Annotated in this window: 42 protein-coding genes; 8 read left to right on the plus strand and 34 right to left on the minus strand. The window is 71.2% G+C overall.

Annotated elements, in window-relative coordinates; all coding sequences use genetic code 11:
* Window positions 1–55 precede the first annotated feature (55 nt).
* The 10 genes from recA to AC5020_RS13125 all read right to left on the minus strand — a co-directional run bounded on the left by recA (window position 56) and on the right by AC5020_RS13125 (window position 12,866).
* Window positions 56–1,168 (minus strand): recombinase RecA, encoded by a 1,113-nt coding sequence (recA, locus tag AC5020_RS13080; protein WP_377803314.1) that lies wholly within the window; start codon window positions 1,166–1,168, stop codon window positions 56–58.
* Window positions 1,169–1,428: 260 nt separating this feature from the next.
* Window positions 1,429–1,653, minus strand: a complete 225-nt coding sequence (locus tag AC5020_RS13085; protein WP_377020401.1) for a DUF3046 domain-containing protein — start codon at window positions 1,651–1,653, stop codon at window positions 1,429–1,431.
* Window position 1,654: 1 nt separating this feature from the next.
* Window positions 1,655–1,960 carry a helix-turn-helix domain-containing protein gene (locus AC5020_RS13090; protein WP_377020422.1) on the minus strand — a complete coding sequence of 102 codons (306 nt, stop codon included), beginning with the start codon at window positions 1,958–1,960 and terminating at the stop codon, window positions 1,655–1,657.
* A 220-nt stretch (window positions 1,961–2,180) separates the two neighbouring features.
* Window positions 2,181–2,657 carry a CinA family protein gene (locus tag AC5020_RS13095; protein WP_464988615.1) on the minus strand — a complete coding sequence of 159 codons (477 nt, stop codon included), beginning with the start codon at window positions 2,655–2,657 and terminating at the stop codon, window positions 2,181–2,183.
* A complete protein-coding gene (gene pgsA / locus AC5020_RS13100) occupies window positions 2,647–3,255 on the minus strand; it encodes a CDP-diacylglycerol--glycerol-3-phosphate 3-phosphatidyltransferase (RefSeq protein ID WP_464988616.1) in 609 nt (202 codons plus the stop codon). The genes AC5020_RS13095 and pgsA overlap by 11 nt, the downstream gene beginning before the upstream one ends.
* Before the next feature lie 86 nt (window positions 3,256–3,341).
* Window positions 3,342–6,290, minus strand: a complete 2,949-nt coding sequence (locus tag AC5020_RS13105; protein WP_464988617.1) for an FtsK/SpoIIIE family DNA translocase — start codon at window positions 6,288–6,290, stop codon at window positions 3,342–3,344.
* 205 nt (window positions 6,291–6,495) lie between these two features.
* Window positions 6,496–8,190 carry a ribonuclease J gene (locus AC5020_RS13110; RefSeq protein ID WP_377020397.1) on the minus strand — a complete coding sequence of 565 codons (1,695 nt, stop codon included), beginning with the start codon at window positions 8,188–8,190 and terminating at the stop codon, window positions 6,496–6,498.
* A 15-nt stretch (window positions 8,191–8,205) separates the two neighbouring features.
* On the minus strand, window positions 8,206–9,126 hold the full coding sequence (gene dapA, locus AC5020_RS13115) for a 4-hydroxy-tetrahydrodipicolinate synthase (protein WP_377020396.1): 921 nt from the start codon (window positions 9,124–9,126) through the stop codon (window positions 8,206–8,208).
* Window positions 9,127–9,190: 64 nt separating this feature from the next.
* Window positions 9,191–12,007: an asparagine synthase-related protein gene (locus tag AC5020_RS13120; protein ID WP_464988618.1), complete on the minus strand. Its 2,817-nt coding sequence runs from the start codon at window positions 12,005–12,007 to the stop codon at window positions 9,191–9,193.
* Window positions 12,008–12,164: 157 nt separating this feature from the next.
* The gene (locus AC5020_RS13125) at window positions 12,165–12,866 is read right to left on the minus strand and encodes an HAD-IA family hydrolase (RefSeq protein WP_377794404.1); all 702 of its coding nucleotides are present in this window, start codon (window positions 12,864–12,866) and stop codon (window positions 12,165–12,167) included.
* Window positions 12,867–12,967: 101 nt separating this feature from the next.
* Between AC5020_RS13125 and AC5020_RS13130 the strand changes: the two genes are divergently transcribed.
* Window positions 12,968–13,717, plus strand: a complete 750-nt coding sequence (locus tag AC5020_RS13130; RefSeq protein WP_464988619.1) for an AzlC family ABC transporter permease — start codon at window positions 12,968–12,970, stop codon at window positions 13,715–13,717.
* The gene (locus AC5020_RS13135; RefSeq protein ID WP_464988620.1) at window positions 13,714–14,028 is read left to right on the plus strand and encodes an AzlD domain-containing protein; all 315 of its coding nucleotides are present in this window, start codon (window positions 13,714–13,716) and stop codon (window positions 14,026–14,028) included. Before AC5020_RS13130 ends, AC5020_RS13135 begins: the two co-directional genes overlap by 4 nt.
* A gap of 13 nt (window positions 14,029–14,041) precedes the next feature.
* On the opposite strand, the gene AC5020_RS13140 is transcribed toward AC5020_RS13135, so the two are convergent.
* The 7 genes from AC5020_RS13140 to AC5020_RS13170 form a co-directional block, all read right to left on the minus strand.
* Entirely contained in the window at window positions 14,042–14,446 is a 405-nt protein-coding gene (locus AC5020_RS13140; protein ID WP_377020391.1) for a hypothetical protein, read from the minus strand.
* A 14-nt stretch (window positions 14,447–14,460) separates the two neighbouring features.
* Window positions 14,461–15,228 (minus strand): 4-hydroxy-tetrahydrodipicolinate reductase, encoded by a 768-nt coding sequence (gene dapB / locus AC5020_RS13145; RefSeq protein ID WP_377794406.1) that lies wholly within the window; start codon window positions 15,226–15,228, stop codon window positions 14,461–14,463.
* A gap of 129 nt (window positions 15,229–15,357) precedes the next feature.
* Complete coding sequence (locus AC5020_RS13150) at window positions 15,358–16,695, minus strand: M16 family metallopeptidase (protein WP_377020389.1); 1,338 nt, start codon at window positions 16,693–16,695, stop codon at window positions 15,358–15,360.
* A gap of 136 nt (window positions 16,696–16,831) precedes the next feature.
* Window positions 16,832–17,311 (minus strand): mycothiol transferase, encoded by a 480-nt coding sequence (locus AC5020_RS13155; RefSeq protein ID WP_377020388.1) that lies wholly within the window; start codon window positions 17,309–17,311, stop codon window positions 16,832–16,834.
* Window positions 17,312–17,448: 137 nt separating this feature from the next.
* Complete coding sequence (locus tag AC5020_RS13160) at window positions 17,449–19,716, minus strand: polyribonucleotide nucleotidyltransferase (RefSeq protein WP_464988621.1); 2,268 nt, start codon at window positions 19,714–19,716, stop codon at window positions 17,449–17,451.
* Window positions 19,717–19,943: 227 nt separating this feature from the next.
* Window positions 19,944–20,213: a 30S ribosomal protein S15 gene (gene rpsO / locus AC5020_RS13165; protein ID WP_377020386.1), complete on the minus strand. Its 270-nt coding sequence runs from the start codon at window positions 20,211–20,213 to the stop codon at window positions 19,944–19,946.
* Between the two features lie 150 nt (window positions 20,214–20,363).
* Window positions 20,364–21,389, minus strand: coding sequence for a bifunctional riboflavin kinase/FAD synthetase (locus tag AC5020_RS13170; RefSeq protein ID WP_377803325.1), 1,026 nt, complete (start codon window positions 21,387–21,389; stop codon window positions 20,364–20,366).
* Window positions 21,390–21,769: 380 nt separating this feature from the next.
* On the opposite strand from AC5020_RS13170, the gene AC5020_RS13175 reads away from it, so the two are divergent.
* The gene (locus AC5020_RS13175) at window positions 21,770–23,329 is read left to right on the plus strand and encodes a L,D-transpeptidase family protein (RefSeq protein WP_464988622.1); all 1,560 of its coding nucleotides are present in this window, start codon (window positions 21,770–21,772) and stop codon (window positions 23,327–23,329) included.
* A gap of 102 nt (window positions 23,330–23,431) precedes the next feature.
* Here the strand turns inward: AC5020_RS13175 and truB are convergent, their stop codons facing one another.
* The 7 genes from truB to rimP form a co-directional block, all read right to left on the minus strand.
* Window positions 23,432–24,463, minus strand: coding sequence for a tRNA pseudouridine(55) synthase TruB (truB, locus tag AC5020_RS13180; protein WP_464988623.1), 1,032 nt, complete (start codon window positions 24,461–24,463; stop codon window positions 23,432–23,434).
* Complete coding sequence (gene rbfA, locus AC5020_RS13185) at window positions 24,460–25,014, minus strand: 30S ribosome-binding factor RbfA (protein ID WP_377020382.1); 555 nt, start codon at window positions 25,012–25,014, stop codon at window positions 24,460–24,462. The genes truB and rbfA overlap by 4 nt, the downstream gene beginning before the upstream one ends.
* Entirely contained in the window at window positions 25,011–26,171 is a 1,161-nt protein-coding gene (locus tag AC5020_RS13190; protein WP_464988624.1) for a TRM11 family SAM-dependent methyltransferase, read from the minus strand. Before AC5020_RS13190 ends, rbfA begins: the two co-directional genes overlap by 4 nt.
* Before the next feature lie 60 nt (window positions 26,172–26,231).
* A complete protein-coding gene (infB, locus tag AC5020_RS13195; protein ID WP_464988625.1) occupies window positions 26,232–29,129 on the minus strand; it encodes a translation initiation factor IF-2 in 2,898 nt (965 codons plus the stop codon).
* 96 nt (window positions 29,130–29,225) lie between these two features.
* A complete protein-coding gene (locus tag AC5020_RS13200; RefSeq protein ID WP_377020379.1) occupies window positions 29,226–29,531 on the minus strand; it encodes a YlxR family protein in 306 nt (101 codons plus the stop codon).
* Window positions 29,532–29,708: 177 nt separating this feature from the next.
* On the minus strand, window positions 29,709–30,704 hold the full coding sequence (nusA, locus tag AC5020_RS13205) for a transcription termination factor NusA (RefSeq protein WP_377020378.1): 996 nt from the start codon (window positions 30,702–30,704) through the stop codon (window positions 29,709–29,711).
* A 1-nt stretch (window position 30,705) separates the two neighbouring features.
* Entirely contained in the window at window positions 30,706–31,296 is a 591-nt protein-coding gene (gene rimP, locus AC5020_RS13210; RefSeq protein ID WP_464988626.1) for a ribosome maturation factor RimP, read from the minus strand.
* A 133-nt stretch (window positions 31,297–31,429) separates the two neighbouring features.
* Here rimP and AC5020_RS13215 point away from each other — a divergent pair, with 133 nt between their 5' ends.
* Window positions 31,430–32,524 (plus strand): DUF4439 domain-containing protein, encoded by a 1,095-nt coding sequence (locus tag AC5020_RS13215; RefSeq protein WP_464988627.1) that lies wholly within the window; start codon window positions 31,430–31,432, stop codon window positions 32,522–32,524.
* Between the two features lie 13 nt (window positions 32,525–32,537).
* On the opposite strand, the gene AC5020_RS13220 is transcribed toward AC5020_RS13215, so the two are convergent.
* Window positions 32,538–34,322 carry a proline--tRNA ligase gene (locus tag AC5020_RS13220; protein WP_464988628.1) on the minus strand — a complete coding sequence of 595 codons (1,785 nt, stop codon included), beginning with the start codon at window positions 34,320–34,322 and terminating at the stop codon, window positions 32,538–32,540.
* Between the two features lie 158 nt (window positions 34,323–34,480).
* Here AC5020_RS13220 and AC5020_RS13225 point away from each other — a divergent pair, with 158 nt between their 5' ends.
* From AC5020_RS13225 to AC5020_RS13240, 4 genes are all read left to right on the plus strand, one after another.
* On the plus strand, window positions 34,481–35,866 hold the full coding sequence (locus AC5020_RS13225; RefSeq protein ID WP_464988629.1) for a hypothetical protein: 1,386 nt from the start codon (window positions 34,481–34,483) through the stop codon (window positions 35,864–35,866).
* Window positions 35,867–36,138: 272 nt separating this feature from the next.
* Window positions 36,139–37,647, plus strand: coding sequence for a sugar ABC transporter ATP-binding protein (locus AC5020_RS13230; protein WP_377794415.1), 1,509 nt, complete (start codon window positions 36,139–36,141; stop codon window positions 37,645–37,647).
* Complete coding sequence (locus tag AC5020_RS13235) at window positions 37,644–38,651, plus strand: ABC transporter permease (protein ID WP_377794416.1); 1,008 nt, start codon at window positions 37,644–37,646, stop codon at window positions 38,649–38,651. Before AC5020_RS13230 ends, AC5020_RS13235 begins: the two co-directional genes overlap by 4 nt.
* Complete coding sequence (locus tag AC5020_RS13240) at window positions 38,648–39,604, plus strand: ABC transporter substrate-binding protein (protein ID WP_377020371.1); 957 nt, start codon at window positions 38,648–38,650, stop codon at window positions 39,602–39,604. The genes AC5020_RS13235 and AC5020_RS13240 overlap by 4 nt, the downstream gene beginning before the upstream one ends.
* A gap of 41 nt (window positions 39,605–39,645) precedes the next feature.
* On the opposite strand, the gene AC5020_RS13245 is transcribed toward AC5020_RS13240, so the two are convergent.
* The 9 genes from AC5020_RS13245 to pyrH form a co-directional block, all read right to left on the minus strand.
* Window positions 39,646–40,491 carry a GNAT family N-acetyltransferase gene (locus AC5020_RS13245; RefSeq protein ID WP_377794417.1) on the minus strand — a complete coding sequence of 282 codons (846 nt, stop codon included), beginning with the start codon at window positions 40,489–40,491 and terminating at the stop codon, window positions 39,646–39,648.
* Between the two features lie 7 nt (window positions 40,492–40,498).
* A complete protein-coding gene (gene ispG, locus AC5020_RS13250) occupies window positions 40,499–41,662 on the minus strand; it encodes a flavodoxin-dependent (E)-4-hydroxy-3-methylbut-2-enyl-diphosphate synthase (protein WP_377020368.1) in 1,164 nt (387 codons plus the stop codon).
* Window positions 41,663–41,762: 100 nt separating this feature from the next.
* A complete protein-coding gene (locus AC5020_RS13255) occupies window positions 41,763–43,115 on the minus strand; it encodes a M50 family metallopeptidase (protein WP_464988630.1) in 1,353 nt (450 codons plus the stop codon).
* Window positions 43,112–44,317: a 1-deoxy-D-xylulose-5-phosphate reductoisomerase gene (gene dxr / locus AC5020_RS13260; RefSeq protein WP_377020366.1), complete on the minus strand. Its 1,206-nt coding sequence runs from the start codon at window positions 44,315–44,317 to the stop codon at window positions 43,112–43,114. The genes AC5020_RS13255 and dxr overlap by 4 nt, the downstream gene beginning before the upstream one ends.
* Window positions 44,314–44,862, minus strand: a complete 549-nt coding sequence (locus AC5020_RS13265) for a DivIVA domain-containing protein (protein WP_377020365.1) — start codon at window positions 44,860–44,862, stop codon at window positions 44,314–44,316. Before AC5020_RS13265 ends, dxr begins: the two co-directional genes overlap by 4 nt.
* A gap of 79 nt (window positions 44,863–44,941) precedes the next feature.
* Complete coding sequence (rlmN, locus tag AC5020_RS13270) at window positions 44,942–46,198, minus strand: dual-specificity RNA methyltransferase RlmN (RefSeq protein WP_377803337.1); 1,257 nt, start codon at window positions 46,196–46,198, stop codon at window positions 44,942–44,944.
* The gene (locus AC5020_RS13275) at window positions 46,195–47,097 is read right to left on the minus strand and encodes a phosphatidate cytidylyltransferase (RefSeq protein WP_377794422.1); all 903 of its coding nucleotides are present in this window, start codon (window positions 47,095–47,097) and stop codon (window positions 46,195–46,197) included. Before AC5020_RS13275 ends, rlmN begins: the two co-directional genes overlap by 4 nt.
* 27 nt (window positions 47,098–47,124) lie before the next feature.
* A complete protein-coding gene (gene frr / locus AC5020_RS13280; RefSeq protein ID WP_377020362.1) occupies window positions 47,125–47,691 on the minus strand; it encodes a ribosome recycling factor in 567 nt (188 codons plus the stop codon).
* 197 nt (window positions 47,692–47,888) lie between these two features.
* Entirely contained in the window at window positions 47,889–48,644 is a 756-nt protein-coding gene (pyrH, locus tag AC5020_RS13285) for a UMP kinase (protein WP_377794423.1), read from the minus strand.
* Window positions 48,645–48,811 lie beyond the last annotated feature (167 nt).

Below are 48,811 nucleotides of genomic sequence, written 5' to 3' on the forward strand. Positions count from 1 at the left end.
CGGCGCCCTGAGGGTCGCCGGCGCCGCTCCTGATGCCGTGACTGTGCGCCATCGATCAGATGGTGGCGGGGACGTCCTCGTCGAGGAACTCATCCTCGCCGAGCGCGGCTGCAGGCGCCTCGCTCACCTCGCCCTCGGGTGCGGCCTGTTCCGCGGCGTACTTCCCGACACCGAGGGTGCGCAGGATCTTCTCCTCGATCTCCACCGCCAGATCCGGGTTGTCCTTGAGGAACTGGCGGGCGTTCTCCTTGCCCTGCCCCAGCTGGTCCCCTTCGTAGGTGAACCATGCCCCGGACTTGCGGACCACGCCGTGCTCGACCCCGAGATCGATCAGCCCTCCTTCGCGGGAGATGCCCTCCCCGTAGAGGATGTCGAACTCGGCCTGCTTGAAGGGCGGGGCCATCTTGTTCTTGGCGATCTTGACCCGGGTGCGGTTACCCACGGAATCGGTGCCCGCCTTCAGCGTCTCGATGCGCCGGATGTCCATGCGCACGGAGGCGTAGAACTTCAGTGCCTTGCCGCCGGTGGTGGTCTCGGGGCTGCCGAAGAACACGCCGATCTTCTCGCGCAGCTGGTTGATGAAGATGGCGGTGGTGCCCGAGGAGGACAGGGCGCCGGCGAGCTTGCGCAGCGCCTGGGACATGAGGCGGGCCTGGAGACCCACATGCGAGTCGCCCATCTCGCCCTCGATCTCGGCCTTGGGCACGAGGGCCGCGACGGAGTCGATCACCACGATGTCGAGTGCGCCGGAGCGGATCAGCATGTCGGTGATCTCGAGGGCCTGCTCGCCGGTGTCCGGCTGGGAGACCAGCAGTGCGTCGATGTCCACGCCCAGCTTCTTGGCGTACTCCGGATCCATCGCGTGCTCGGCGTCGATGAACGCGGCGATGCCGCCGTTGCGCTGCGCGTTGGCCACCGCGTGCAGGGCGAGCGTGGTCTTGCCGGAGGACTCCGGGCCGTAGATCTCGACGATGCGGCCGCGGGGCAGGCCGCCGACCCCGAGCGCGGCGTCCAGGGCCACGGAGCCGGTGGGGATGACCTCGACCGGCGGCCTGGTGTCATCGCCCAGACGCATGATCGAGCCCTTGCCGAACTGGCGGTCGATCTGGGCGAGGGCGTTGTCGAGCGAGGAGCCGCGATCCTTCGAGGCTGTCTTCGGTGCAGGCATGAGCTTCGTTCCTTCCAAGGGGCCGGGAGTGCCGACGTATTGACCTTGCGGCCACACTAGGCGGCGGCCCCGACATCCGCCGCCGCCCCGATGTCCGTGTGGACGGATGAGGAGTGGGGAGGAAAGACGCGACCGTGCGGATGGTGCCGGGGAGACCGTCGATCCCCACCATACCGAACACGCGTTCGAACACGCGAGAGGATCGGTCGTGTCGCGGCGTGTCGCGCTCCGTCACGGATCAGCGCCGGATCAGGCCCGCCTCAGCGCCGTCGCTGCTCGGCGGGGACCTCCCAGCGCTGGGACTCGGGAACGTCCATGGCGTCGCACAGAGCGGTCCACACCAGACGCACCGCGACCCCGCGCTCGAGGGCCTGCTCGGCGGTCAGACCGCCGGTCTCCTCGAGCACGAGGTCGCGTGTGTAGGTGCGGGCCAGGACCGGGCCGAAGACGTGATCGGCCAGTTCCGTGAACTCGCTGCGCCGCACCTCAGCGGGCGCCGACCAGCGGGGCCGCGTCGTCGGCGAGACCCTCGGGCACGGTGTCGGGGATGCTGACGCGCTCGGCGACGGCGAAGCGGTCGGACACCTCGCGCAGGACGAAAGACAGCGGGAGGCCGAGAGCCTCGGTCACGGAGACCAGCAGTTCGCTGGAGGCCTCCTTCTGGCCGCGCTCGATCTCGCTGAGATATCCCAGGGATACACGGGCATCGGAGGACACCTGCCGCAGCGTTCGGCCCTGGGAACGGCGCGCATCGCGCAGGACGTCCCCGAGCTCCTGACGGAAAAGGACCATGGCCTTGCCTCCGTTCCTCTGGTTGATCTGATGATGGTGCACCCCGTGGGTGCGGTGCGTCGAAGTCATCACGATCAGAACAACGCGGCCACCCCCGTGAGTGTTCCCCAGAGTGTAGTGGCCTCGCTCCCAGCGCCCGCTGGGAATTGTGTATGGCGGACCTGGGAGCGCGACGTCCGCGCCACCGCGCCGGATCGATAGCGCTGACCGGCGGATTCGCTCAGTCCTCGAGTTCGGCTGCCAGCTCATCGAGCGCCGCCTCGACCGCCGCGGCCCGGATGCGCGCTCTTCCGCCGCTGAGATGCAGTTCACGCGTTCGCGTGCGGCCCCCGCGGCGAGCCAGGCCCAGGACCACGGTGCCCTCCGCGACGCCGCGCTCGTCCGGGCCGGGCCCGGCGACCCCCGTGGTCGCGACCGCGAGGTCCGTGCCATAGAGCTCGAGCGCTCCCTCCGCCATCGCCCACGCGACCTGCGCGGTCACCGCTCCCGTCTCGCGCAGCAGCCCGGCGTCCACGCCGAGCACCGCCGTCTTCGCGTCGTAGGAGTAGCAGGCCGCTCCCCCGGCGACCACAGCGCTCGCGCCGGGGACGTCCACCAGGCGCGCAACGACCGCTCCCGCGGTCAACGACTCGGCCGTGGCGATCGTCCATCCCCGCTCAGCGGCCCGCGCGATGACGACGGCCGGATCAGAGGCCATCGCCATGGCCCGGGCCGCCGGCGAGGGCCTCACGGCGCAGCCGCAGCCCGTCCTTCAGATTCACCAGTCCGGACCATACGGTCAGCACGACGGCCAGCAGCACCAGGGCCAGGCCGAGCCAGCGAGCCGGCTGCCACCACAGCTCGAACGGGATCAGGCAGAAGGTGATGGCGACGGTCTGGACCATGGTCTTCGCCTTGCCGGCCGCATTGGCCGGCAGCGCGCCGTACTTGAGGATCGTGAACCGCATGACGGTGATCCCGATCTCGCGCACCAGGATCAGGATCGTCATCCACCACGGCACGTACTCCCACACCGAGAGCATGATCAGCGCGGCCCCGGTCATCGCCTTGTCCGCGATCGGGTCCACGATCTTGCCGAAGTCGGTGATCAGGTTCCGGCTGCGCGCGAGGTGACCGTCGAGGTAGTCGGTGATCATGGCCAGGACGAACACCGCGGCCACGAGCAGCCGCCCACCGATCGACTCGGGGTAGAGCACGGCGAGCACCACCAGCAGGGGCACCATCGCGCACCGCACCATGGTGAGGATGTTCGCGATGTTCCAGAGCGGGACCGGATCCGTGCGGGGTGTGGTCATCGGTGCTCCTGCTGTGCGAGGTGGGCGGCGGGTGGCATCCGGCGGAGCCGGGTGACGCGGCGGGGTGGCGGGCCGGGGCCGCCGGGTCAGCGGCCCGTGAGGCTCCAGGCGTCCTCTCCGTCCCCATCATCCTCGTCGTAGTACTCGGTGGCGGGCTCGGAGCCGTCGTCGGCCAGCGGATCTGCCGCGTATCGGTCCCCGCCGTCGCCGATCCCGGGCGCTGCGGGGGCAGCTGGGTCTCCCTCCGCACCGGGTTCGAGCTCGACGGCCTGGTCGGCAGCGTACGGCTCGTCCGCGGCGGGCTCTGCGGTCTCCTCCCCGCGGATACGGGCCAGAGCCGTCCCCAGCTCGTCGGGATGGACCAGCACATCGCGGGCCTTGGATCCCTCGGAGGGGCCGACGATCTCCCGGGACTCCAGCAGATCCATCAGGCGGCCTGCCTTCGCGAAGCCCACGCGCAGCTTCCGCTGCAGCATCGAGGTCGAGCCGAACTGCGTGGTGACCACGAGCTCTGCCGCCTGCAGCAGCACATCGAGATCGTCGCCGATGTCGTCGTCGATCTGCTTCTTGGCCGCGACCACCGTGACGTCCTCACGGTAGTTGGGCTTCATCTGGGACTTGACGTGGTCGACGACCTTGTGGATCTCCGACTCGTTGACCCACGCACCCTGGACACGCATCGGCTTGGCCTTGCCCATCGGGTGGAACAGCGCGTCGCCCTGACCGATCAGCTTCTCCGCGCCTACCGAGTCGAGGATGACCCGGGAGTCCTGCAGGGAGGAGGTGGCGAAGGCCAGGCGGCTGGGGACGTTGGCCTTGATGATGCCGGTGACGACGTCGACCGAGGGTCGCTGGGTGGCCAGGATCAGGTGGATGCCGGCCGCACGGGCGAGCTGGGTGATGCGCTGGATCGACGCTTCGACGTCGCGCGGGGCGACCATCATGAGGTCGGCGAGCTCATCGACGACGACCAGCAGGTACGGGTACGGCGCGAGTCGGCGCTCGCTGCCCGGCGGCGGGGTCAGCTCGCCGGCGCGGACGGCCTTGTTGAAGTCATCGATGTGCTTGTACCCGAAGGTCGCGAGGTCGTCGTAGCGGGCGTCCATCTCCTTGACCACCCATTCCAGGGCTTCGGCGGCCTTCTTGGGGTTGGTGATGATCGGAGTGATCAGGTGCGGGATGCCCTCGTAGATCGTCAGCTCGACGCGCTTGGGATCGACCAGGACCATGCGTACCTCTTCGGGAGTGGCACGCATGAGGATCGAGGTGATCATCGAGTTGACGAAGCTGGACTTCCCGGCACCGGTGGCACCAGCGACCAGCAGGTGCGGCATCTTGGCGAGGTTCGCGACCACGTAGCCGCCCTCGACGTCCTTGCCCACACCCATCACCAGCGGGTGCTCGTTGCGATGGGCGACGGAGCTGCGCAGCACGTCGCCGAGGACGACCGTCTCGCGGTCCGTGTTGGGGATCTCGATGCCGATGGCCTTCTTGCCCGGGATCGGCGAGAGGATGCGCACGTCCGCACTGGCCACGGCATAGGAGATGTTCTTGTCGAGTGCCGTGACCTTCTCGACCTTGGTGCCCGGAGCGAGCTCGATCTCGTACCGGGTCACCGTCGGCCCCCGGGAGAAGCCGGAGACCTCGGCGTTCACGTTGAACTGCTCGAAGACCTCCATGAGCGCGGCCACGACCTGGTCATTGACCTCGGACCGCGTCTTGTGGGGCGGGCCTTCGGTCAGGAAGGAGGACTCGGGCAGGGTGTAGACGACGTCGCCGGCGAGCTCGAGCTGCTCGCCCGCCCGGGGCAGGTCGCCCATCGGCGGCTCGATCAGGTCGGGCTCCGACTTCTCCGGCTTCTGCTGCGTCGCGGCGGGCCGGGAGGCGGCCGCGCTGCGGGCAGGCTTGGTGGCGCCGGCCGCCGCGGCGGCACCCGGGGCGCCGGCGGGCATCGGGGTGGTCGCGTCAGGGGCGCCCTTCGCGTCCTTCCCCGGGAAGGTCTTGGCACGGTGATTCTCGTCCTCCACCACGTCGAAGACCTCTGTCGAGTCGACCGGGGCCCGGCCACGGCCGGCTCCGCGGCGCTTCTTCTTCGCCGTGGCCGCCGCGGCGTCCTCGGCGGTCACTCCCTGCTCGAAGGCCTCGTCCCCGGCGTAACCGAAGCTCTCGTGGTCGCGACCCGCTGCCTCCGCCTCGGCCTTCTCCTTGCGGCTGCGGCGACGCGGACGCCCGGCGGGCTGAGCCTCGGTCGCCTGCTCGTGGACCTCCGGATCGACTCGGCGCGGGCGCAGGCCGAAGGCGACGCGTTCGGCGTCCTCCTCCTCGCTGCGGCCGACCATCACCTCGTAGACATCGCGCACGCGCGAGGGGATCGACTCGACGGGGGTGGCGGTCAGGACCAGGATCCCGAAGGCGATCACCACGGAGTGGATGACGATGACGGCGACCGGGGGCAGCAGCGCCTCCAGCGGAGCTGCTGCCAGATACCCGAGGACTCCTCCTCCGCGAGCGAGGTTGTCGATCCCGTCCGCCGGAGCCGGCATGCGCGCGGAGACGGAGGCGATCGCCGAGATCGCGGCCAGCAGGAGCGCGATGCCGATCGCGATGCGCGAGTTGGCCCGGACCTGATCCGGGCGGCGGAACATCCGGATCGCCCAGCCGGCCGCCAGCAGCGGGATCACCATGGAGGAGATGCCGAAGGTCCCGGCCACCACGGTGTGCACCGCGCCGAACACAGGACCGCCCAGCTGCCACCACTCGACGACGGCCACCAGGGTCGCGATGAGCATCAGGAACAGGGCGTAGCCGTCGCGCCGCTGCTCGGGGGCGACCTCCCAGCGCGCCACACCGATGGAGCGGATGAAACCGCCGACCATCCGGGCGATCGCCAGATAGCCGGAGCGCACTGCGCGCACCGGCAGGGGAAGCGTCGACGGGTCGTGGGCCGCGGAGCCGGCGGTGCGCGAGCTACCGGCAGCCGAGGTCCGTGACGAGCCTTTCGACGCACGTGCGGGGGAAGACGTACGTGTCGCCATGGCACCAGGGTACCGTCCAGCTCGGCCCCAGCCCGGGAGGCTGGGCCTGCGATCAGGCGCTATCTCACCGCTCGCAAGCTCGCAGCACGTCGATCAGGCTGTGCCTAACGTCCTGATCTCCTACCGCTCGCAAGCTCGCAGCACGTCGATCAGGCTGTGCCTAACGTCCTGATCTCCTACCGCTCGCAAGCTCGCAGCACGTCGATCAGGCTTCGATCACGATGGGGATGATCATGGGGCGGCGGCGCAGGCGCTGGGAGACGTAGCGGCCGACGACGCGGCGCATGATCTGCTGCAGCTGGTGGGTGTCACGGCGGTTGGACTGATCGGCCACGGCCTGCTCGAGCGCCTTGACGATCTCGGGACGGATCTTCTGGAAGACCACGTCGTCCTCGGCCACGCCGCGCGCGTGGATCTCGGGGCCGGCGATGAGCGAACCGGTCTCCGAGTTGACCACGGCGAACAGGGAGATGAAGCCCTCGTCCCCGAGGATGCGGCGGTCCTTGAGATCCGCTTCGGAGATCTCGCCGACGCTGGAGCCGTCGACGTACACGTAGCCGTTGGGCACCTCACCGACGACCTTCGCGACGCCGTCCTTGAGATCGACGACGTGACCGTCCTTGGCCAGGACCACCCGCTCCGGCGGCACACCGGTGGCTTCCGCGATCTTGCCGTTGGCGATGAGGTGGCGGACCTCGCCGTGGATCGGCATCACGTTCTTCGGGCGCACGATGTTGTAGCAGTACAGCAGCTCGCCGGCACTGGCGTGACCGGAGGTGTGCACCTTCGCGTTGCCCTTGTGGACCACCTCGGCGCCGAGCGCCATCAGGCCGTTGACCACACGGAAGACCGCGTTCTCGTTGCCCGGGATCAGCGAGGAGGCGAGGACCACGACGTCCCCGGGGCCCACGCTGACGCGGTGGTCGCGGTTGGCGATGCGGCCGAGCGCCGCCATCGGCTCGCCCTGGCTGCCGGTGCACATCAGCACGACCTGCTCATCGGGCAGGTTGTCGATGCGCTTGACGTCCACCAGGATGCCCTCGGGCACATCGAGGTACCCCATGTCCGCGGCGATGCCCATGTTGCGCACCATCGAACGGCCGACGAAGGCGACCTTCCGCCCGTGGGCGGCGGCCGCATCGAGCACCTGCTGGACGCGGTGGACGTGACTCGAGAAGGAGGCGACCACGATCTTCTGGCGTGCGCGGCCGAACACCGCGTCCAGGGTGGGTCCGATCTCCTTCTCCCCGACGGTGAACCCGGGCACCTCGGCGTTGGTGGAGTCGGTCATGAACAGATCCACGCCGGCCTCGCCGAGGCGTGCGAAGGCGCGCAGGTCGGTGATCCGGCCGTCCAGCGGCAGCTGATCCATCTTGAAGTCGCCGGTGTGCAGGACGGTACCGGCCGGGGTGGAGACATGGACGGCGAGCGCATCCGGGATCGAGTGGTTCACGGCGACGAACTCGCAGTCGAACGGGCCGAAGCTCTCCTGCTGGCCCTCCTTCACCGCGTAGGTGAAGGGCTTGATGCGGTGCTCCTTGAGCTTCGCCTCGATGAAGGCCAGGGTCAGCTGGCTGCCGATCAGCGGGATGTCGGGCTTCATCCGCAGCAGGTAGGGCACCGCGCCGATGTGGTCCTCGTGGCCGTGGGTCAGCACGATCGCGGCGACGTCGTCCAGGCGATCGCTGATCATGTCGAAGTCCGGCAGGATCAGGTCGACCCCGGGCTGGGCGTCCTCGGGGAAGAGGACCCCGCAGTCGACGATGAGCAGCCTGCCCTCGAACTCGAGCACGGACATGTTGCGGCCGACGTCCCCCAGCCCGCCCAGCGGGGTGACCCGCAGGGTGCCGCGCTTCAGCTTCGGCGGCTGGTTCAGTCGGTGGGAATACGAAGTGGTCATAGAGGCCTCCGAGCCTTATCGCGTGGGGGGTACGCCGTCGGCCGCGTCCAGCGCGGCGGCGAGCGCGCGCAGCTGGTCGGCATCGGCAGGAACATGGGGGCCGCGCATGGCCGCGTGGGGCAGCACGCCCTGCAGGGCGAGAGCGGCCTTGGCGGCGACGGCCCCGGGGATGTGATTCATGATGGCCTCGACCACGGGGGCGAGGCGGTTGTGGGCGTCGCGCGCGGCGACGAGGTCGGACCGGTCCACGGCCTCGACCATCTGCTTCTCGAGGTCACCGGCGACCTGGCCGACGACGGAGACCATGCCCGCGGCGCCGATCGTCAGCCACGGCAGGTTCAGGCCGTCCTCACCGGAGTAGTAGGCGAGCCCTGTCTCCGCCATCACCCGGGTGGCCTGGAGCAGGTCCGCCTTGGCGTCCTTGACCGCCAGAATCCGATCGTGCTCGCCCAGGCGCAGCAGCGTCTCGTAGGCGAGCGCGGCCCCCGTGCGGCCGGGGATGTCGTACAGCATGACGGGCAGGTCGGTGGCGTCGGCGACCGCGGTGGTGTGCGCGATGATGCCGGCCTGGCTGGGCTTGGAGTAGTACGGGGTCACCACCAGCAGCCCGTCCAGGCCGAGCTCGGCGTGCGCGCGGGCCAGGTCGATCGAATGGGCCGTGTCATAGGTGCCCACCCCGGCGACGACCTTGATCTCGGGGCCGACGGCCGCACGCACGGCGCGGGCGAGCTCGATCTTCTCGACGTCGGTGAGGGTCGGGGCCTCTCCGGTGGTGCCGGAGACCACGATGAGATCGTTGCCGTGCTCGCTGACGTGCGCGGCCAGCGCCTGGGCGGCATCGAGGTCGATCTCGTGGGCGTCCTCGGTGAACGGAGTGACCACAGCGGTCCCCACGGTGCCGAAGGGCCGCAGGGGGCGCGAATCGGGGCTGGTCATGGTCTCCTCCCGGAAAAGTCGTGGTCCCCGGAGCCTAGTCCAGGCCGGGCCGCGGTCTGTGCCCTCACGCGGGGCCGAGATCGACCAGGATCGCCAGCGGAGTGCGCTGGCGGCCCTGGCCGAGGGGGTTGTCGGCGAACGTCGCCTCCAGGCGCTCGTTCGCGGTCGTCACGTCCGACCCCAGCACGTTGCGGCCGATGTCGTTGGCGTCCATCACGACCGTGCCGGTGAAGCTGTCGCGCACGGCCGCCGGGATCTCGGCGCCGCGGATGGCCGCCGAGATCCGCGCGGAGACGGCGTCGGGATCCTTCGGCGGCAGCTTCGCCGAGACGTTCGAGGGGAAGGCGGAGTACGGGGTCGGCCCGTCGATCGCTCGGACGTCGGCCCCCACCACGTGGTAGAAGAGCCCGCGCTTGCCGATCAGTTTGCCCGCGGCTCCGGCCGCCGAGGCGGCGACCACCCGGGGCAGTCCGACCTCGCGCACGGCCAGCTCCATGGTGGTGGGATCGCCCAGTCCGATGCCGGCCGGCGTGCGGGTGACGAACCGGCTGAGGACCCTCGCGGCGGGGCGCGGCGTGATCTCCCAGGTGAACCACGAGCGGCCCTGGGCGATGGCGATGATCTTCTCGCTGATCACGAAGTACCACGGCGCGCCGGCAGGGAGGGCATCGGCAGGGAGGGAGGCGGCGAACCGCTCGACGTGCTCGCGGACCCGCGCCTCGATGTCATCGCCGCGGGCGACCAGCTCGGTCTGCAGCGGGAAGCGGCGCCAGATATGGCCGTCGGCCTCCGAGACCAGGTCGAGCTGCTTGCCCGGGTTGGCCGTGTAGTCGCTCTTGGCCTCGGCCGCCTCGTCCGGATCCGCGGTCGGCGCGGTCGTCGTCCGTGCGGCGCGGGCCGCAGCAGGCTCAGCAGGCCCACCAGAGCCGGCCGGGCCACCCGGCTCAGCCAGGGTGGAGCTCTCGGGGGCGTCGATGTAGGTGCGCAGCCACAGCTCGAGGTTCAGCAGGCGCCAGAAGACGCCCGTGTCGTGGGTTCCCGGGTTCGCCAGGAAGTCGTCGAACAGGGCCAGCACGCTGGGGGCGTCGACATAGGGCCGATCGGCGAAGCTCTCCGAGGCGAAGATCTCCCGCACGGCCGGGCCGAGGGCGCGGAGCCACTCGTCCTCGGCGGAGGCGAGAACGCCGGCTCCTGCGGCACCGGCGCCGGCATCGGCATCGTGTCGGCCCCGAAGGTCGGTGCTCGCACCGGGCACGATCCCGTCCATCGCCTCACGCAGGATCCCGCAGCCGCGCCCGCCGGCGAGGAAGGCCGACTCCTCGAGGGAGAACAGGAAGGCCAGCAGCTCCTTGTCGAGGAAGGGCAGGCGCCCCTGGACCCCGGAGCGCCTCGAGAACCTGTCGTGCTCGCGCAGCAGCGCCGGCAGCGAGGTGCGGAACACGTCCTCCAGCAGCCGCTGCTTGAGGTTGTCCTGGACGAGGCTGAGCGTCTCGGCGCTGTGCTCCTCCACGAAACCGGAGTTCAGCAGCGCGTCGACCGGCACCGCGGCGCGTCCGGAGCCCCGCCGCGCGGCCGCGCGCAGGAGGTCACGGGAGGCGGCGAGCTCACGGGCCAGCGGGGCGAGTCTCCTGTGGCGGCGCAGCTGTCGCAGGTACACCCGGTGATGTCGCTCGTCCCCGGCCATCGTCTGGCTCGCTCCGAGGCCGTCCAGCAGCGCCGTGACGTGCTGGCCGGCCTCGCGAAGGACCGCGTACCGCGCATACGGAGCGCTCGAGGCGGCCGGCTCCCCCTGGGCGCGGACCGCCTCGCGGAGGTCCTCGAGGTCGTCCCCGGCGCCCGTGCGCACCTCGTGTGCGGCGATCTGGTCCTGGTAGTCGGCGAGCAGGGAGTCCACGTCGGAGGCATCCTGGTCGACGGCGCCGGTGGGGGTCGCGCGGAGAACGTGCTGGCGGGCACCGACGGCGCTGTATGCCTCGTCGTCGGGCTCCTCGCGCAGGTGGCGCGCGATCACGGCGGCGATCGCCGAGGAGCCCAGGTCGCCGGAGACGGAGGTGCCCACGGTCCCGTCGGAGGGCAGGCGCAGACGGATCGCGCGCTCGAACCGCTCCCGGTACTCGGCGACGGTGTCCTGGTCGACGGGCCGGCCGGGGCGCGCGGCGATCCGGCGCAGCTCCTCCTGCAGGCTCGAGAACTCGGTCACCGCGGCGGACGCTGTGCTGCCCGTGCTGTCCGTGATGATTCGCAGGACCTGGCCGGGCAGGAGCCGGCGCACACCGTCGAAGAAGGTCCGGGAGTCCTCGTCGTGAACGCCGAACTGCAGGTAGCGGTAGACGGTGCGGTCATCCGGTGCGGCCTCGAACTGCTCCGCGGCCAGCAGGGCGGAGATCTCGGACGCGAAGAGGAGCTGGGGACCTCGCCCGCCGTCGCCCAGCCAGTAGTAGAGGGGTTTGATCCCGACCTGGTCGCGAGCCAGGACGAGCTCGCCGGTCTGCGTGTCGTGGATGGCGAGCGCGAACATGCCGTTGAAGCGGTCGTAGGCGGCGGTGCCCCATTGCGCGTGCGCCGCCAGCACCACCTCGGTGGCCGTGTCGGTGCGGAAGCTGTGGCCGAGCTGCTCGAGCTGCGTACGCAGCTCCCGGTGATTGTGGACCTCGCCGTCGTGGACGATCGTGTACCGGCCGTCCGGTGAGGCCATCGGCTGAGTGCGGTCCGGGCTGCGGTCGTTCGGCTCACGATGCACCAGAGCGGCCTGGTCGGTGACGACGAGGGCCTCGTCCTCCGGGACGGTGCGGGCCCCGTCGTGGGCCAGGGCGCCGGCCATCCGCCGGGCGATGCCCTCGGTGTCGGCGCCGAATCCGTAGCTGCCGGAGATTCCGCACATGGGACGAGTCCTTTCGAGGGGGACGGCACCGGTCATCGGCCCGGCGCTGCAGCAGCCGCTCGGCGCCGCGCCACAGGTGAGGGTCGGGCCGAGGTCGGCAAGCCGCCTGAGCTTATCAACGCGGTCCCGGCGCACAGGCCCGACGCGGCGAGGCGTCTCAGCTGCCGCGGCGCGAGAGCACGAGGTCCCCGTCGCTGACGCGGATCTCGAGGTCGTCCAGCGACGTGACCAGGGCGTCCGCGATCGGCGCCAGATCCGCGGCCGGGGTGGTGCTGGTCACCGCGACGGTACGGGCACCGGCGTCCGCGCCGGATCGCAGGCCGCCCACGGAGTCCTCGACGACGATGCACGCGCCGGGTTCCGCCCCGAGACGCTGGGCACCGAGGCGGTAGGGCTCCGGGTCCGGCTTGCCACGGGTGACCTGGTCCGCGGTGACCATGTCCGGTGGGACGGGCAGACCGGTCGTGGCCCAGCGGGCCTCGAACAGGGGCGCGGTGCAGGAGGTCACGATGGTCCAGGTGGCCCGGCCCAGCTCCTCCGCAGCGGCATCGAGCTCGCGCAGCAGCCGCTCGGCGCCCGGCAGGGTGAGGATCGAGCCGACGTCGGCGATCTCGAGCGCCTCGACGCGGGCGTGGGCCTGGTCACGCTGTTCCTCGGTGAGCTCGGGTAGCAGCTCCGCGAGGACCTGGCGGGCCGGCTTGCCGTGCATGTCGTGGCCGAACTCGACGCCGGCGTCGTACTCGCGCAGCAGCGTGTTCCAGGCGCGTTCGACCGCCGGTCCGGAGTCGATCAGGGTGCCGTCCATGTCCAGCAGCAGCGCTCGCGCGCGCAGCGGGAGCTCATCGACAGGAGTGGGCACGTCAGGAGTGTCCGGGGTGGCCGTCATGGCCCTACGTTCTCACATCGCGAGGCGGACGCGAAGGCAGTGTCCTCCCTGGTGACCGTACAGTGTCGACCATCATGACGACCGCTTCCTCCTCGGCCGGCCACAGCGGACCGGAGCTCCCCCTGCGGCTCCGTGCGATACGCCGCACCGGATTCTCGATCGGCCTCGCGACGGGCCTGTACGGCATCTCCTTCGGAGCACTCGCGACGGCCTCGGGGCTGGACGTGTGGCAGGCGATGGTGCTGTCGGCGGTGATGTTCACCGGGGGCAGCCAGTTCGCCTTCGTCGGCGTGATCGGCGGGGGCGGCTCCGCCGCCGGGGCGGCCATCGCCTCGGTGCTGCTGGGGGTGCGCAACACGCTGTACGGGCTGATCCTCGCGCCGTCCTTCGCCCGCGGCGGATGGCGGGGTCTCGCGCGGACGCAGCTGACGATCGACGAGTCCGCTGCCCTGGCCGCCTCCGGCACCACCGACGAGGAGAGGCGCGCCGGCTTCTGGGCCGCCGGTCTGTGCGTCTATGCCTTCTGGAACCTGTTCTCCCTGGTCGGCGCGGTCGCGGGGCAGTATGTCGCGGATCCCGGGGCGTGGGGGCTCGACGCGGCGGCCGCCGGAGCGTTCCTGGCCCTGCTGTGGCCGCGGCTGCGCGGCGGCGATGCCGTGGCGATCGCGGTGGCCGGTGCCTTCGTCGCCCTGCTGTCCACCCCTGTGCTGCCCTCGGGGCTGCCCGTGCTCGCCGCGGCCCTGGTAGCCGTCGTCGCAGGGCTCCTGCCGTCGCGGCGGGGCAGTGCAGAGCGCCCCCACCGTCCCGAGGAGGAACGCCGATGAGCACGCTGTGGATCGCGGTGATCGCCGCCTCGGTCATCTCGTTCGGCCAGAAGTGGCTGGGCTACCAGGCGCCGCCGGACGTGCTGGAGCGTCCTCGGGTCGCGCGCATCACGTCCCTGCTGCCGATCGCGCTGCTGGGTGCGCTGGTGGCGACGCAGACGGCGACCAGTGGAACGGAGATCGTCCTGGATGCGCGTCTGGCGGGTCTGGGCGTCGCGGTGGTGCTGCTGGTGCTGCGCGCACCGTTCCTCGTGGTCGTGCTCGGTGCGGCTGTGGCCGCGGCGGGGCTGCGCGCCCTCGGATGGGCCTGACCCGCCCGGCCCTCTAGCGGCCGCGCTGCTCCTCGATCGCGCGCCGGGTCGCCATGCGGGCGCCCTTGCGGTCACGCAGCGCGTCATAGGCGAGGGCGAGGCGGAACCAGGCGCTCCAGTCGTGCTCGGCGCCGTCCTGGATCGCGGCCCGGGCGGACTCGAACTCCGCTCGAGGGTCGTCGGGGATCGCTCCGGGCGGCGGTGCGTAGCGTTCGGCGAGGCGCCCGGAGGCGAGGCCGAACAGCACCTCGCGCCACGTCACCCACACGCTGAGGCCGAGCAGGATCGCGATGCCGAGGGCCAGGCCGTAGCCGAGGGCGCTGCCGGCGCGGGCGAAGCCGACGGCTATCCACCCCAGTCCGTAGCAGTACGCCGCGGTGATGAGGACCAGGACGGCGACGAAGAGTTGCTGACGCATGGAGGTTCGCGTGCTCAGCCGAGCTCGAGGTAGCCGTCGAGCCCCACGGTGAGTCCGGGGTGCGCGGCGACCTCGCGGATGCCCAGCAGCACGCCGGGCATGAAGCTGGCGCGGTCGAAGGAGTCGTGGCGGAGCTGGAACTGCTCCCCCGGCCCCCCGAACTGGACGACCTCGTGGGCGACCAGTCCGCGCTGACGGACCGCGTGGACGTGGATGCCGTCGATGACGGCCCCGCGGGCGCCCTGCGGATCCTTCTCGGTCGCGTCCGGGACCGGGCCGAGGCCGGCGGCCGCCCGGCCGCGGGCGATCGCCGCGGCGGTGTGCGTGGCGGTCCCGGAGGGGGCGTCGAGCTTGTTCGGATGGTGCATCTCGATGATCTCGGCGCTGTCGTAGTAGCGGGCAGCGACCTCCGCGAAGCGCATGGCCAGCACGGCGCCGATCGCGAAGTTCGGCGCGATCAGGACGCCCACCCCGTCGGCCTCCTCGAGCTGCGTGCGCACTGCGGCCAGGGAGTCCTCGGTCCAGCCGGTGGCGCCGACGACGGCGTGGACCCCGTGCTCGATCAGCCAGCGGACGTTGTCGCCGGTCGCGGCCGGCACGGTGAGATCCACCGCGACCTGCGCCCCGGCCTCGGTGATCGCGGAGAGGTCGTCGTCGCGACCGATGCGGGCGACGAGTTCGAGGTCCGGTGCCTCGTCGATCGCACGGCATGCCTCGGTGCCCATGCGCCCTCCGGCGCCGAGCACGGCCACGGGCACGGTGGTCTGGTCTGTCTGGGTCATGGCGTGCTCCTCGATCGTCGGCGGATGGCGGATAGATGATAGTGAGCTGGTCGGGCGATCGGAGTGCGGTGGCCGAGCTGGACGGCACCGGAGGACGGCCCGGAATGCTCGGCTCCCGGCTCGTCGGGGTCAGCTCTCGGGGCCGACCTCGACCCGGGTGCTGAAGGACGTGGACAGGCGGGCGGCGAGATCGCGCACCGCGGCGGCATCGACGCGGCCGATCTTCTCCAGCGTCTCGTCCACGCTCGAGTAGGTGCCGTGGACGAGCTCGATGGTGCCCAGGCGGCCCATGCGACTGCTGGTGTCCTCCAGCCCCAGCGCGAAGGAGCCGGTGATCTGACCGCGAGCGCGGGCGAGCTCGTCCTCGTCGACGCCCTGCTCTCCCATCCGTGCCAGCTCGGCGCCGAGGAGCTCGACCACCTCGGTGGTCCGGCCCGGACGGCAGGCCGCGTAGAGGCCGAACAGCCCGGCATCGCGGTATCCGGAGCTGAAGGAGTACACCGAGTAGGCCAATCCGCGCTGCTCTCGGATGTTCTGGAACAGACGGGAGGACATGCCACCGCCGAGGATCGACATCAGCACCGACATGGCGTGGCGCTCCTCGCTGACCGCCGTGATCCCCTGCCCGCCGAGGTAGATGTGGTTCTGCTCGGCGGGCCGCAGCAATCGGTGCGGATCGATGCCGGCGACGTTCGCGACCACGCCGCCGCCGGACTCGCCTCCGGCGGCGTCGGTTCGCAGCCGTCGCGCGGGCAGGGCGCCGGGCTCGAGTCTCCATCCACCGCGGCGCAGGCCCGCCTGCACCAGCTCGGCGAGCTCGTCGTGGTCGATGTCGCCGACGGCCGTGACCACCAGGTTGCCGGGCCGGTAGTGCTCGGCCCAGTGGGCGCGGACGTCCTCGATGCTCAGCGCGTTCACGCTCTCGGCGGTGCCGCCGACGGGACGGCCGATCGCCGTGTCGGGCCCGAGGACGTCGGCGAGGAAGGTCTCGTAGCCGATGTCGGTCGGGTCGTCCTCTGCCATGGCGAGCTCTTCGAGGATCACCTCGCGCTCGGTGGCCAGGGCCTCCTCCTCGAGGCGGCTGGCGGTGATCATGTCGGTCAGGACGTCGACCGCCCTGGGAACGTCCGCTGAGCGCACACGCCCGAAGTACAGGGTGTGCTCCTTCGCCGTGATGGCGTTGGAGTCGCCGCCGACCTCGTCGAACGCCGTGGCGATGTCCATCGCGCTGCGGCGGTGGGTGCCCTTGAACATCAGGTGCTCGAGCACGTGGGTGGAGCCGGCATGCTGCGGCAGCTCGTCGCGGGAGCCGACCGGCAGCCAGAGCCCGATGGTCGCGCTGCGCACGCTGGGATCGGTCTGGGTCAGCAGCCGCACGCCGCCGGGCAGGATGCTGCGGCGCACGCCGGTGGCGGCATCGAGCATCACATCGGACGCGGGGTCGTCGAAGGCGAGGTCGGAAGGCATCGATTGATTCTCCCACGGGCCGGAACACCCCGGGGGAACCGCTCCGAGGCGCCGGGAATCGGGGGGTGCACGGCGGCACCGGAGAGACGGCGCTTCCTCGACTCCGTCGGCGAGGGCGGGAGCAGAGATGAGGAGTTCAGGGCACCACGATGTGCTGTCGGCCATCGATGAGCTCACGGACGATGTCCAGATGGCCCGCGTGCACGGCGGTCTCCTCGAGCATGCGCAGGAGGATGCCGCGGCCGTCGGCCATGATCGGCCCGTCGAACACACTCGCGGGCGGTCGCCAGCGCGGCGGCTCGGCGAGGTCGACGCGCGCGAGGACCTCGTCGGAGCGCTCGATCTCCTCGCGGTACCGGGAGATGGCGTCCCGCCCGGAGGCCGGGCCGTCTCTCCATCCGTCGCACAGTCCCTCGATCGCTCGGGGCTGGGCATCGAGCACCGCGGAGATCCAGAACCTCTCGTCGTCGAAGGTCAGGTGGCCGAGCAGCTGCGTGATCGACCATCCCGAGGGCACATGGACCTCGGCCATCCGCGCATCGTCGAGACCGTCGACGGCCGCCAGCACATGGCCTCGCTGCTCGGTCAGCAGCGCGATCAGATCAGGATCGTGCATGGATGCTCCTCAGCGTCGTGCCGTCGCGCGTCCATCACATCAGGTCCCACCCGAACGTGGAAGCCCTGGAACGACGGACGGGCGGCACCCCCGCAGGGATGCCGCCCGTCCGTCGTTGCCGGATCACCCGGCGAGGATCACTCCTGGCCGGCGTCCTCGGCCGGCTTCTCGTCGCCCTGCTCGTCCTTCTCGTCCTCGATCACGCCGAGGGAGATCTTGCCGCGGGCGTCGATCTCGCGGATCTCCACCTCGATCTTCTGACCGACCTTGGCGACGTCCTCGACGTTCTCGACCCGCTTGCCGTCGTTCAGCTTGCGCAGCTGGGTGACGTGGAGCAGGCCGTCCTTGCCCGGGGTGAGGGAGACGAACGCGCCGAAGTCGACCACACGCACCACGGTGCCGAGGTAGCGCTCGCCGACCTCCGGGACCATCGGGTTGGCGATGGCGTTGATCGCGGAGCGGGCGGCCTCGGCCGAGGGGCCGTCGGTCGCACCGATGTACACGGTGCCGTCGTCCTCGATCGTGATGTCCGCGCCGGTGTCGTCCTGGATCTGGTTGATCATCTGGCCCTTGGGGCCGATGACCGCACCGATCTTGTCGACGGGCACGGTGACCGCGAGCACGCGCGGAGCGTGCGGGCTCATCTCGTCGGGCGTATCGATCGCCTCGTTCAGCACGCCCAGGATGGCCAGGCGGGCCTCACGGGCCTGCGACAGCGCGCCGCCCAGCACCGAGGCGGGGATGCCGTCGAGCTTGGTGTCCAGCTGGATCGCCGTGACGAACTCGGAGGTGCCGGCGACCTTGAAGTCCATGTCGCCGAAGGCGTCCTCGGCGCCGAGGATGTCGGTCAGCGCCGCGTAGCGGGTCTCACCGTCGACGGTGTCCGAGATCAGGCCCATCGCGATGCCCGCGACCGGTGCCCGCAGCGGCACTCCGGCGTTCATCAGCGACAGGGTGGAGGCGCAGACGGAACCCATCGACGTGGAGCCGTTGGAGCCGAGGGCCTCGGAGACCTGACGGATCGCGTAGGGGAACTCCTCGCGGCCGGGCAGGACCGGGACCAGGGCGCGCTCGGCGAGCATGCCGTGGCCGATCTCGCGACGCTTCGGGGAGCCCACGCGACCGGTCTCGCCGGTGGAGTACGGCGGGAAATTGTAGTGGTGGACGTAGCGCTTGCGGGTCACCGGCGACAGCGAGTCGATCTGCTGCTCCATCTTGAGCATGTTCAGCGTGGTCACGCCGAGGATCTGGGTCTCGCCGCGCTGGAACAGAGCCGAGCCGTGCACACGCGGGATGACCTCGACCTCGGCCGACAGCGCGCGGATGTCACGCAGACCGCGACCGTCGATGCGGACGCCGTCGGTGAGGACCTTCTTGCGCACGACCTGCTTGGTCAGGGCGCGGAAGGCTCCGCTGACCTCCTTCTCGCGGCCCTCGAGCTGCTTGCCCTCACCGGCGAGCTCGTCGGTGACCTCGGCCAGCAGCTGCTCGGTGCGCTCCTCGCGCTCGCTCTTGCCGGAGATCGACATGACCTCGGCGAGACGATCGGTGGCGGCTCCGGCGACGATCTCGTAGGCATCGTCCTGGTAGTCCAGGAACAGCGGGAACTCGCGCACCGGCTTGGCGGCGGTGGCGGCCAGCTCCTGCTGGGCCACGCACAGGCTGCGGATGAAGACCTTGGCGGCCTCGAGGCCTTCGGCGACGACCTCCTCGGTGGGGGTGATCGCGCCCTGCTCCTTGATCAGCGTCCAGGAGTTGTCGGTGGCCTCGGCCTCGACCATCATGATCGCCACGTCGGACTCATCGCCCTCGCCGGTGATGCGGCCGGCGACGACCATGGAGAACACGGCCTCCTCGAGCTGGGAGAACGTGGGGAAGGCGACCCACTGGCCGCCGCCCTGGGCGGTCGGGATCAGGGCGATGCGCACCGCACCGATCGGGCCCGAGAAGGGCAGACCGGAGATCTGGGTGGAGGCGGAGGCACCGTTGATGCCGACGACGTCGTACGCGTCGTCAGGTCCGTTGGCCATGACGGTCAGGACGACCTGGACCTCGTTGCGCAGACCCTTGACGAAGGCGGGGCGCAGCGGACGGTCGGTCAGGCGCGCGGCGAGGATCGCGTCGGTGCTGGGACGGCCCTCACGGCGGAAGAAGGAGCCGGGGATGCGGCCCGCGGCGTACATCCGCTCCTCGACGTCGATGGTGAGGGGGAAGAAGTCGAACTGGTCCTTGGGACGGTTCGAGACGGCGGTGGCCGACATGATCATCGTGTCGTCGTCGAGGTAGACGGCGACGGCGCCGGCGGCCTGCTGGGCGAGACGACCGGTCTCGAAGCGGACCTCGCGGCGGCCGAACGAGCCGTTGTCGATGACCGCGGTGGTCGCGGTGATTTCAGGGCCTTCCATGGCCATGTGAATCTCCTTGGGTAGGGGGTTCGCCCTGCCGGCGCGGTCATCGCCAGTCACTCGCGGTCCCGGCGGGACCCGGTGATCTGCCGGGGCCTGCGTACCGCACGTCACTGCCGAGGACCGAACCTGGTCGGGGCGGGTATCTGTTATCTGGTTCTTCGGTGGCCCACCGGGGTGGGCACATGAAACCGCCGCCCGCCCTCAGGGGCGAGCGGCGGGTGGTGTCACCGGCGGATGCCGACGCGCTGGATCAGCGAACGGTACCGCTCGATGTCGACGTCCTGCAGGTACTGCAGGAGGCGCTTGCGCTGGCCGACCAGCAGCATGAGACCCCGACGAGTGTGGTGATCGTGCTTGTGGGTCTTCAGGTGCTCGGTCAGGTACTTGATGCGGTGAGTCAGGAGCGCGACCTGGACCTCGGGCGAGCCGGTGTCGCCCTCGGTGGTCCCGAACTCCTTGATGATCTCCTGCTTGGTGGCGGTATCGAAGGCCATGGCTCTCCTGGGTCGTTGCGCGGCGCTCCGGGACCTTGTGTCCTGGGCTCTCTGTGCGAGCTGTCTCCTGTCGGCGCACGCGCCGGGGCGGGTGCTGCGGATAGGGACGGGAATGCTCTCCGCGGCCGAATTCACGGCCTCAGCAGGATATCAGCCGGTGGCTGCGGGACGGGAGCCGTGCACGTCCAGAGTGCGGCGGCTCACCTCCACGTCCTCGCGCATCTGCTCGACCAGGCTCTCGACCGAGTCGAACGTCAGCGTGGGCCGCTGGAACCGGACGAACTCCAGGCGCACCGTGTCGCCGTAGAGGTCGAGGTCGTGGTCACCGTGCACATAGGCCTCCACCGTGCGTCGCGGGCCTCCCGCGCCGTCCTCGTCCTCGAAGGTGGGGTTGGTGCCGATGGAGATCGTCGCAGGTGCGCCGGCCAGCGGCTCGGTGCCCGCATGGCCAGGATCCTGCTCCAGCACGGTGAGGTAGCCGGCGTAGACCCCGTCGGCGGGGATCAGACCGGCCGGTGCCGGGCCGAGGTTCGCGGTCGGGAAGCCGAGCTCGCGCCCTCGCCGATGGCCGTGGTGGATGACATCGGTGACGGTGTGGAGGCGGCCGAGCGCATCGGCCGCCCCGTCGACGTCACCCCCCAGCAGTGCGGCGCGGATTCCGGAGGACGAGATGCGGCCGGTCCCTTCCCCGTCGGGCCCGAGGTCCGCGACGGTCACGACCTCGAAGCCGTACGTGCGGCCCAGTTCGCGCATGGTCTCGATGTTCCCGGCATTGCCCCGGCCGAACAGGGCGTCCTCCCCCAGCACGACGCACTCGGCGCCGAGCCCCTCGACCAGGAACACCCGCACGAAGTCCTCCGCCGAGTACTGGGCGAAGTCGCGGGTGAACTCGAGGTCGAGGACGCCGCTCATCCCGGCGAGCAGCAGCAGCCGATCACGATCGTCCCGCCCCGTCAGCAGCGGGGGGTCACCGGGAGTGCCCATCACGTGCCGGGGGTGCGGCCAGAAGGTCAGGGCGACCGGGGACAGCGAACGTGCCTGCGCGTGGCGCAGCAGCTGGTCGAGCACATAGCGGTGGCCGCGATGGACCCCGTCGTAGTTGCCGATCGAGACCGCCGTCGCACCGAGGCCGGCGGGAACCTCCTCGACGGAGTGCCAGATGGGGGCGCGGGTCACGGCGGGGTCGGGTCCTTCCAGAGCCGGGAGCACGTCCGAACCCTCGGACGTCGGGACAGGCAGCGGGGCCGGAGCACGTCGCGGAACGTCGCACCGCACGGACGAACGCACCGCGGGAACGACGACCGGCGCAGAACGCAGAACATCGCTCAGCGGCATACGACATCGACGTGCGGGGACACTGTATCCCCCGCGCACGGCCCGGATAGCGCATCGGGATGATACCCAGCTGTGATGAAGGTCGGCGTTTCACTCATATCCCCCACGATGCGCACTCCGCTACCCTGAACGACAAGGCGGCGCCGGGGAGGGACCCCTGTGCCCTCCCGCGAAGTAAGCGGGGGCTGACATGACGGCCGCTGAGAAACGGATCGATTTCCATGACGAACGTGACCGAACCGGCCGCGCTGGGCGGCCCATCGCGACCCACCGGGCGCCACGGGCGTCGACGCGTCTCCCTCATCGTGGCGGCCGTCGTCGCCGTCATCGCTGTCGTACTCACCGGCGGCGCGCTCGCCTATGCCAAGCAGTTCGAGGGACGCGCCCTGCCGGGCACCGAGGTCCTCGGCAAGGACGTCTCCGGGCAGAGCCCCGAGGAGATCGCCGCACTCGTCGCCGAGCGCGGCGAATCCGTCACGGTGACGGTCACCGCCGGGGACGAGGAGCACGAGGTCTCCCTCGCGGACCTCGGTGTGAACGTCGATGCGGCCGCCACGGCGGCCGCCGCCGTCGAGCGCGACGACTCCTTCACCGGCGTGATCTCCTCGACCTGGTCGGGCGAGCACACGGTCAACCCGGTCGTCTCCGTCGACGAGGGAGCGGTCCAGGACTTCGCCAAGGGCCTCGTGCCCGAGGACAAGACCGAACCGGTCGACGCGCAGGTGACCTTCGACGAGGAGAAGCAGGCGTGGACCGCGGTCCCGGGGACCGACGGCCAGGGCATCGACCCGCAGCCCCTCGTGGACGCCGTCACGCAGAAGGCGTCCGCGCTGGAGGACTTCAGCGTGGAGCAGCCGATCAAGGACATCCCGCCGGCGATCACCACCGAGGAGGCCGAGGAGGTCGTCGGCACCATCAGCGGCATCCTCGAGCAGCCGATGACGGTCGCCGGAGCCGACGGGAAGACCCACGAGGTCTCCGCCGAGCGCCGCAGCGACTGGCTGTCGGTCGCTCCGGACGAGGCGGGCCAGTCGCTCGAGATCTCGGTCGACGAGGAGAGCGTGCGCGAGTGGGTCTCTGCGCGCGCCGACAAGGACTCCGTCGAGAAGAAGGACGGCATCGAGCAGGTCGACGAGAACGGTGAGGTCGTCAAGGTCGTCGCCGAGAAGCAGGACGGCCTGGATATCACCAACGCCGACGCCGTGGCCGACGAGCTGATCGCCGCGCTGAACGGCACCACGCCCCTCGAGGCGGCCTTCGAGACGAAGAAGGTCGAGGCGGAGGTCGAGGAGGTCGACGCTCCGAAGTCCGAGGAGGAGAAGGCCGAGGAGGAGAAGGAGAAGGCCAAGGACGAGGAGTCCGAGGACGCCGACGAGGCCGAGGAGGCCACTCCGACCGGCGAGAAGTGGATCGATGTGAATCTGTCCAACAAGACCGTGACCGCGTACGTCGGCGACACGCCCGTGTGGGGCCCCCGTTCGATGGTCGACGGCAAGGAGGGCAATGAGACGGTCACCGGCACCTACGAGATCTACCTGCGCTACGAGAAGCAGGACATGACCAACGCGAGCCGGTACCCCGAGGGGCACGAGAAGTACTACTACAACCCGGACGTCCCGTGGGTGCAGTACTTCCACGCCGGCTATGGCTTCCACGGAGCCCCGTGGCGCTCATCCTTCGGATACTCCGGGTCGCACGGATGCATCAACCTGCCCGTCTCCGACGCCAAGTGGCTCTACGACTGGGCTTCCGAGGGCACGCGGGTGGAAGTGCACCACTGACGCCCACCCCATGACACGAGAAGGCCGCCCCCGGAGATCTCCGGGGGCGGCCTTCGTCGTCGTGCTGTGCGCCGACCGAGCCCCGACGGGGCCGGAGCCTGATCAGCCGCGCGCTTCCGGCGGGATGACCATCATCGGTCGCCACCGCTCCCCCTCGGGCCGCAGCACGGCCCGCAGGGCTCCCTCGGTATCGAGAGCGGCGACCACCTCGTGCTCGGCCTCGTCGTGCTCGGCCTCGTCGTGCGCGGCCTCGTCGTGCGCGGCCTCGCCGGCGGAACTCACAGAGCCGCCGGCGCCGCGCCCATCGGCCCCGCTCCCGAGCGCTGCGATGCCCGGCCGGGCCGGCTCGTCGGACCGGGGGATGCGGCGGCCGTCGGCGAGGTCGCGCGCGGCCTGCTCGTCGACGGGGAGGACGGGCAGGACGCGGGAGGCGGCGTCTCCGAGCCCGAGCAGCGGGAGGTCGACATCGTCCCCCTCACCACGCGCCGGGACGTGGACCGCCTCGGAGACCGGGAAGGGACCGACATCGGTGCGGCGCAGCGCGGTCAGGTGTCCCCCGACCCCGAGTGCGGCTCCGAGGTCGCGGGCGAGCGCCCGGACGTACGTTCCCGAGGAGCAGGTCACCACGGCGTCCAGATCGAGGAAGCCGTCGACCTCTCGGCGGGCCGTGAGCTCGAACCGGGAGATCCGCACGGGTCGCGCCGCGAGCTCGACGTCCTCTCCGGCGCGGGCGCGGGCGTAGGCGCGCTTGCCGTCGACCTTGATCGCGCTCACGGTCGAGGGCACCTGCTGGATGTCCCCTCGCAGGTGGGCGAGCTGCTCCTCGATCGCCGCATCGGAGAGTCCGGTGGCGTCACGGGGCTCGCCGAGACCCTCCCCCTCCCGGTCGTCCGTGGTGGTGGACAGTCCGAGCCGGATCGTGGCGAGGTAGGTCTTGTCCAGGCCCACCAGGTGGGTCAGCAGGCGGGTCCCCTGCCCAATGCCGAGGATCAGCAGTCCGGTGGCCATCGGGTCGAGAGTGCCGGCGTGTCCGACCTTCTTGGTACCCAGCAGCCATCGCACCCGGGCGACGACGTCGTGGCTCGTGCGGTCGGGGGCCTTGTCGACCAGCAGGACGCCGTGCGGAGCGCTCACGCGTCCTCGCGGCCGCGCTCGCCGGTGGCGCCGCCGGCGGGCTCAGCACCGTCGGCCCTGTCGTCCTCGTCGGTCGCGAAGGCGCCGTCGACCCCGGGGGCCGCGTCACCGTCCGCGTCGCCGTCCTCGTCCTCGCGCGCCACGCGGTAGGGGTCCGCGTCTCCGGCGTAGTCGGCGCCCTCCTTGGAGCGGGCGAGCTCGGCGTCGCGGCCGCGGGCCTCGCTCAGCAGATCCTCGATGACACGGGCGTTCTCCGGGACGGCATCGGCGATGAACTCGAGCGTCGGGGTCAGGCGGACGCCGGTCTGCCGGCCGACCTCACGGCGCAGCATGCCGGTGGCGCTGGTCAGCGCCGCGGCGGTGCCCTCTCGCTCCTCGTCGGTGCCGAAGACGGTGTAGAAGACGGTGGCGTGCTGGAGGTCGCCGCTGACACGCACGTCGGTGATCGTCACGAACCCGAGCCGGGGGTCCTTGACGCGGGTATCGAGCATGGTCGCGACGATGACCTTGATGCGGTCGGCGAGCTTGAGAGCGCGGGGGTTGTCGTTCATGGTCGGATCTTCTCCTGATCGGCGCCGAGAGCTGCGAGCTGCTCGGCGCGGGGATGGTCGGTGGGGATCGCGAGCAGGACGTCGCGGTCGATGGAGCGGTCGACACGGTGCCGGAAGGTGCCGTCACGGCTGATCACCCGCAGCCCCGCACCGGCCAGCACGTCGCTGGCGTCCTCGTGGGCGAGGGTATGGCGGTTGATCGCCAGGGCGAGACCACCGCCGTCGCGCAGCAGGGAGCGCCAGGGGCCGGCGGCGCTGCGCAGCACCTCGAGCGGTGAACGCTGCCAGGCACCGGCGGCCTTCGCGCCGTGCTGGACGCCGTAGGGCAGGTCGGCCACCAGCGCGTCGACGCTGCGGTCGGGCAGCAGCTCGCCGAGCCGGGTCGTGTCGCAGCCCAGCACGCTCACACGCTGGCTGCGGCCCTCGCGCTGGGCCTGTTTGCCGGCGGCCAGCTCCGCGTCCAGGCGCGTGCCCAGATGCTGACCGCGCAGGGTCAGCTTCGAGGCGGTCAGCGTGTGCTTGTAGCGGTGGCTGCGCAGCCAGGTGGTCAGGAATGAGCGGTAGGCGTCGACGTCCTTGCGGTCGATCTCCGCTCCGAGCGGGCTCAGGCCCAGGCGCAGCGCCCGGTTGAGCGTGGTGCCGCGACCGCAGAGCGGGTCGAGCAGGCTGAGGGTGCCGTCGAAGAGCCCGGCGCGGCGCGTGCTGAGCGCGGCGGCCAGATTGATCAGAAGCGCGGTGAACTGCTCGTTGGTCTTTCCCGGATACTTGAGGATGGTCTCCAGGTCCCCCGGGTGGGTCACCGTGGCGGGCAGCTCCCGAGGACGCAGCAGCGGCGCCGGCGGAGCGCCGTCCGGCGCCTGCGCGTCGCGGTCCTCGTCGTCGTCCCCTCCCTCGTCCTCGACCACGTCGAAGGCGCCGAGCGTGACGGACAGCGCCGAGATCAGCTGCTGCGTGCGCAGTGGATCGGTGCCGGAGCCCGAAGGGAGGCGAATCTCGAGGGCGTCCATGCCGCCCAGGCGACGCTCCCGCACGACCGGCACGGTCCCGAGGTGGGCGCCGAGCACCCAGCGGGCCTCGGCGACGGCGAGCGGCCCGGCGGCCTCCGTGTACACGCGGTTGGCCGACGGGGCGCGGAGGACGAGAGTCACCTCCTGCATGCGGCTCTCCTCCCCGACGGGAGCGGCCGGGCACCGCGGGGGCGCCCGGCCGCTGTCGGATCAGTCGCGGGGCTTCTCCTGCATCTCGTACGTCGTGATGACGTCACCGATCTGCAGGTCGTTGAAGGATCCCAGGTTGATGCCGCATTCGAAGCCCTCGCGGACCTCGGTGACATCGTCCTTGTAGCGCCGCAGGCCCGCGATCTCGAGGCTCTCGGTGACCACGACACCGTTTCGGGTGATGCGCGCCTTGCCGCCGCGCCGGATGAGACCGCCGCGCACGATGGAGCCGGCGATGTTGCCGAACTTGGAGGAGCGGAAGATCTCGCGGATCTCCGCCGTGCCCAGCTCGACCTCCTCGTACTCCGGCTTGAGCATGCCCTTGAGGGCCTGCTCGATCTCGTCGATGGCGTTGTAGATCACGTTGTAGTACTTGATCTCCACGCCCTCGCGGTCGGCGTACTCGGCGTTCGGGCCCTCGGCCCGGACGTTGAAGCCGATGATGATGGCGTTCGAGGCCACGGCGAGGTTGACGTTGTTCATCGTGATCGCGCCGACGCCACGGTCGATGATGCGCAGGTCCACGCCCTCGCCGACATCGATGCCGAGCAGCGCCTCCTCCAGGGCCTCGACCGAACCGGCCGCGTCGCCCTTGATGACGAGGTTGAGCGTCTCGACCTTGCCCTCGGTCATCGCCTTGTTGATGTCCTCGAGGCTGACGCGCTTGCGGGCCTTGGACAGGGCGGCGGCCCGCTTGGCGGACTCCCGCTTCTCGGCGATCTGGCGGGCGGTGCGCTCGTCCTGGGCGACCAGGAAGTTGTCACCGGCGCCGGGCACGTCGGTCAGACCGAGCACCTGCACGGGACGGGACGGACCGGCCTCGCGGATGGCCTCCCCGTTCTCGTCGAGCATCGCGCGGACTCGGCCGTGGCCGATGCCGCAGACGATCGCGTCGCCGACGCGCAGGGTGCCCTGCTGGACGAGCACGGTGGCGACCGGGCCGCGACCGCGGTCGAGGTTCGCCTCGATGGCCACGCCGCGGGCCGGCTTGTCGGCGACCGCCGTGAGCTCGAGAGCGGCGTCCGCGGTCAGCAGGACCGCCTCCAGCAGCGCATCGATGTTCTGGTTCTCGCGGGCGGAGACGTCGACGAACATGGTGTCGCCGCCGTACTCCTCGGCGATCAGGTTGTACTCCGTCAGCTGCTGCCGGATCTTCTCCGGGTTCGCACCGGGCTTGTCGATCTTGTTGACCGCGACCACGATCGGCACGTTCGCCGCCTGGGCGTGGTTGAGCGCCTCGATGGTCTGCGGCATCACGCCGTCATCGGCGGCGACCACGAGGATCGCGATGTCGGTGACGTCGGCACCACGGGCACGCATGGCGGTGAACGCCTCGTGGCCCGGGGTGTCGATGAACGTCAGGGCGCGCTGGTCTCCCTCGTGCTCGATCTGCACCTGGTAGGCGCCGATGTGCTGGGTGATACCGCCGGCCTCGCCGGCGCCCACCTTCGACTGGCGCACGGTGTCCAGAAGCCGGGTCTTGCCGTGGTCGACGTGACCCATGACCGTGACGACCGGCGGGCGGGGCTCGCGGTCCTCCTCGTCCTCCTCGGCGAGCTCGGCATCGAGATCGATGTCGAACTGCTCGAGCAGCTCGCGCTCCTCGTCCTCCGGGGAGACGATCTCGATCTTGTAGCCCAGCTCCTCGCCGAGCAGATCGAAGGTCTCCTCGTCCAGCGACTGCGTGGCCGTGGCCATCTCACCCATCGCGAACAGCACGGTGATCAGCGAGGCGGGATTGACGTCGATGCGATCGGCGAAATCGGTCAGCGAGGCGCCGCGGCGCAGACGGATCGTCTGGCCGTTGCCGCGCGGGATCGAGACGCCGCCCGGCGCGGGCGCCTGCATCTGTTCGAATTCCTGACGCTTCGCGCGCTTCGACTTGCGCGAACGGGCGGGCTTGCCGCCACGGCCGAAGGCACCCTGGGTGCTGCCGCGACCGCCGCGGCCACGAGGACCGCCGCCACCGGGACCGCCGCCGCTGGGGCCGCCGGGGCGACCGCCGGGACCGGGACGTCCGCCGCGGCCGCGGGAACCGGCGTCACCGCCGGGCTTGGCGTCGGCGAGACCACCGTGGGAATGCTGACGCATGATGCCGGGGGTGGGCATCCCGGGACGGGGCGCGCCGCCGCCGGGACGGGGGGCGCCTTCGCGAGGCGTACGCGCGCCGGAATCGGCCTGGTCGCCGCCGCGGCCCTGTCCCTGGGGGCGGGGTCCGCCCGGTCGCGGCATGCCCTGCGCGCTGGCGAAGGGGTTGTTGCCAGGGCGCGGGGTGCCCTCACGCGGGGGACGGCCGCCGCCCTGGCCCGGCTTGCGGGAACCGGGGCGCGGCATGCCCTGCGAGCTGGCGAACGGGTTGTTGCCCGGACGCGCGCCGCCGGGACGGGCCGCGGGGCGTTCGCCGCCGGGCTTCGGGGCGGGCGCGGGGCGCTCGCCACCGGGCTTGGGGGCCTTGCTCTGCGGGGTCGGTGCCTCGTCGCGGGCGGCCGCGGGCGTCGCGCCGGCGTCGTCCTGGGGGGCGGGCTCCGGGGCAGGTGCCGCGGGCTTCTCGGCCGCGGGGGCCGGCTGCTGCGAGCTCACCGGCTCTGCCGGGGCATTCTTCGCCGCAGCGGCGGGCTTCGCACCGGGCTTCGGCGCACCGCCGGGCTTGGGCGTGCTGCCGGGCTTGGGGGAGCCGCCTGAGGTGCGGCCGCCGGCGGGGGCGCCGGAGCCGCTCTTGGCGGAGTCGCCGTCGCCGTTCTTGGCGGGCAGCTCCTGGCGCAGGCGGCGGGCGACGGGGGCCTCGACGGTCGAGGAGGCGGAACGAACGAATTCGCCCATGTCCTGCAGCTTCTGCAGAACGATCTTGCTCGGGTGTCCGAGCTCCTTGGCGAGCTCGTGGACGCGGACCTTAGCCACATTTCTCCTGTCTCGGTCCGGCCGACAAGAGGGCGCGGACCATTAATTCCTGAGGGTGCTCATGAGCGAGTACTCATCGGATGTCCATGGGTTCTTCTACCTGTTCCACGTTCGGGGGGTATCGAAGTTCTCGAGATCCCGGGGTATCAGCCCGGTGTCGACCGCGCCGCGGAAGGACCGGGCGAAGCCGCCTCGCCGCAGGGCGAGGTCGAGGCATGCTGCGTCGGGGTGGAGCCACGACCCGCGACCGGGTGCCGACCCGGTGGGGTCGACGCGGACGCGTGGAGCGGCACCGTCGGGAGCAGGCTCCCGGACCAGGCGCACCAGTTGCTCGCGCGGGGCCACCTGGCGGCAGCCGACGCACGTGCGCTCGGGGCGATGAGGTGCGGAGTGGGCGACCACGCCTTCACCTCCGTTCCGAGCGAGTCCGCCTGGGGGCCGGCGACCGGTGGGAGGCTCAGCACCCGCTCATCGATCGCTCACCACTGGGCGAACAGCCTGACCAGTCTAGCGGACACGCCCGGGATCAGCCGTACCCGCGAGGCGTGGCACACACCTCACCCGTCGTCGGGCGTGGTCTCAGCCTTCCGCCGTGGCGATCCGGGGCTCCTGCTCCTCGTCGGTGTGGATATCGATCTTCCATCCGGTGAGCTTCGCCGCGAGACGCGCGTTCTGCCCGTCCTTGCCGATGGCGAGCGAGAACTGGCCGGCCGGGACGACGGCTCGCACGGCCCGGCCCACCTCGTCGATGACGGTCACGCTGGAGACCTTCGAGGGTGAGAGGGCGTTGGCGACGAAGGTCGCGGGGTCCTCGTCGAAGTCGACGATGTCGATCTTCTCCCCGCCCAGCTCGCTCATCACCGCGCGGACCCGGGCGCCCATGGGGCCGATGCAGGCGCCCTTGGCGTTGATCCCGGGAGCCTTCGCATGGACCGCCATCTTGGTGCGGTGGCCGGCCTCGCGGGCGAGGCCGGTGATCTCCACCGTGCCGTCGGCGACCTCGGGGACCTCGAGCGAGAACAGCCGGCGCACGAGGTTGGGATGCGAGCGCGACAGCGTGATCTGCGGCCCCTTGGGGCCCCGTCGCGCCTCGGTGACGTAGGCCCGCAGGCGGCGCCCGTGCGAGTAGTCCTCGCCCGGGACGCGCTCGTGCGGAGGCAGCACGGCCTCGACCTCGCCGAGGTCGACCAGCACCATGCGGGGGTCGCGCCCCTGCTGGATGATGCCGGAGACGATGTCGTCGGCCCGGTCGGCGTACTCGCCGAGCACGGCTTCGTCCTCCAGGTCGCGGATGCGCTGGAAGATGACCTGGCGGGCGGTGGAGGCGGCCACGCGCCCGAAGTTCTCGGGGGTGTCGTCCCACTCCTCGACGATGTTGCCCTCGCTGTCGAGCTCGCGGGCGATGACGGCGACCTCGCCGGTGCTCTCGTCGATGATCACCTCTGACTCGCGCACCGGGTGATCGGTGTGGAGGTAGGCGGCGTGCAGCGCCGAGCGGATCGCTTCGAGCAGGACGGGCAGGCGGATGTCGCGCTCGCGCTCGAGCGCGCGCAGGGCACCCATGTCGATGTCCATCTCAGCTCTCCTTCGGGGAGGTCGGGTCCGCGTCAGCGAGCAGCTGCGCGAGGTCGGCGGGTGGATCGAACTCGACTTCCACACGCGCGGAGGCGAGGTCCTGGACCGGGATGTCCAGTCGTTCCGTGGTTCCGGGGGCGCGCCGCTTCGGGCGGCCGCGGTCGTCGCGGCCCGGTTCCTGGCGCAGCCGCAGGGTGTTCTCGGCGGTGACCGCGAGCAGGCGCGCGCGCAGCTGCGTCCCGTCGGACGTCGTCAGGCTCAGCAGCCGGCCGCGCGAACGACGGAAGTGCCGCGGGGCGGTGAGCTCCCGGTCCACACCGGGCGTCGTGACCTCCAGGACGGCGGGATCAGGACCGAGCAGGGAGTCATCGGCGTCGATCAGCTCCGAGAGCTCGCTCGAGGCCTGGGCGACGGTGTCGAGGTCGGCGCTGCCCAGCTGATCCTCGGGCAGGTCCACGACGAGGCGGACCTCCGCCGTGCCGCTGCCGCCCGTGATCACGATGTCCTCGAGCACGAGATCGTGGGCTGCCAGGACCCGACCGGCGGTCTCCCGCAGGATGGTGTGGTCCGGGGGACCATCGAGGGCGCTCATCGCTCGCTCACCTCCTCCTGCCTATGGGTACCTGTGCCTGCCGCACGATGTACCGCGCGGCAGGGATGGACCCAGGATAGTGTCCGCACGCCGCCGGTGCCTCCAGGGAGGGCTCCGATGCGAGAATCCTCCTGTGATCCTTCCCCGCGACCCGCGTGCGGCACCGAGCGCCCTCACCCGGCGCGGGGTGCTGATGGCGGGCGGCGCGGCCGCCCTCGCGCTGGCGGTGCCGACCGGACTGGCAGGCTGCGGGCCGATACGGGTCGGCGGGCCCGCGACCTACACGCCCCCGCCGCCGGGAATCGACGATCTCTACCGCACCGACCTGATCGCCGTGCTGGACCGGGCGATCGCGGGGACCGACGCCCTGGTCGGCGGCGCAGCGCCCTCCGACCCTGCGCTCTCGGACGCCCTGGGAGAGCTGACCGCCGCCCTGCCGGCCCAGCGCACCGGACTGCTCACGGGCGCCCAGTACGAGCGGGAGCAGGAGGCGGCGAGTGATCCCACCCCGGGGCAGACGTCGGCCCCTCCGCCCGCTGACGCCCCGACCGACGCCGCCGGCCTGGTCGACACCCTGGTGGAGCTGCGGTCCCTGGCGACCAGCGCCTCCCGGCAGGTCTCCGGGTCCCTCGCCCGGCCGGTCGCCGCGATCGCCGCCCACACCGAGTGGAGCGTGCGACGACTCCACCTGGCCGCCGATGCGGGCGAGGTCCCGGCACTGCCTGCGGCCGAGGAGATCGTGCCCGGCCGTGAGGTCCCGGAGACCGATCCGCCGTCGATCGGCGCGGAGACGGACTACCACTCGAGCATCGAGCGCGCCCAGCAGGAGGAGTGGTACGCGGGCTACGTCCACGAGGTGCTCGCCGCCCGCAGCGAGGGTGAGGATCGCCAGTGGCACCTGACGCTGGCAGAGCGCCATCGGACGCGTGCCGGGGACCTCGGGGCCATCGCCGAGGAGGACGGCTGTCCCGTGGTGGGGCGCCAGGCGGTCTACGCCCTGCCCGGCGGGACCCTGGACGACCGCACGGCCGGTCAGCTGCCCGCGCTGCTGGCGCGCGGACTGCTCGTGGACCACGTCTCCCTGGTCGGGGCCGCCCCGTTCGCCCGCCGCCCCCTGTCCATCCTCGCCGCGATGGAGGAGGCCGACGTCCTGGTCGGCAGGACTGAGAGCCTCGAGCCCCTGCCCGGGGTGCGCGTCGAGGAGGCGCCCGTCAGCGACGGCGGCTGAAGCCCGGCGGGGCTCAGCCCTCCCGGACGATCCCGACCACCGTCTCGACGACGCTGTGCGGAGCGATCTCGTCGACGGCCCCGCTCGCGCGGTCGCGGACCTCGACGACGCCGCTGGCCAGGCCCTTGCCGACCACCACGGAGGTGGGCAGGCCCAGCATCTCGGCGTCCTTGAACTTCACGCCCGGGGACACCTTGGGACGGTCGTCGTAGAGCACCTCGAGTCCGCGGGCCTCGAGCTCGCTCGCGATCCGCTCGGCCTCCTCGGCGATCGCCGGGTCCTTGCCGGTGGCCATGACGTGCACGTCGGCCGGTGCCACCGTCCGCGGCCACACCAGGCCCTTCTCATCGTGGCAGAGCTCGGCGATGGCGGCCACGGCGCGGGTGACGCCGATGCCGTAGGAGCCCATGGTGACCACGGCCGTCTTGCCGTTCTCGTCGAGCACCCGGAGATCCAGCGCCTCGGCGTACTTGCGGCCGAGCTGGAAGATGTGCCCCATCTCCATGCCGCGCGTCAGGCGCATCGGGCCGGACCCGTCGGGAGCCGGATCGCCGTCGCGGATCTCGGCGGCCTCGATGGTGCCGTCGGCGTGGAAGTCCCGGCCGAAGACGAGGTCGTAGACGTGCTTGCCCTGCTCGCCGGCGCCCGCGACCCAGGAGGTGCCCGGCACCACGCGGGGATCGACGAGGTAGCGGATCTTCGAGGCGGATTCGAGCCCCAGCCCCTCGGGACCGATGTAGCCCTTGGCCAGCACCGGGTGCGCGGCGAAGTCCTCGTCCGTGAAGGGGACGGCGATGGCGGGGGCCACCGCGGCCTCGAGCCGCTTCTCGTCGACCTCCCGGTCTCCCGGCAGCGCGATCACCAGCGGCTCGGTGGAGCCGTCGGGGAAGGTGAGGCGATAGACGAGGTGCTTGAGCATCTCGTAGCGCGTCCACTCCCCCGACTGTGTGGTCGGCCCCTTGCCGGGGAACGCCTGATTCGAGAAGTCGGTGAGCGCGGCGATGGTGTTCGCCCCCGGGGTGTCCTCGACATGCATGGCGGGCAGGGCGGCGATCTCGGCCTCGTCCAGAGCGGGCGGCGCCGGGGTGGTGACGGCCTCGACGTTCGCGGCGTAGCCGCCGTCGGAGACCACGAAGGTGTCCTCTCCGACGGGAGTGGGATGGAGGAACTCCTCGGAGCGGGAGCCGCCCATCGCGCCGGCGTCGGCCTGGCAGATCACGGTGGGCAGGCCGAGGCGCTCGAAGGTGCGCTGGTAGGCGCCGCGCTGCTTCTCGTAAGAGGCATCCAGACCGGCGTCGTCGATATCGAAGGAGTAGGCGTCCTTCATGATGAATTCGCGGGTGCGCAGCAGGCCGGCGCGGGGACGCGCCTCGTCGCGGTACTTGGTCTGGATCTGGAACAGCATGGCCGGGAGATCCTTGTACGAGTTGTACAGGTCCTTCACGGTGAGCGTGAACGCCTCCTCGTGCGTGGGGGCGAGGAGGTAGTCGGCCTGCTTGCGATCCTGGAGACGGAACAGCGTGGGTCCGTACTCCTCCCAGCGACCGGTGGCCTCGTAGGGCTCGCGCGGCTGCAGTGCGGAGAAGATCAGCTCCTGCCCGCCGATCGCCTCCTGCTCCTCGCGCACGATCGCCTCGACCTTGCGCAGCACCTTCAGCCCGAGCGGCAGCCACGTGTACACGCCCGGGGCGCTGCGGCGGATGTAGCCGGCGCGCACGAGGAGCTTGTGGCTGGCGACCTCGGCGTCGGCCGGATCCTCCCGCAGGGTGCGGACGAACGACGACGACAGACGGATCATGGAGCAGGCCTTTCGACACGGGCGGGTCGGCGCCGCCGTCACCGGCCGCGCACGCGGGCCCCATGGTACTGGGCAGGGCGCGGCGCCCCGCCCCGCGCGGCCTGCTCGTAACCCCGCGCAGTACCCTGAGGGCCGGCTCTCGCAGAGGGAGGTGAGCCATGGAGACGTCATCGACCGGCCCCTCCGGAACGGGACCGCGAGAGCCCGGCTCGCCGTTCGCCCTGCCTCCTGCCCCGTCCCGTCGCCGCCTGCTGCGGGGCGTCGGCGCCCTGGCCGCCGCCGGCACCCTCGGCGCGGGCGGTTATCAGGCCTACCGTGTCCTCCGACCCCCGGCCGACCCGCGCACCGTCATCCCTCTGTACTCCGGGACGGTCGCCTACGACGCGACCGGGCAGCGGGTGCTCGTGGGCGCAGCGGGCGTCGAGGCCGCGCTGCGCCCCGGGACGCGCCTGACCGCGGACGTGCCGGGAGGGTCCGCGGCGGCGGAGCGCTCCGAGCAGTTCTGGAGCGTCACCGCGCCCTGGCGCTCGCGCGTGGAGGCCCACGGATCGATCCCCGCGGAGATCGCCGATCTGGCCGGTTCCGCCCTGGCTGACCTGTGGGTGCTCTGCGACGACCTGCCGGCCCCGGTGGCCGCCTGGACCCCGTACTGGCGGTACGTGTGGCCGCGCGATGCGGCTTTCTGCGCCGTCGCCCTGGCCAGGGTCGGCCATGTCGACCACGCCGTGCGGATCCTCGAGCACCTGCAGTCGATCCAGCCCGCCGAGGCCTGGTTCGAGGCTCGCTACGTCCCCGGCACGGACCGGGCACCGGATGACCGCGAGCGCCAGTTCGACGGCACCGGGCTCGGGCTCTGGGCCGCGGCCGAGGTCGCCGACGCCGGCGGCGAGGCCCGCCGGGGCGAGATCGCCCAGCGGCTCTCCCGGCTCATCAGCACCTCGCAGCGAATCCTGCTGACCGCCACCCGAGACGGCGAGGGGATGCCTCCCGCCTCCCCCGACTACTGGGAGGTGCCCGAGCGCCGCGTGACGATCGGGATCATGGCCAGCACTCTCGCCGGTCTCCGGGCCGCCGGCACGCTCACCGGCGAGGACCGTGCACTGCGTGCCGCAGACGCCTTCTCGAGCCTGCTGGCCAGCACGTTCGGTGCCGGTGGCTTCCAGCGCTACCGGCGCGGCGGCGGGCCGGACTCGGGTCGGGCGTTCCTCGACGCGACCGGGTGCCACGGGCTCGTCGCGCCGCGGCAGCTGCGCTCGCTGCGGGCGGACCTGGCCCGACCCGCCGGAGGCATCGCCCCCGGTGCCTCATGGCGCGAGGACGGGATCAGCTGGACACCGTCGACGAGCCTGCTCGGTCTCGCTCTGGCCCGCGCCGGCGAGTGCGATGGCGCCCGCGAGATCCTCCACTGGGTCGCCGCCCACCGCACTCTCGACGGCTCCGTGCCGGAGAAGGTCCTCTTCGACGGCCGTCCCGCCGCTGTGGCCCCGCTCGCCTGGACCGCGGCCAACGTCCTGCTGACCATCGACGCGCTCGCCCGTGCCTGATCCGCCCGATCGGGCCGTGCCCGGTGAGTGCCGCTGACCGCCTGCACAGCGTGCCATCGGGGACCGCCGAACGGCCCGTGGCCGGCGTTGCTTGACACACACGACGCGGTCCGTAGCATGGGCGTGTAATCGATTACCAACGAGGGTAAGAGCGAGGACACTCGCCCCGGTCGGAGGCAATGACGCTGGTGGAACACGATTCGACAACTGCGCACGGAGCGCGGGACGACACTGTCGGCAGCCGACCGCCGCTCCTGGAGGTCCGAGGGGCGGTGAAGACGTTTCCCGGTGTACGGGCCCTGTCCGAGATGCATCTCGAGCTGCACCCCGGCGAGGTGCTCGCTCTCGTCGGCGAGAACGGAGCCGGCAAGTCCACGCTGATGAAGCTGCTGGCCGGCGTCCACGCGCCGGATGCCGGTGAGTTCCGGTATCTCGGCCGCCCGCTGGCCGTGCGAGGCCCGCGCGATGCCGCGGAGCAGGGACTGGCGATCATCCACCAGGAGCTGAACCTGATGCCGGCCCTCACCGTCGCCCAGAACATCTTCATCGGACGTGAACCGGTACTCGGCAGGTTCCTCACCCGCCCGTCGCGATTGCACGCACGAGCTCGGGACCTGCTCGATCGCCTCGGGATGGCCCTGGATCCCTCCGCCCCCGTCGCCTCGCTCTCCGTGGCCGAGCAGCAGATGGTCGAGATCGCCAAGGCGCTCTCCTACGACGCCCGGGTGCTGATCATGGACGAACCGACGGCCGCCCTCACCGAGCGGGAGGCCGACGCGCTGCACGAGCTGGTCCGGCGGTTCATCACGCCGGAGACCGGCGTCATCTACATCTCCCACCGGATGGAGGAGCTGGGGCGCATCGCCGATCGCGTCCAGGTCATCAGGGACGGCGAGTTCGTCGACACCTTCCCCATGGCCGAGGCCTCCGTCCAGGACGTCATCACCAAGATGGTCGGACGCACCCTTCCCGCCGAGACCGGCCCACAGGACGTGCGGCACGATCGCCCCGTCATCCTCCGGGCCGACGGACTCCGGAGCCTGCCCCTGGTGAGGGACGTCTCCTTCGATCTGCGCGAGGGCGAGATCCTCGGTGTCGCGGGCCTCATGGGTGCCGGCCGCACGGAGATGGCCCGGGCGCTGATCGGATCGCTCCCCCGGCAGGCCGGGACGATCACCTATCGGGGCCGGCGGATGCACTTCGGCTCCCCCGCCCAGGCCGCGCGGCACGGGATCGGCTACCTCCCCGAGGACCGCAAGCAGCTCGGCCTGCTGCTGGAGCACTCGGTGCAGAAGAACATGGAGCTCTCCGCCCTCGGCGACCGCTTCCACAGCGCCGGCTTCATCCGGGACGGCGCTGCCCGCCACGCCGCGGAGGACCAGCGCCGGAGACTGCGGATCAAGACGCCTGACCTGCAGCGGCAGGTCAAGAACCTCTCCGGCGGCAACCAGCAGAAGGTCGTGCTGGGCCGGTGGTTGATCAAGGACTGCGACGTGCTGATCGTCGACGAGCCCACCCGCGGCATCGACGTCGGCGCCAAGGAGGAGATCTACGAGCTGCTCCAGGACCTGGCCGCCGCCGGCAAGTCGATCGTGGTGATCTCCTCGGAGCTGCCGGAGGTGCTGCGCCTGGCACACCGCGTCGTGGTCATGGCCGAGGGCCGCGTCACCGGCGTGCTGGAGGCCGATGAGGCCGATTCCGAATCCGTCATGGCCCTGGCCACCACCCCTGAACCGACCGTCACGACGCCGCGCGGCGGCGAAGAGCGAGGAGAACGATGAGCACCGCCACCACCGCCGGGACGAGTTCGGAGCCCACCACGGCCGAGCGCGGATCCGCCCTGAAGAACCGGCTCCAACAGCTGCTCGCGGCCGGAACCCTGGCCCTGATCTTCGTGGCCTTCTCCATCGCCAGCCCGGCCATCTTCCCCACCTGGGGAAATCTGGTCACGATCCTGTACTCGACGGTCGTGATCGGGCTGCTCGCCCTCGGCGTCACGTTCGTGATCTCCACCGCCGGCATCGACCTCTCCGTCGGCACGGGCATGGCCCTGTGCGCCGTGATGAGCGGCATGTTCATCGTGAACTGGGGGATCCCCGTGCCTCTCGGGATCGTGCTGGCGATCCTGTTCGGTGGGCTCATCGGACTGGTCAACGGCATCAATGTCGCCGTCCTGGATCTGCCACCGTTCATCGCGACGCTGGCGATGATGATGGTGGCCTCCGGACTCGCCCTCGTGGTCTCCGGCGCCGCTCCGATCTACTTCGAGAGCTCCGCCTACATGGGCTTCTCCACCGGCACGCTCCTGCCCTCGATCCCCAACGCCGTGCTGGTGCTGCTGGTGGCGGCAGTGGTGGCCGCCGTGCTCATGTCGCGCACGCTGCTGGGCCGGTACACCATGGCCATCGGCTCCAACCGGGAGGCCGCCGCCCTCGCCGGCGTGCCGATCAAGAAGTGGCTGATCATCGTGTACGTCGTGGGCGGGCTGTTCACCGGACTGGCGGGCGTCATGATCTCGGCCCGGCTGGGCTCGGCGCAGCCGGCCACGGGCATGGGCTATGAGCTCGATGCGATCGCCGCCGTGGTGATCGGCGGGACGTCGCTCTCCGGCGGCCGCGGCACCATCGTCGGCACCGTCATCGGTGCCCTGATCATCTCCGTGCTCACCAACGGACTGCAGATCCTCTCGATCCCGCAGGAATGGCAGGACGTGCTGCTGGGAGCGGTCATCCTCGTGGCCGTGTTCATCGACCGGCTGCGCAGGCGTTCGGAGCGGGCGTCATGAGGCCGACCCGCAGAACCGTCCTCGCCGGTGCGGCCACCGGCCTGCTGCTGCCCGCGGCCGCCTGCACCAGCGGCGGCCGCGACGACATCCGGCACATCGCCCTGGTCTCCAAGGGCTTCCAGCACCAGTTCTGGCAGGCCGTGCGGCGCGGTGCCCGGGCGGAGGCCGAGGAGCAGGGGGTCGAGATGACCTTCGAGGGCCCGCCGTCCGAATCCGATATCGAGGCCCAGATCACGATGCTGCAGAACGCGGTGACGCGGAACCCCGACGCCCTCGGGATCGCGGCGCTGGACTCCCGGGCGGCCGCCCCCGCGCTGGAGGAGGCCCGGGCCAAGGGCATCCCCGTCGTCGCCTTCGACTCCGGGGTGGAGTCCGACATCCCGGTCTCCACGGTCGCCACCGACAACCGGGCCGCGGCGCGGGAGGCCGCCAAGCACATGAGCGAACTGATCGGCGGGCAGGGCCAGGTCGGCATCGTCGCCCACGACCAGGTCTCGCTGTCCGGCACCGACCGGCGCGACGGATTCCTCGAGGGCATGAAGGAGTTCGGGCCGGACGTGGAGATGCTCGAGGTCCAGTACGGGGAGGGCGACCAAGCCCTCTCGGCGAACATCGCCCGCTCCCTGGTCACCGCGAACTCGGAGCTGCGCGGACTGTTCGGCACCAATGAAGGCTCCGCGATCGGCATTCTCAAGGGCGTCCAGGAATCCGGTGCCACCGATCTCGCGGTGATCGGTTTCGACTCCGGCCGGGCCCAGGTCGAGGCGATCGAGGCCGGGGAGATGGCGGGCGCCGTCACCCAGGACCCGAAGACCATGGGGGCCCTGACCGTGCGTACCGCGCTGAGCGCCGTGCGTGGTGAGAGCATCGAGCCGATGATCGACACCGGGTTCCTCTGGTACGACGCCGCCAATCTCCAGGACCCTGAGGTGCAGCAGGCGATCTATCTCTGAGCTCTGACCGCTCGGAGAGCTCGGACGGCGAGTGGGGCGGCTCAGAACAGGATCGTGGTGAGCTCGCCGACCTGCCGGAACCCCGCGGCGGCATAGGCCCGCCGGGCGGGCTCGTTGAAGTCGTTGACGTACAGCGAGACCTCCGCCGCATGGTCGCGGCGCACCTGATCGACCAGATCCGCCATGGCCGCGCGGCCCAGGCCACGGCCCCGCTGACCGGGGCGCACCCACACCCCGTGGATCTGGGCGACCGGACCGAACAGGGCGCCGACGTCGGCCTTGAACACCACGCGGGAGTCGTCGAAGACCACATAGGTGCGCCCCTGGCGGATCAGGGCGGCCACGCGGGCCCGGTAGGAGCGTCCGGAATCGCCGTGCAACGGGTCGACCCCGACCTCCTCGCGGAACATCGCCACGGCGGCAGGGAAGACGGCGTCCTCCTCCCCCGGCAGTGCGGGGCGCAGACCCGATGGGGAGGTAGCCGCGGTCGCCTCATCCGCCACCAGCAGCGGCTGGCTCCAGCGGTACTCGCGGACGTCGCTCCCCCAGGCCGCGGACAGCGGCGCCCACAGCTTCTCGACGGCGGCGCGGTCACCCACCACGGAGCTGGCTCGCCGCGACCGGGCGGCCATGTGCCGGCCGAAGTCGTCCAGCGCCAGGTCCGTCGCGGACATCGGGGACAGGTTCACCCCGTGCCACAGCAGGCCGACGGGCGCGTCCTCGTCGCCGGCCAGGGAGAACTCCTGGGAGACCGTCTGCGTCCGGCCGACCTCATGCAGCCTCGCCCCTGCGAGCGCGTTGGTCACCGGATCGGTGAGCGCATGCGCGAGAGCGACCTCGATGCCGCTGGGGCGGACCGCTCGGATCCGCCCTCCGCGCCGGAACACGGCGGGCTCAGCTGACGGAGACGGTCGGTGCCCCGGCGGCGACGGCCTCCCCGCCGTCGGCCTCGGCCGCGATCCGGTTGGCCTCGGCCAGCAGGGTCTCGACGATCTCGTCCTCAGGGACGGTCTTGATGACCTCACCCTTGACGAAGATCTGACCCTTGCCGTTGCCGGAGGCCACGCCGAGATCGGCCTCGCGGGCCTCGCCGGGCCCGTTGACGACGCAGCCCATGACGGCCACGCGCAGGGGGACCTCGAGATCCTTCAGGCCCTCGGTGACCTTGTCGGCCAGCGAGTAGACGTCGACCTGGGCACGGCCGCAGGACGGGCAGGAGACGATGTCCAGCTTGCGGGGCTTGAGGTTCAGCGACTGCAGGATCTGGTTGCCGACCTTGACCTCCTCCACGGGCGGAGCCGAGAGGGAGACGCGGATGGTGTCGCCGATGCCCTCGCCGAGCAGGATGCCGAAGGCCACGGAGGACTTGACGGTTCCCTGGAAGGCGGGGCCGGCCTCGGTGACCCCGAGGTGCAGCGGCCAGTCGCCGCGCTCGGAGAGCTGGCGGTAGGCCTCGACCATGATGATCGGATCGTTGTGCTTCACGGAGATGCCGAAGTCGTGGAAGTCGTGTTCCTCGAACAGGGAGGCCTCCCACACCGCGGATTCCACGAGCGCCTCGGGGGTGACGCGGTCACCGGTCATCATGCGCTTGTCGATGCTGCCGGCGTTGACGCCGATGCGCAGAGCCGTGCCGTGCTCCTTCGCGGCGGCGGCGATGTCGCCCACCTGGTCGTCGAAGCGACGGATGTTGCCGGGGTTCACGCGGACTCCCGCGCAGCCCGCCTCGATGGCGGCGAAGACGTACTTGGGCTGGAAGTGGATGTCGGCGATCACCGGGATCTGGGACTTCGCCGCGATCGCGGGCAGCGCATCGGCATCCTCCTGGCGCGGGCAGGCCACGCGCACGATGTCGCAGCCGGCGGCGGTCAGCTCCGCGATCTGCTGGAGGGTGGCGTTGATGTCGTGCGTCGGCGTGGTGGTCATCGACTGCACGGTGATCGGCGCGTCACCGCCGACGTACGTGCTGCCGAGTTTGACCTTGCGCGTCTTCCGGCGCGGTGCGAGCACCGTCGGCGGCTGCTTGACGGACGGGATCCCGAGGCTCACTGAAGTCACTCCTCCATTATGGACTCCTGCGGCAGAGGTGGAAGGCGAGCTATGACACCTCCACCGCACCTGCACGAGCCCGCCGCGCACCGCGGAGCCCCGCCGCCCCTCAGGGGAACAGCGTGATGGGCTCGACGATGTCCGCGTAGAGCAGCAGCACCGTCATGAGGATGAAGGCGATCGCGACCGCGTTGGTCAGCGGCAGCAGCCGTGACATGTCCACCGGCCCCGGGTCCGCTCTCCCGCGCAGCCGTGCCAGCAGGCGCCGGATGCCTTCGACCAGGGCTCCGGCCACATGGCCGCCGTCCAGCGGAAGCAGCGGCACCAGGTTGAACACGAACAGCGCCATGTTCAGGGAGGCGAGCATCGAGATCATGGTCCCGGTCTTCTCGCGCAGCTCGAACCCGGGCTGGTCGGCGGAGGCGACCTCGCCGGCAAGTCGAGAGACCCCGACCACGCCGAGAGGGCCGTCGGGGTCCCGCTCGGCGCTGCCGAAGGCCGCCTGGGCCACCTCGTAGAGCCGCACGGGCAGGGTGAGGATCAGCGCCCCGGTGCGGGTGAAGGCGGACCACGCCATCTCGGGCACGACGGCCGGGGACTGCGGGACCAGTTCCCGGGTGCCGGAGACGCCGAGGAAGCCGACCTGCTCGGTGACCAGATCCCCGTCCTCGTCGTAGACCGCGGAGCCGTCCTCGTCCAGCACCGGTCGCGCGTCCACGATCGGGGTGGCCTCGAGGGTGAGGATCTCGCCGTCGCGCTCGATGACGACGGGCACGGTGCGGTCGCCGCTGGCGCGGACCGCCGAGGTCACGTCGGACCAGGTCTCGATCTCGTGGCCGTCGATCTCACGCAGGGTGTCGCCGGGCCGGATACCGGCCGCGAGGGCCGGGGCCTCGGGCCTGCCCTCGCAGCTCGCGTCGGCCGGAGCATCGGCAGGGACCACGCACTCGGAGACGGTGTCGACGGTCGGGGTGATGGCGGGCAGACCGATCCCGGTGACCATCACCGCCATCAGCACCACGGAGATCAGCAGGTTCATGGCGGGCCCGCCGAGCATCACCACCAGCTTCTTGGGCACCGAGAGGGCCACGAAGGTGCGGTGGGCGTCCTCGGGTCCGTACTGGGAGGCCTCGTACGCCTTGGCCTCCTGGGACATCTGCGCCATCTGCTGGACGAGCCCGGTGGAGTCCTCCCGGATCGTGCCCTCCGGCTCCCCCTTGTGCGGCGGGAACATCCCGATCATGCGGATGTACCCGCCCAGCGGGATCGCCTTGAGCCCGTATTCGGTCTCGCCGCGGGTGCGGGAGAAGACCGTCGGCCCGAAGCCGATCATGTACTGGGTCACCCGGACGCCGAACAGCTTGGCCGGAAGCAGGTGGCCCACTTCGTGCAGGGCGATGGAGATCGCGAGGCCGGCGGCGACGACCAGGACGCCGACGATGAACAGCAGGGCGCCGCTCATCCTCCGCTGCCCTCGATCAGCTCCCGTGCGGCGGCGCGAGCCCAGGCCTCCACGGCCAGGACGCCCTCGACGCCTCCGCTCGGCGTCGCCTGCGGACGCAGCGGGTGCGCGAGCACGGAGGTGATCAGCTCGGTGATCCCCAGGAAGGTCAGCCGTCCCTCCAGGAACGCGCTGACGGCCTCCTCGTTGGCGGCGTTGTACGCGGCCATCGCTCCTCCGCCCTCGCGGTGGGCGGCGCGGGCGACGGTGATCGCCGGGAAGGTGTCCTCGTCGACCGGTTCAAAGGTCCAGGACTGGGCGGTGGAGAAGTCGAGCGGAGCGGCCAGCCCCGGCAGCTTCTCCGGGTGTGCGAGCGCCCAGCCGATCGCGTGGCTCATGTCCGGGGGGCTCGCCTGGGCGATGGTGGACCCGTCGACCAGCGTCGCCATGGAGTGCACGATCGACTGCGGATGGACGACGACGTCCACGCGGTCCTCCGGCAGGTCGAACTGCAGGCACGCCTCGATGACCTCGAGCGCCTTGTTGACCAGCGTCGCGGAGTTGGTGGTGATCACGGGGCCCATCGCCCAGGTGGGGTGGGTGAGGGCCTGCTCGGGAGTGACCCCTTCGAGCTGCGAGCGGGTGCGGCCGCGGAAGGGGCCGCCGGAGGCGGTCACCACGAGGCGGTCGACCTGCTCGGGGCGGACCCCCGCCAGGGCCTGGGCGATCGCGGTGTGCTCGGAGTCGACGGGGAGGATCTGGCCGGGGGCCGCGGCCCGGGTGACGAGCTCACCGCCGACGACGAGGGATTCCTTGTTGGCCAGGGCCAGCCGGGCTCCGGAGGCGAGGGCGGCGAGGGTGGGCAGCAGGCCGACGGACCCGGTCACGGCGTTGAGGACCACGTCGCCCTCGCCGAGGCTCCCCGCCAGGTGGGCCACGGCGCCCTGGCCACTCTCGAGGCGGGGAGCGGAGATTCCCGCCGTCCGGCAGGCGGCGGTCACGGCGCGCTCGACGCCCTCGGCGCGGTCCGGGTCGGAGACCACGAGCCGCTCGGGGCGGTGGGCGAGGACCTGTTCGGCGACCAGCTCGGGCCGCGAGCCGCCGACGGCGAGGCCGTGGACCTGGGCGAGGTCCGGGTAGCGGGAGATGACCGCCAGGGTCTGGGTGCCGATGGAGCCGGTGGCCCCGAGCAGCACGAGCCGACGGGCGGGGCCCCCGGTCACGGCACGGAGGCCATCACGTCCGCGACGTGGTCCAGGTAGACGTCGACCACGGCCTCCCGGTATCCGTCCGGGCCACGGCGACGGCGGAAGGCGGCACGACGCACGTCGTCCACGCTCATCGGCAGCCCGTCGGTGAAGTAGGCGACCAGCTGATCGCACAGCGCGTCGACGTCGGCCCGATCGTAGGCCGGCTCCCCCTGGGGCGCCGGTGCGAACCGCTCCCCGGCGGGACGCTCCAGGCGCTCCTTGAGCATCTCGGCGCGTTCGGTGAGCTGGGCGACCCAGACGTCCTCGCCCTTCTCGGCGATGGCGTCGTCCCTGGCCTGCAGGGCGAAGGCGTCCGAGAGACGGTCCAGGGCCTCGTCGACCACGCGCATGTCATAGCCGCCGCGCTCGGTGCCGAAGCTGGCCGAGGTGATGTCCGCTCCGCTGAAGCCGGGATCGCGCCCCTCGTAGGCGGTGCGGGCGCGGGCGAGGAACTCGTCGACCTCGCGCATGTCGTATCCGACGCTGAAGCGAGAGACACGCTCGAACGATGTGCTCACCAGTGGATCCTTCCTCGGTGCTGTCGGTGTCCCACTGTAGCGGCGTGGGCGGTGGGGTTCGTGGACGTCGGCGCCGCGATCACTGGGCGCCGCCGGCGACGGCCTCGACGCGGGCGACCCGGGCCTCACGGTCCTCCCGGTGCACGTCGGTCTCGATGACCTCTGCGGCGAGCTGGCCGCAGGCTCCGTCGATGTCCGAGCCACGGGTGTCCCGGATGGTCGCCGAGATCCCGTTGTCCCGCAGGGTCTGGACGAACTGCTTCTCCACGAACGGATCCGACGCGGTCCACTTCGAGCCCTTGACCGGGTTCAGAGGGATCGGGTTGACGTGGACCCAGTGGGCGCCGCCGTGCGCGATCAGCCGATCCGCCAGCAGCTGGGCGCGGTGCGCCTGATCGTTGATGTCGCGGATCAGGGCGTATTCGATGCTGACGCGCCGGCCCGTGGTCTCGAAGTAGTCGTGGGCCGCCTCGAGGATCTCGTCGACGTCGAAGCGGGTGTTGATCGGGACCAGCTCGTTGCGCAGCGCGTCGTCCGGGGCGTGCAGGGAGACGGCGAGAGTCAGCGGGATCTTCTCGGCGGTCAGCTTGCGCACGGCGGGGGCGAGGCCGACGGTGGAGACGGTGATGTGGCGCGCCCCCATGCCGAAGCCCTCCGGGGCGGGGGCGTTCAGGCGCCGGCACACGGTCGCCACGGGCCGGTAGTTCGCCAGCGGCTCTCCCATCCCCATGAACACGACGTTCGAGACGCGGCCGGGGCCGCCGGGCAGTTCGCCGCCAGCGAGCAGCTGATTGGCGATGCGCACCTGCTCGAGGATCTCGGCGGTCGAGAGGTTGCGGGTCAGGCCCATCTGCCCGGTGGCGCAGAAGGGGCAGTTCATCCCGCAGCCGGCCTCGGAGGAGATGCACAGGGTCACGCGGTCGCTGTAGCGCATCAGCACCGACTCGACCATGGAGCCGTCGAACAGCTTCCACAGGAACTTCTGGGTGGCACCGTGGTCGGCGGACTGCCTCGAGACCACCGTCAGCAGCTGCGGGAAGAAGCGTTCGACGAGTTCCTCGCGGCGGTCCTTGGGCAGGTCGGTGAGGTCCGCGGGATCGGTGGTGAAGTGCTCGAAGTAGTGGACCGAGAGCTGCTTGGCGCGGAAGCCGGGCAGCCCCATCTCCTCGACGGCGGCGATGCGCTCGGCCAGGGTGAGATCGGCCAGGTGCGATGGCGGCTTGCCCCGGCGCGTGGGACGCAGCTGGAGCTGCCCGGGCGCCAGGGCGACCTTCTCGCCGGGCACGGCCTCGCGGGAGAGATCAGGGAGTTCGGGCGGGTCGGTGTTCGTGTTCATGGCAGCAGGACCTCCAGCATGACGTAGGTGGTGGGGGCGGCGAGCAGGACGGAATCGACCCGATCCAGCACGCCCCCGTGGCCGGGAAGCAGATGGCCCATGTCTTTGATCCCCAGGTCACGCTTGAGGAGGGACTCGGCGAGATCACCGCAGGTGGAGACGATCACCAGGACCACGCCGAGGATCACGCCCGTCCACCATGGCAGACCCAGGCCGAACGATCCGACGGCCGTGACCGCCGCAGTGCCCAGGATGAGCGAACCGGCGAACCCCTCCCAGCTCTTCTTGGGGCTGATGCCCGGGGCCATGGGATGGGACCCGAACAGGACGCCGCTGACGTAGCCGCCGACGTCGTTGCCCACCGGTCCCAGCACGGCCAGCAGCACCAGCAGCGGCCCCTGGTCCAGACCGAACAGCAGCAGGGTGAAGCAGCCCAGGAAGGAGACCCAGGCCAGGGCGAACACTCCCCCGGCGACGTCCCGCAGCGCGGTCAGGCCCATCGACTCCGAGGCCCGCCACACGATCAGCACGCACACCGCGACGGCCGTGGACACCAGCAGCCCCTCGACCTCGAACACGACGGTGGAGACCACCATGCCGATCACGCCGACCAGCAGCGGCACTGCCGCGACCCGCAGACCGCCCTGAGCCAGGGCACGGGTCAGCTCGAGCACGGCGAGCACCATCGTGACCGCCACCAGGACCGGGAAGGCCTGGGGCACGACGAACAGCGACGCGAGCAGCGCCGCACCGAGGCCGAGACCGACCAGGATCGCTGCCGGCAGGTCCCGGCCGGCACCACGGCGCTTCGCGCGCGGGGGCGCGCCGGTCACGCCCTCGGCCGCCTCGAGCGGCATCGAGGCGGCCGGGCGTGCGGAGCGGTCCGGGTCCGAGGTCACGAGGGCGGCAGGAGATCGAGGGCGACGTCAGATCGTCGCGAGCTCGGACTCCTTGGCGCCGAGCGCCTCGTCGATCTGATCGATGAACTTCTTGGTCACGGACTCGAGCTCCTTCTCGGCGCGGTTGCCCTCGTCCTCGCCGATCTCCTTGTCCTTGACCAGCTTCTCGATGCTCTTCTTCGCGTTGCCGCGGGAGCCGCGCACGGCGACGCGGCCGTCCTCGGCCTTGGTGCGGGCGAGCTTGATGTACTCCTTGCGTCGCTCCTCGGTCAACGAGGGCAGGACCACGCGCAGGTTGTCACCGTTGTTGGTGGGGTTCACGCCCAGGTCCGAGTCCCGCAGCGCAGTCTCGACCTGCCCGATCGCGCTCATGTCGTAGGGCGTGACGATGACGGTGCGGGCCTCGGGGAACTGCAGCGAGGCGAGCTGGTTCAGCGGTGTCGGCGCTCCGTAGTACTCGACCATGATGCCCTGGAACATCGCGGCGTTGGCCCGGCCGGTGCGGATGGAGCCGAACTCCTCCTTGGTGACCTGGACGGACTTGGACATCTTGGCCTCGGCGTCCTTCAGGATGCTCGCGGTGTCGTCGCTCACGGGATGCTCCTCGGTTCTCGGTGGGTGGTGGGATCCATTGTCCCGCACCGTCAAGGCGGGACTGCTGGGTGGACTCTTGCGCGGCGGGCACGCCCCCGCTCCCGGCCTCCGGGGAGGTCGGCGGCTCCGGGCCCCTCGGCCGAGCAGAGACCGCGGGGACGTCGGCCGCGGGGGGCTGGAGCCCTCGCGTGTCCGGATCAGTCGCTGGTGACCACGGTCCCGATCCGGTCCCCGCGCAGCGCGCGGGTGATGTTGCCGGGCGTGTCCAGGCCGAAGACCATCATCTGCTGGGCGTTGTCCATGCACAGGCTGAAGGCGGTGGAGTCGACGACCTTCAGACCGCGCTGGAGGGCGTCGTTGTAGGTGACGGCCTCGAGCTTGACGGCGTCGGGATTCGTGCGGGGATCGGAATCGTAGACCCCGTCGACGCCGTTCTTGGCCATCAGCACCTCTTCGCAGCCGATCTCCAATGCGCGCTGGACGGCGACGGTGTCGGTGGAGAAGTACGGCATGCCCGCGCCGGCGCCGAAGATCACCACGCGACCCTTCTCCAGGTGCCGCACGGCGCGCAGCGGGATGTAGGGCTCGGCGACCTGACCCATCTCGATGGCGGTCTGCACCCGCGTGGTCACGCCGCGCTGTTCGAGGAAGTCCTGGAGGGCGAGACAGTTCATGACGGTGCCGAGCATGCCCATGTAGTCGGCGCGCCGGCGGTCCATGCCCCGCTGGGACAGCTCGGCGCCGCGGAAGAAGTTCCCTCCCCCGACGACGATGGCGCATTCCACGCCCTGGGCGACACCCTCGGCGATCTCCGCGGCCACGCGCGAGACGACGTCGGGATCGACGCCGACGGCGCCGCCGCCGAAGGCTTCTCCGGAGAGCTTGAGGAGGACCCGGCGGCCGTCCTGCTTCTTCGGGAGAACGGGTATGGGGGACGTGAACGTCTGGGTCATGTCGGTCCTTCCGCGCGGGGTCCTCGGTGATGATACCGAGCCGGGGGGGGGGGGGGGGGGGGGGGGGGGGGGGGGGGGGGGGGGGGGGGGGGGGGGGGGGGGGGGGGGGGGGGGGGGGGGGGGGGGGGGGGGGGGGGGGGGGGGGGGGGGGGGGGGGGGGGGGGGGG

The organism is Brachybacterium sp. SYSU DS0246, assembly GCF_059391765.1.

Excerpts from the sequence above, each read along its gene's own strand:
- pgsA (WP_464988616.1), bottom strand. The coding sequence starts at position 3,255 with ATGACCACACCCCGCACGGATCCGGTCCCGCTCTGGAACATCGCGAAC.
- AC5020_RS13175 (WP_464988622.1), top strand. The coding sequence starts at position 21,770 with ATGACGAACGTGACCGAACCGGCCGCGCTGGGCGGCCCATCGCGACCC.
- rlmN (WP_377803337.1), bottom strand. The coding sequence starts at position 46,198 with ATGAACACGAACACCGACCCGCCCGAACTCCCTGATCTCTCCCGCGAG.
- dapB (WP_377794406.1), bottom strand. The coding sequence starts at position 15,228 with ATGACCCAGACAGACCAGACCACCGTGCCCGTGGCCGTGCTCGGCGCC.
- AC5020_RS13155 (WP_377020388.1), bottom strand. The coding sequence starts at position 17,311 with ATGCACGATCCTGATCTGATCGCGCTGCTGACCGAGCAGCGAGGCCAT.
- AC5020_RS13150 (WP_377020389.1), bottom strand. The coding sequence starts at position 16,695 with ATGCCTTCCGACCTCGCCTTCGACGACCCCGCGTCCGATGTGATGCTC.
- rbfA (WP_377020382.1), bottom strand. The coding sequence starts at position 25,014 with ATGAACGACAACCCCCGCGCTCTCAAGCTCGCCGACCGCATCAAGGTC.
- AC5020_RS13225 (WP_464988629.1), top strand. The coding sequence starts at position 34,481 with ATGGAGACGTCATCGACCGGCCCCTCCGGAACGGGACCGCGAGAGCCC.
- AC5020_RS13255 (WP_464988630.1), bottom strand. The coding sequence starts at position 43,115 with ATGAGCGGCGCCCTGCTGTTCATCGTCGGCGTCCTGGTCGTCGCCGCC.
- dapA (WP_377020396.1), bottom strand. The coding sequence starts at position 9,126 with ATGACCAGCCCCGATTCGCGCCCCCTGCGGCCCTTCGGCACCGTGGGG.
- AC5020_RS13120 (WP_464988618.1), bottom strand. The coding sequence starts at position 12,007 with ATGTGCGGAATCTCCGGCAGCTACGGATTCGGCGCCGACACCGAGGGC.
- recA (WP_377803314.1), bottom strand. The coding sequence starts at position 1,168 with ATGCCTGCACCGAAGACAGCCTCGAAGGATCGCGGCTCCTCGCTCGAC.
- AC5020_RS13105 (WP_464988617.1), bottom strand. The coding sequence starts at position 6,290 with ATGGCGACACGTACGTCTTCCCCCGCACGTGCGTCGAAAGGCTCGTCA.
- rpsO (WP_377020386.1), bottom strand. The coding sequence starts at position 20,213 with ATGGCCTTCGATACCGCCACCAAGCAGGAGATCATCAAGGAGTTCGGG.
- AC5020_RS13190 (WP_464988624.1), bottom strand. The coding sequence starts at position 26,171 with ATGCAGGAGGTGACTCTCGTCCTCCGCGCCCCGTCGGCCAACCGCGTG.
- AC5020_RS13090 (WP_377020422.1), bottom strand. The coding sequence starts at position 1,960 with ATGGTCCTTTTCCGTCAGGAGCTCGGGGACGTCCTGCGCGATGCGCGC.
- AC5020_RS13135 (WP_464988620.1), top strand. The coding sequence starts at position 13,714 with ATGAGCACGCTGTGGATCGCGGTGATCGCCGCCTCGGTCATCTCGTTC.
- nusA (WP_377020378.1), bottom strand. The coding sequence starts at position 30,704 with ATGGACATCGACATGGGTGCCCTGCGCGCGCTCGAGCGCGAGCGCGAC.
- AC5020_RS13235 (WP_377794416.1), top strand. The coding sequence starts at position 37,644 with ATGAGCACCGCCACCACCGCCGGGACGAGTTCGGAGCCCACCACGGCC.
- AC5020_RS13130 (WP_464988619.1), top strand. The coding sequence starts at position 12,968 with ATGACGACCGCTTCCTCCTCGGCCGGCCACAGCGGACCGGAGCTCCCC.
- AC5020_RS13240 (WP_377020371.1), top strand. The coding sequence starts at position 38,648 with ATGAGGCCGACCCGCAGAACCGTCCTCGCCGGTGCGGCCACCGGCCTG.
- pyrH (WP_377794423.1), bottom strand. The coding sequence starts at position 48,644 with ATGACCCAGACGTTCACGTCCCCCATACCCGTTCTCCCGAAGAAGCAG.
- AC5020_RS13160 (WP_464988621.1), bottom strand. The coding sequence starts at position 19,716 with ATGGAAGGCCCTGAAATCACCGCGACCACCGCGGTCATCGACAACGGC.
- AC5020_RS13095 (WP_464988615.1), bottom strand. The coding sequence starts at position 2,657 with ATGGCCTCTGATCCGGCCGTCGTCATCGCGCGGGCCGCTGAGCGGGGA.
- AC5020_RS13110 (WP_377020397.1), bottom strand. The coding sequence starts at position 8,190 with ATGACCACTTCGTATTCCCACCGACTGAACCAGCCGCCGAAGCTGAAG.
- AC5020_RS13140 (WP_377020391.1), bottom strand. The coding sequence starts at position 14,446 with ATGCGTCAGCAACTCTTCGTCGCCGTCCTGGTCCTCATCACCGCGGCG.
- AC5020_RS13220 (WP_464988628.1), bottom strand. The coding sequence starts at position 34,322 with ATGATCCGTCTGTCGTCGTCGTTCGTCCGCACCCTGCGGGAGGATCCG.
- rimP (WP_464988626.1), bottom strand. The coding sequence starts at position 31,296 with ATGAGCGCCCTCGATGGTCCCCCGGACCACACCATCCTGCGGGAGACC.